This window comes from Salinispira sp. (assembly GCF_059431795.1).
The window spans coordinates 1-57,671 of record NZ_JBXWXS010000038.1; the positions used below are offsets into that span (position 1 = coordinate 1).

At 53.0% G+C, this 57,671-nt stretch carries 49 protein-coding genes and 1 pseudogene (1 of these 50 running past the window's edge); 14 read left to right on the forward strand and 36 right to left on the reverse strand.

Annotation, left to right across the window (positions count from 1 at the left end):
* Window positions 1-440: 440 nt before the first annotated feature.
* From AC52PS_RS12925 to AC52PS_RS12940, 4 genes are all read right to left on the reverse strand, one after another.
* Complete coding sequence (locus tag AC52PS_RS12925; protein ID WP_495563487.1) at window positions 441-2,546, reverse strand: alpha-amylase family glycosyl hydrolase; 2,106 nt, start codon at window positions 2,544-2,546, stop codon at window positions 441-443.
* A gap of 168 nt (window positions 2,547-2,714) precedes the next feature.
* Window positions 2,715-3,035 (reverse strand): hypothetical protein, encoded by a 321-nt coding sequence (locus AC52PS_RS12930; RefSeq protein ID WP_495563488.1) that lies wholly within the window; start codon window positions 3,033-3,035, stop codon window positions 2,715-2,717.
* 48 nt (window positions 3,036-3,083) lie between these two features.
* Complete coding sequence (locus AC52PS_RS12935; protein ID WP_495563489.1) at window positions 3,084-4,319, reverse strand: ABC transporter permease; 1,236 nt, start codon at window positions 4,317-4,319, stop codon at window positions 3,084-3,086.
* Window positions 4,312-5,211, reverse strand: a complete 900-nt coding sequence (locus AC52PS_RS12940; protein WP_495563490.1) for an ABC transporter ATP-binding protein — start codon at window positions 5,209-5,211, stop codon at window positions 4,312-4,314. The genes AC52PS_RS12935 and AC52PS_RS12940 overlap by 8 nt, the downstream gene beginning before the upstream one ends.
* Before the next feature lie 67 nt (window positions 5,212-5,278).
* Here AC52PS_RS12940 and sbcB point away from each other — a divergent pair, with 67 nt between their 5' ends.
* Window positions 5,279-6,793: an exodeoxyribonuclease I gene (gene sbcB, locus AC52PS_RS12945; RefSeq protein WP_495563491.1), complete on the forward strand. Its 1,515-nt coding sequence runs from the start codon at window positions 5,279-5,281 to the stop codon at window positions 6,791-6,793.
* Window positions 6,790-9,384, forward strand: coding sequence for a coiled-coil domain-containing protein (locus AC52PS_RS12950; RefSeq protein ID WP_495563492.1), 2,595 nt, complete (start codon window positions 6,790-6,792; stop codon window positions 9,382-9,384). The genes sbcB and AC52PS_RS12950 overlap by 4 nt, the downstream gene beginning before the upstream one ends.
* Window positions 9,385-9,427: 43 nt before the next feature.
* Here AC52PS_RS12950 and AC52PS_RS12955 read toward each other — a convergent pair whose 3' ends face one another.
* From AC52PS_RS12955 to AC52PS_RS12980, 6 genes are all read right to left on the reverse strand, one after another.
* Window positions 9,428-10,807 carry a hypothetical protein gene (locus AC52PS_RS12955; protein ID WP_495563493.1) on the reverse strand — a complete coding sequence of 460 codons (1,380 nt, stop codon included), beginning with the start codon at window positions 10,805-10,807 and terminating at the stop codon, window positions 9,428-9,430.
* On the reverse strand, window positions 10,804-12,177 hold the full coding sequence (locus AC52PS_RS12960; protein WP_495563494.1) for a hypothetical protein: 1,374 nt from the start codon (window positions 12,175-12,177) through the stop codon (window positions 10,804-10,806). The genes AC52PS_RS12955 and AC52PS_RS12960 overlap by 4 nt, the downstream gene beginning before the upstream one ends.
* On the reverse strand, window positions 12,174-13,424 hold the full coding sequence (locus AC52PS_RS12965; RefSeq protein WP_495563495.1) for a hypothetical protein: 1,251 nt from the start codon (window positions 13,422-13,424) through the stop codon (window positions 12,174-12,176). The genes AC52PS_RS12960 and AC52PS_RS12965 overlap by 4 nt, the downstream gene beginning before the upstream one ends.
* 77 nt (window positions 13,425-13,501) lie before the next feature.
* A complete protein-coding gene (locus AC52PS_RS12970; protein ID WP_495563496.1) occupies window positions 13,502-14,839 on the reverse strand; it encodes a hypothetical protein in 1,338 nt (445 codons plus the stop codon).
* A gap of 23 nt (window positions 14,840-14,862) precedes the next feature.
* Window positions 14,863-16,524 carry an adenylate/guanylate cyclase domain-containing protein gene (locus tag AC52PS_RS12975; RefSeq protein ID WP_495563497.1) on the reverse strand — a complete coding sequence of 554 codons (1,662 nt, stop codon included), beginning with the start codon at window positions 16,522-16,524 and terminating at the stop codon, window positions 14,863-14,865.
* Window positions 16,525-16,606: 82 nt separating this feature from the next.
* Complete coding sequence (locus AC52PS_RS12980) at window positions 16,607-17,830, reverse strand: glycosyltransferase family protein (protein WP_495563498.1); 1,224 nt, start codon at window positions 17,828-17,830, stop codon at window positions 16,607-16,609.
* Here AC52PS_RS12980 and AC52PS_RS12985 point away from each other — a divergent pair.
* Entirely contained in the window at window positions 17,829-18,866 is a 1,038-nt protein-coding gene (locus AC52PS_RS12985) for a hypothetical protein (RefSeq protein WP_495563499.1), read from the forward strand. The genes AC52PS_RS12980 and AC52PS_RS12985 overlap by 2 nt on opposite strands.
* Here the strand turns inward: AC52PS_RS12985 and AC52PS_RS12990 are convergent.
* Both AC52PS_RS12990 and AC52PS_RS12995 read right to left on the reverse strand, forming a co-directional pair.
* The gene (locus AC52PS_RS12990; protein ID WP_495563500.1) at window positions 18,831-19,889 is read right to left on the reverse strand and encodes a 3-deoxy-7-phosphoheptulonate synthase; all 1,059 of its coding nucleotides are present in this window, start codon (window positions 19,887-19,889) and stop codon (window positions 18,831-18,833) included. The two genes, AC52PS_RS12985 and AC52PS_RS12990, sit on opposite strands and share 36 nt — an antisense overlap.
* 90 nt (window positions 19,890-19,979) lie before the next feature.
* A complete protein-coding gene (locus AC52PS_RS12995; protein WP_495563501.1) occupies window positions 19,980-22,079 on the reverse strand; it encodes a putative bifunctional diguanylate cyclase/phosphodiesterase in 2,100 nt (699 codons plus the stop codon).
* On the opposite strand from AC52PS_RS12995, the gene AC52PS_RS13000 reads away from it, so the two are divergent.
* The 3 genes from AC52PS_RS13000 (at window position 22,078) to AC52PS_RS13010 (ending at window position 23,887) form a co-directional block, all read left to right on the forward strand.
* On the forward strand, window positions 22,078-22,344 hold the full coding sequence (locus tag AC52PS_RS13000) for a hypothetical protein (RefSeq protein WP_495563502.1): 267 nt from the start codon (window positions 22,078-22,080) through the stop codon (window positions 22,342-22,344). The two genes, AC52PS_RS12995 and AC52PS_RS13000, sit on opposite strands and share 2 nt — an antisense overlap.
* A gap of 72 nt (window positions 22,345-22,416) precedes the next feature.
* Window positions 22,417-23,046 (forward strand): peptide-methionine (R)-S-oxide reductase MsrB, encoded by a 630-nt coding sequence (gene msrB, locus AC52PS_RS13005; protein WP_495563503.1) that lies wholly within the window; start codon window positions 22,417-22,419, stop codon window positions 23,044-23,046.
* An 85-nt stretch (window positions 23,047-23,131) separates the two neighbouring features.
* Entirely contained in the window at window positions 23,132-23,887 is a 756-nt protein-coding gene (locus tag AC52PS_RS13010; RefSeq protein ID WP_495563504.1) for an aspartyl/asparaginyl beta-hydroxylase domain-containing protein, read from the forward strand.
* Window positions 23,888-23,889: 2 nt separating this feature from the next.
* Here the strand turns inward: AC52PS_RS13010 and AC52PS_RS13015 are convergent, their stop codons facing one another.
* Window positions 23,890-24,558: a 4'-phosphopantetheinyl transferase family protein gene (locus tag AC52PS_RS13015; protein WP_495563505.1), complete on the reverse strand. Its 669-nt coding sequence runs from the start codon at window positions 24,556-24,558 to the stop codon at window positions 23,890-23,892.
* A gap of 96 nt (window positions 24,559-24,654) precedes the next feature.
* Here AC52PS_RS13015 and AC52PS_RS13020 point away from each other — a divergent pair, with 96 nt between their 5' ends.
* Window positions 24,655-25,902 carry a beta-ketoacyl-[acyl-carrier-protein] synthase family protein gene (locus AC52PS_RS13020; protein ID WP_495563506.1) on the forward strand — a complete coding sequence of 416 codons (1,248 nt, stop codon included), beginning with the start codon at window positions 24,655-24,657 and terminating at the stop codon, window positions 25,900-25,902.
* A gap of 34 nt (window positions 25,903-25,936) precedes the next feature.
* Window positions 25,937-27,460 carry a histidine kinase gene (locus AC52PS_RS13025; protein WP_495563507.1) on the forward strand — a complete coding sequence of 508 codons (1,524 nt, stop codon included), beginning with the start codon at window positions 25,937-25,939 and terminating at the stop codon, window positions 27,458-27,460.
* 112 nt (window positions 27,461-27,572) lie between these two features.
* Here AC52PS_RS13025 and AC52PS_RS13030 read toward each other — a convergent pair whose 3' ends face one another.
* The 22 genes and pseudogenes from AC52PS_RS13030 to AC52PS_RS13135 all read right to left on the reverse strand — a co-directional run bounded on the left by AC52PS_RS13030 (window position 27,573) and on the right by AC52PS_RS13135 (window position 49,979).
* Window positions 27,573-28,100, reverse strand: a complete 528-nt coding sequence (locus tag AC52PS_RS13030) for a 3-hydroxyacyl-ACP dehydratase FabZ family protein (RefSeq protein WP_495563508.1) — start codon at window positions 28,098-28,100, stop codon at window positions 27,573-27,575.
* Window positions 28,101-28,102: 2 nt separating this feature from the next.
* A complete protein-coding gene (locus AC52PS_RS13035; protein WP_495563509.1) occupies window positions 28,103-29,356 on the reverse strand; it encodes an aminotransferase class I/II-fold pyridoxal phosphate-dependent enzyme in 1,254 nt (417 codons plus the stop codon).
* Between the two features lie 121 nt (window positions 29,357-29,477).
* Window positions 29,478-29,720, reverse strand: a complete 243-nt coding sequence (locus tag AC52PS_RS13040; RefSeq protein ID WP_495563510.1) for a phosphopantetheine-binding protein — start codon at window positions 29,718-29,720, stop codon at window positions 29,478-29,480.
* A 13-nt stretch (window positions 29,721-29,733) separates the two neighbouring features.
* Window positions 29,734-30,555: an SDR family oxidoreductase gene (locus AC52PS_RS13045; protein WP_495563511.1), complete on the reverse strand. Its 822-nt coding sequence runs from the start codon at window positions 30,553-30,555 to the stop codon at window positions 29,734-29,736.
* A gap of 47 nt (window positions 30,556-30,602) precedes the next feature.
* On the reverse strand, window positions 30,603-31,430 hold the full coding sequence (locus AC52PS_RS13050) for a polyketide synthase (RefSeq protein WP_495563512.1): 828 nt from the start codon (window positions 31,428-31,430) through the stop codon (window positions 30,603-30,605).
* Between the two features lie 119 nt (window positions 31,431-31,549).
* The gene (locus tag AC52PS_RS13055; RefSeq protein ID WP_495563513.1) at window positions 31,550-32,461 is read right to left on the reverse strand and encodes an enoyl-CoA hydratase/isomerase family protein; all 912 of its coding nucleotides are present in this window, start codon (window positions 32,459-32,461) and stop codon (window positions 31,550-31,552) included.
* Window positions 32,462-32,470: 9 nt separating this feature from the next.
* The gene (locus AC52PS_RS13060) at window positions 32,471-33,697 is read right to left on the reverse strand and encodes a hydroxymethylglutaryl-CoA synthase family protein (protein WP_495563514.1); all 1,227 of its coding nucleotides are present in this window, start codon (window positions 33,695-33,697) and stop codon (window positions 32,471-32,473) included.
* A gap of 31 nt (window positions 33,698-33,728) precedes the next feature.
* Complete coding sequence (locus AC52PS_RS13065) at window positions 33,729-34,472, reverse strand: SDR family oxidoreductase (protein ID WP_495563515.1); 744 nt, start codon at window positions 34,470-34,472, stop codon at window positions 33,729-33,731.
* Window positions 34,469-35,758 (reverse strand): beta-ketoacyl-[acyl-carrier-protein] synthase family protein, encoded by a 1,290-nt coding sequence (locus tag AC52PS_RS13070; protein WP_495563516.1) that lies wholly within the window; start codon window positions 35,756-35,758, stop codon window positions 34,469-34,471. The genes AC52PS_RS13065 and AC52PS_RS13070 overlap by 4 nt, the downstream gene beginning before the upstream one ends.
* A 48-nt stretch (window positions 35,759-35,806) precedes the next feature.
* The gene (locus tag AC52PS_RS13075) at window positions 35,807-36,760 is read right to left on the reverse strand and encodes an ACP S-malonyltransferase (protein WP_495563517.1); all 954 of its coding nucleotides are present in this window, start codon (window positions 36,758-36,760) and stop codon (window positions 35,807-35,809) included.
* Between the two features lie 115 nt (window positions 36,761-36,875).
* Window positions 36,876-38,015: a GNAT family N-acetyltransferase gene (locus AC52PS_RS13080; RefSeq protein WP_495563518.1), complete on the reverse strand. Its 1,140-nt coding sequence runs from the start codon at window positions 38,013-38,015 to the stop codon at window positions 36,876-36,878.
* Window positions 38,016-38,187: 172 nt separating this feature from the next.
* A complete protein-coding gene (locus AC52PS_RS13085) occupies window positions 38,188-39,093 on the reverse strand; it encodes a phosphate acyltransferase (RefSeq protein ID WP_495563519.1) in 906 nt (301 codons plus the stop codon).
* On the reverse strand, window positions 39,083-40,336 hold the full coding sequence (gene buk / locus AC52PS_RS13090) for a butyrate kinase (protein WP_495563520.1): 1,254 nt from the start codon (window positions 40,334-40,336) through the stop codon (window positions 39,083-39,085). The genes AC52PS_RS13085 and buk overlap by 11 nt, the downstream gene beginning before the upstream one ends.
* 117 nt (window positions 40,337-40,453) lie before the next feature.
* Complete coding sequence (locus AC52PS_RS13095) at window positions 40,454-41,863, reverse strand: 2-oxoacid:acceptor oxidoreductase family protein (RefSeq protein ID WP_495563521.1); 1,410 nt, start codon at window positions 41,861-41,863, stop codon at window positions 40,454-40,456.
* 11 nt (window positions 41,864-41,874) lie between these two features.
* On the reverse strand, window positions 41,875-42,939 hold the full coding sequence (gene vorB, locus AC52PS_RS13100; protein ID WP_495563522.1) for a 3-methyl-2-oxobutanoate dehydrogenase subunit VorB: 1,065 nt from the start codon (window positions 42,937-42,939) through the stop codon (window positions 41,875-41,877).
* Complete coding sequence (locus AC52PS_RS13105) at window positions 42,932-43,183, reverse strand: 4Fe-4S dicluster domain-containing protein (RefSeq protein ID WP_024266769.1); 252 nt, start codon at window positions 43,181-43,183, stop codon at window positions 42,932-42,934. Before AC52PS_RS13105 ends, vorB begins: the two co-directional genes overlap by 8 nt.
* A gap of 53 nt (window positions 43,184-43,236) precedes the next feature.
* The gene (locus AC52PS_RS13110; RefSeq protein WP_495563523.1) at window positions 43,237-43,773 is read right to left on the reverse strand and encodes a hypothetical protein; all 537 of its coding nucleotides are present in this window, start codon (window positions 43,771-43,773) and stop codon (window positions 43,237-43,239) included.
* A gap of 259 nt (window positions 43,774-44,032) precedes the next feature.
* Window positions 44,033-45,049, reverse strand: coding sequence for a tRNA dihydrouridine synthase (locus tag AC52PS_RS13115; RefSeq protein WP_495563524.1), 1,017 nt, complete (start codon window positions 45,047-45,049; stop codon window positions 44,033-44,035).
* Window positions 45,050-45,940: a class I SAM-dependent methyltransferase gene (locus tag AC52PS_RS13120; RefSeq protein WP_495563525.1), complete on the reverse strand. Its 891-nt coding sequence runs from the start codon at window positions 45,938-45,940 to the stop codon at window positions 45,050-45,052.
* Window positions 45,941-45,988: 48 nt separating this feature from the next.
* A complete protein-coding gene (gene dusA, locus AC52PS_RS13125; protein WP_495563526.1) occupies window positions 45,989-47,137 on the reverse strand; it encodes a tRNA dihydrouridine(20/20a) synthase DusA in 1,149 nt (382 codons plus the stop codon).
* A 121-nt stretch (window positions 47,138-47,258) separates the two neighbouring features.
* Window positions 47,259-48,407 (reverse strand): annotated as a pseudogene (gene mnmA, locus AC52PS_RS13130) (tRNA 2-thiouridine(34) synthase MnmA); the annotation flags it as partial.
* A 210-nt stretch (window positions 48,408-48,617) separates the two neighbouring features.
* The gene (locus AC52PS_RS13135) at window positions 48,618-49,979 is read right to left on the reverse strand and encodes an MFS transporter (protein WP_495563527.1); all 1,362 of its coding nucleotides are present in this window, start codon (window positions 49,977-49,979) and stop codon (window positions 48,618-48,620) included.
* 137 nt (window positions 49,980-50,116) lie between these two features.
* On the opposite strand from AC52PS_RS13135, the gene AC52PS_RS13140 reads away from it, so the two are divergent.
* From AC52PS_RS13140 to AC52PS_RS13160, 5 genes are all read left to right on the forward strand, one after another.
* Window positions 50,117-52,510: a hypothetical protein gene (locus AC52PS_RS13140; protein WP_495563528.1), complete on the forward strand. Its 2,394-nt coding sequence runs from the start codon at window positions 50,117-50,119 to the stop codon at window positions 52,508-52,510.
* Window positions 52,511-52,625: 115 nt separating this feature from the next.
* Window positions 52,626-53,354 (forward strand): 5'-methylthioadenosine/adenosylhomocysteine nucleosidase, encoded by a 729-nt coding sequence (locus AC52PS_RS13145; RefSeq protein WP_495563529.1) that lies wholly within the window; start codon window positions 52,626-52,628, stop codon window positions 53,352-53,354.
* Between the two features lie 87 nt (window positions 53,355-53,441).
* Window positions 53,442-53,921: an S-ribosylhomocysteine lyase gene (locus tag AC52PS_RS13150; RefSeq protein WP_495563530.1), complete on the forward strand. Its 480-nt coding sequence runs from the start codon at window positions 53,442-53,444 to the stop codon at window positions 53,919-53,921.
* A 22-nt stretch (window positions 53,922-53,943) separates the two neighbouring features.
* Window positions 53,944-54,975 carry an NAD(P)-dependent alcohol dehydrogenase gene (locus AC52PS_RS13155; protein WP_495563531.1) on the forward strand — a complete coding sequence of 344 codons (1,032 nt, stop codon included), beginning with the start codon at window positions 53,944-53,946 and terminating at the stop codon, window positions 54,973-54,975.
* A 125-nt stretch (window positions 54,976-55,100) separates the two neighbouring features.
* Complete coding sequence (locus tag AC52PS_RS13160) at window positions 55,101-55,784, forward strand: lycopene cyclase domain-containing protein (RefSeq protein ID WP_495563532.1); 684 nt, start codon at window positions 55,101-55,103, stop codon at window positions 55,782-55,784.
* A gap of 95 nt (window positions 55,785-55,879) precedes the next feature.
* Here AC52PS_RS13160 and sppA read toward each other — a convergent pair whose 3' ends face one another.
* Window positions 55,880-57,472, reverse strand: coding sequence for a signal peptide peptidase SppA (gene sppA, locus AC52PS_RS13165; protein WP_495563533.1), 1,593 nt, complete (start codon window positions 57,470-57,472; stop codon window positions 55,880-55,882).
* A gap of 121 nt (window positions 57,473-57,593) precedes the next feature.
* Here sppA and AC52PS_RS13170 point away from each other — a divergent pair, with 121 nt between their 5' ends.
* A protein-coding gene (locus tag AC52PS_RS13170) for a cyclic nucleotide-binding domain-containing protein (RefSeq protein WP_495563534.1) crosses the window boundary here: on the forward strand, window positions 57,594-57,671 show its start. The gene runs 2,430 nt beyond the window's last position; only the first 78 of its 2,508 coding nucleotides appear in the window; it begins with the start codon at window positions 57,594-57,596; its stop codon lies beyond the right edge, outside the window.

Consider the following 57,671-nt stretch of genomic DNA (forward strand, 5'->3'; position numbering starts at 1 on the left):
CTTCAACAATGCCTTCCTGTGTCACCATTGAAGAATGAGACTCAACCCCCAGAGTTGAATCTGTCATATAAGTCCCTATGAATCGTATTCCCGGTACGTGGAATTTTTTTGGTACGGCCTCATTATAGACTAGAGATGCCATCTCAACAACATTCAACAGTCAATATATTGAACAGAATTTCATTACAGCCCCTGACCCGGCGCCCCGTTGTCTGAATTTGCGAAGCAGCGGAAGACAGCTGGCGGGCCTGCCCGCCGGTGCAGCTTCCAGCCGGATACACAGCATCCCGGAGGCGCTGAGCATAAATCTGCCGGGCAGATGGCAATCCCCCGGGCAGAAGCTTAGCAGACCGAGCTTGGCGGGCCGGAGTTAGCGGGCCGGAGTTAGCGGGCCGGAGTTCGCGGGCCGGGTTTAGCAGGCCGGGCTTAGCGGGCCGAGCTTAGCAGGATAGTCGATAGGTCATCAGCAGGGAGCCGAACGCCTCCATTTTACACAGCCCATCCTCCATTACGGCATCCCCCACAATCACCTCAAAATCATGGGCTCCGGGAAGGGATTCCTCCATGCGACAGTCGATGCTGCGGCTTTCCAGGTTTACGGCAATAACAATTCCCCGGGATCCGTCGCTGACTGAATAGGCAAAACTGAAAGCTCCGGGGGTTTCTATGAGCCGGGCCGATGCATGAAGCTCTTCATGATCATCCAGATGAAGCAGGGGTTCATTTCTGCGGAACTCCAGGATTTTCCTCAGATGGTCGGGGAGTCCGGCGCATTCGGCCTGCAGGGTCCAGGGAAAGGCGTTCACAGAGTCATCGCTGTGGTACGAATTATGAACAAAGGGGCCGATGGCCGAATAGTCCGAGCCCGGGGGATTCGGTTTGCTTCTGCCCCGCTCCTGGCCGGCATGGAGAAACACTATACCCTGACTTGTGGCAAGGAGCAGGTTCGCCGCCCTGATACGCTGGGCTAACTCCCACCTCCCCTCGGAAGAGGATGTATCGATCCCGTAATTATGGCACAGGGAATCCCGAAGGGTGAGTCCGTCATGACACACAAGGTAATTCACCACCTGAAGAGGCCGGTGGGAAGAGAAGTACTGACGGGGGTTGCCCAGGAGGTTTGAAAGCACATGCTCCTTATCCCGTTCCAGTCCGCTGAGAAACCCGCGGCTTGCTTCATTCAGGCCGCCTCCCTTGAGCGTATCCCGAATTTCATCACTGAACATGGCAACATGACAATGTTGGGCGGCCAGATCCTGATCCATACCCCGGGTGCCCTCCTCTCCGTTGTACATCCGCCAGCCCTCACCCAGAAGCATAATATCAGGCCGAATGCTCCTCAGCTTCTCATCCGCCTCCAGCACTGTTTGGGAGTCCAGCAGGCCCATCAGGTCGAAGCGAAATCCGTCCACATGAAATTCACGGACGAAGTACTCCAGACTTCGGTGAATCAGACGGCGGACCATGGGCCGCTCGCTGGCCACATCGTTTCCGCAGCCGGAATTGGAGGTGAAGCTGCCATCCTCATTTCTTCGAAACCAGTATCCCGGCGCCGTTGGCTCCAGAAGGCTGCTGTCCGCCATATGGTTATACACCACATCCAGAATAATCCGTAATCCCCGGCGGTGAGCTTCCTTAACCAGGGTTTTCAATTCGGATATCCGCAGATAGGGATCTTCCGGGTTTTGGGAATACCAACCCTCGGGGGTAAAGTAAGAGAGAGGATCGTAGCCCCAGTTATAGTTGTTTTCCGCCGACCGGGGCGAATCGTTGAAGCTCCGCCGCATCTCGTCGATGCTTGCACATTTCATTACCGGAAGGAGCTGAATGTGGCTCACCCCCAGTCCGGCTATGTAGTCCAGCTTCTCTACAAGCCCGCTGTAGCTGCCCCGCTTTTCCGCTGCCACATTGCTGTGAGGATGAATGGTCATATCCCGGACATGAAGCTCGTAAATCACCCGGTTGTCTTTTTCCTGAGCCGGCAGGAGTGCCGCAGGCAGCTGGTACCCCTCCCAGCCGTTGCGGGGCTCCAGCCGACGGGCATCAGCAGGCCCCTCAGGGGGAAGAAGCACCTCCCAGGGTGCTCCCCGCTCCATGCCGGGAAAAGCTGCCATGGCACGGGCCAACGGATGGCAGAGGAAGCGAGCCTCGCCTTCACGGACAATCCGATACTGAAAGGCCAGCTCATCGGGGGCAGCGTCCAGAGGTGCCGATCCCCTCCAGATACCCTCATCTTCTATATATTCCAGAGTGAGGAACTCCCGGGCGCCGGGAGGCAGATCAGCTTTCAGTGTATCCGAATCAGCCCCTCGGGAACCACCCCAAGCAGAATCAGAACGGCCACTATTAGAACTGTCAGAGTCAGAACCGCCGAAATCAGAACGACCGAAATCAGAACGGCCGGAACGCCGGGAGAAATCAGTGCGGTCTTCTGGCTTCCCTTCCGCCTTTCCTTCTGGCTTTCCTTCTGGCTTTCCTTCCGCCTTTCCTTCTGGCTTTCCTTCTGGCTTTCCTTCAGCATCTCCCACGGGCCAGTACCATTTCATGAGATCCCGTCGTGGAATGGAAAAAACCTGCACTAAGTCCGCATTTGGAGCCCAAATGGAAAAATGCGCTTTGCCGTCTACAATCTCCGATCCAAGCGGTGAACCGGAACTCGCTTCAGTATATATATGTTTCATTATCTGTAACCCTTTACTGCCTTATGACTTCCCTCACGGACGTTTCCGGGGCCGGTAATAGCCTGTCTGCTGATCTGCCCCTGCATCGCCCCTGATTCGGCCGATGATCAAATCCACCGCACGGCTGCAGTACTCATCCTTCACCTTTACCTGCTCGAGGCGGGTCAGGGCTGTTTCAACCCGATCCATCTTTGCAGCTGCTACAAATGAGAGCACGAATGCTCTGTCCTCTTCATGGAGATAGTAAAGGGCCAGTGCAAGATTCTGATCACTGACCCTCATGAGAGCATTCTGCACTGTCACATACTGGCTGCCCCTGATGCAATCCAGGAGTGTTTTATTTCTGTCTGCCACCTCAGCTGCCGCCTGTTTTGTATCGGTTCTCTCGTGCCATCGCCGGAATCATTCCCGGATCCAGCGGAGAACCTCCGAGAGCCGCACCTTCTTTCCGGTCATGAGGATTCCTATACGGAAGATTCTTGCAGCAATGTATCCCACTGCGAAAATGGATGCAATAAGAATTGCCGCCGACAATGCAAGCTGAAATCCCGGTACCGATGCGGCCACCGACCGCATTACCATTACCAGCGGACTGGTGAGGGGAAAGAGACTCAGTCCCACGGCCATCGAACTGCCCGGGCTGATGGTAATGGGGGCGATCATCATCATGGGCACGATGAGAAACAGGATCAGAGGCATTCCCAGCTGCCCCACCTGCTGTTCATCCTTGCTGGCGGCCCCGATGGCAGAGTAAAAGGCCGCATACAGAAGAAATCCCAGGACGAAAAAGACCATGAGCAGCACCAAATTTCCGGGCTGCAGACTTGCGGGAAGACCGATATCCCACAGGTTCCGGCTCACCGAGCTGAACAGCAGCAGCGCTCCAATCCAAATGCTGTATTGAATTACCCCTGCGGTACCGATACCCAGAATTTTCCCCATCATCAGCTGACCGCTGCTCACCGAGCTCATCATCAGGTCTATGGTTTTACTGGTTTTCTCAAGAACCACCGAGCGGGCAATTACCTGCCCGTAAAAGAGAATGGTCATATACAGAAGCATGGTCAGAGTGACCACCACAAATATGGTGTTTTCAAAACCTTCATCCCCCTGGTCCTCTTCCTGGGTGGCTCCCACCCGGATGAATTGAAACCGGGGATTGCTGTTCAGATCTTCGGCGACACTGGCTTCGATGTCGTATTCCTCCAGCTTCCGCTGATACACAATGGAGTTTACCGCCCCCTGTAGCGCCTGCTGAATATGATACGCAGTATCGGTTTTGCTGAAATAGCGGATAGTTTCCAGATCCTCCGACAGGGCAACCATGGCGGTCACCTCATCCCCGTTGAGAAGGTCTCTGCCTTCATCCACAGAGGACACCGGTTCCAGAGTGATTCTTCCGCCCCCCTCTTCAAGGGCATTCGCTATACCGGTGAAAATGCGTTCATCATCGGGACGCACCAGGGCTACCCGGGTGTCGTCATCGTAGGTAAAGGGATCATTGGCTAAAAGCCCGGGAAGAATGGAGATCGCCAATATTAAAAAGGGTCCGAGAACGGTTGTAATGGCGAAAGCCTTGGTCAGGGCTGTGGTACGCAAATGCTGCAGGGCTATTACCCAGGTTTTCGTATTATTCATGATCGGCTCCAAGTAATTCTGAATATATTGCATGAAGGGAGGGCGCTTTGAATTCAAACCTCTGAATTGATATCTGTTCCAGCAGGGTTTTTAAAAGCTGCTGACCGTCATTCTGGGGCTCCAGCATCACCTCCCTCCCCCGGGGAAAGGAAAGTACCGACTGAACCCCCGGAACATCTTCCAGCCGGGGGAAATCCTGCTCCGATTCCAGGTACAGGGTGTTATTCCCCCGGCTGCTTTTGATCTCGTTCAAAGGTCCGCTGAGCATTTGTGCGCCCCGGTTGATAATGCATATCTCATCGCAGATTTTCTCCGCATGATCCATAATGTGGGTGGAAAAAAGAATCGTCTTTCCTTCCCGCTTCAGTTCAGTAAGAATTTCAAGAATGAGATTTTGACTCAGAGGGTCCAGGCCGCTGAAGGGTTCATCCAGGATCAGCAGGTCGGGATCGTGGAGAAGGGTGACAATAAACTGAAGCTTTTGCCCCATTCCCTTACTGAGATCGTCCACTTTGCGGTTCTTATACTCACTGAGCTGGAAACGCTCCAGCCAATAGTCGATCCGCCGGTTCAGCTCTTCGCCGGGCTGGACGGACTTCAACCGGGCAAAATACTCCAGGGTTTCCCCGCATTTCATTTTCGGATACAGCCCCCGTTCTTCCGGAAGATATCCGATCCGTTCCCGGTCTGCCGCTGTTATAGGTCTTCCGTCGAATGAGATGTTTCCGCTGTCGGCAATGATAATCTGGAGAATCATTCGGATGGTTGTGGACTTTCCCGCTCCGTTCGGACCCAAAAGGCCGAATATCCGCCCCTTTTTTAAGCTCAGACTCAGGGAATCCACTGCACGGACCCCCTCGAAATCCTTTGTCAATTTTTCCAGTTCAAGCATGGGATACTCCTTTGTGTAGGAAACGGTGATGACCCGAATCGCGATCTATTATAAACTCTAGCTATATATGGAACAATCTTTTCTCTGGTACGATCTGGAAACCTTCGGGACAAACCCCTTTCACGACCGCATTGCACAATTTGCCGCGGTGCGCACAAACATGAAATTCGAAATAATCGGCGAACCGGTGGTGCTCTACTGCATCCCCTCGGAAGATTACCTTCCCGATCCACAGGCTTGCCTGGTCACCGGAATTACCCCCCAGGAATGCAGAAGCAAGGGTTTACCGGAGTACCGCTTTGCCAGGGAAATATTCAATAGTATGATGGTGCCCGGCACAACAGTCACCGGGTATAATTCTATCTCATTCGATGATGAATTCATCCGGAATTTATTCTACCGCAATCTCTTCGATCCATATCTCCGGGAGTACTCAAACGGCAACAGCCGCTGGGATATCATCAATCTGGTACGGGCGACCCATGACCTTCGCCCCGAGGGAATCAACTGGCCCAGGACCGATGAGGGTAAACCCCAATTCCGCCTGGAGCAGCTCTCCGGGGCTAACGGAATCGGCCACGAGCGGGCCCACGACGCCCTTTCCGATGTTTTCGCCACCATAGAAATGGCCCGTCTCATTCATGAAAAACAGCCCCGGCTTTTTAACTGGAGCTGGAAGCACCGAAAAAAAGATGAACTGAGAAAACTGTTCAACCTGAACAGCCGTCCGGCGCTGGTGCACAGCTCCCCCCTGCTCACCCGAACAGAAGGGGCATCCACCCTCATCTGCCCCTTAGGCGTACCCGGAGAGGGGGCCCGGCAGGGGCGGGACACCATGCTCTGCGCCGACCTGCGCTATGACCCTGCCGATATTCTTGACCTGAGCGTTGAAGAGATCCGTCAGCGGGTATTTCTCCCCTCCGCCATGGAGGATGAAACCCACCGTCGCTTTCCGGTCTACAGCATCAAGATAAACCGTGCCCCCTTTATCGCCCCCCTGAACTCCCTGAAACCCGAGCGTGCCGCAGCCTTGAATATCGACATACAGAAATGCCTGGATAACCGTGATACCTTATTGAAGCATCAAAATCTGAGCGCGAAAATCCGGCAGGTGTTCAACGATCCGCCTTCCAACTCTTTGCCTGACGATCCGGATTATCAGATCTATGGAGGATTTTTCGCAGATACAGATAAAGAGCAGTTTCCCTACATCCATCGGACCATGGAGGAATTGCTGGCGCAGGATGAAAAGACACGGGAAGGGGGAATCAGGGAATTTATTTCCGGTGTTCAGCGCATGAACCTGACCCAAAAGGAACGGGTGAGCAAGCTGGTTAGCAGAATGCTGGGCAGGAATTTCGGGCATCAGCTCAGCGGCAAAGCAGCCCAGAGCTGGAAAGAGTTCTGCCAGAACCGCCTTATTTTCCCTCTTCTCAATGATGCCCGGGACATCCACAGCTTCCGGAGGGAAATTGAGAAGCTCCAGGAAAAATCCGGGCTCCAGATCCGGGAGAAGATAGTGCTCAAGGAGCTGCTGGAATATTTCGATGAATTAAAGAGGGTTACTCTGGAGGTGTCATGAGCGGATTGCTGGCTAAAGCCAGGGATTTTAGAAGAAAACGGGGGTTGTCGGCGCCTGTCCATCCGGACGGCGGAGACGGCTCCCAGGGCATATCCCCGGAAGAGCTTGAGGCTATCAACAAGAAGATTAATGAAGCAGCCTCGGCAAACCGCATAGATGTGAATCCCGACACCTTCCAGCTCAGCAGCGCCAAGCAGGGCATAGGTCTGCCCCTGGCAGTAAATTTTCTCAGCCTTCTGGTCCTGGCTGCGGGCTTGGCAATCATGTTTTATTTTTTTCAACAGAACGAAAGCGATATAGAACAAGAAATCCAAACCCTGAACTCCACCGAAGGGCGCCTGCTCCAGGTCCTCAAGGAGGAGGCCCAGGCGAATCTGGCGGCCAAGGAAGCGGAAATTGCGGAGATCCAAAACCGCCTGCAGCAAGTGGAAGATGAACGGAACAACCTTGCCACAACCTTCGAAGAGCGGCTTTCCGCCCGGGAGCAGCTGCTCAGGGAAGATCTTGAAAGCGAACTGGAAGCCGAGCGGGAGCGTCTGAGAGCCCAGGGCTTGAACGAAGTTGAGATTGAGGAACGGATTGCCCAAATCAGGGAACAGAAAGAAGCGGAGCTGCAGCAAGCGCTGGCTGGCTTCCGAACCGAACTTGAAACCGAGCGGGAGCAGGCCGAAGCGGCCCTTGCCCAAATAGAAAATGAATACAGCAGTGAACTGGCCTCAGCCGACCGGGCCAGAGAGGAACTTGAAGCCGAGGCTCGGGCCAGAGAGGAAGCTCTCCAGACCCAGCTTGATGCCGCCAGAGAGGAACAGCAGCAGGAACTTGATGAAGCAAGTAGAGCAGTGAGCGAAGCCCGGAATGCTCTGGAAGAGCTGAATGCCCGAAGGGAAGAAGAAACGGCGTTATCGTCCCAGCTCAACGGTTTTTACTCACGGATCCGGAATCAAATTGCCAACGAAAATTATAGTCAGGCGCAGAACACTATCACCCTGCTGCGGGATTTTCTTAATTCCCCCGCATTTCTGGAAGCAGAGACCTTGAGTCAGCGCAGAGAAACGGAATTGTTTCTTGCGGATTCACTCTCCAGACTCATCAGCAGCAATCAGCGCAGAAACGCGGAAAGCAGCAGCCTGGCCCGCACCGCCGAGCTGGTGGGCGAAATTCAGGCCATATACGGCCAGGCATCCCAGCTGCAGAATCAGGGAGAGGGTGAGCAGGCCCTGGAGCTGTACCGGGAAGCGGTCAATCTCATACCGGAAATATCCCGGTCCTATCAGGCGCTGGAACAGGTGGATGAACGTCAGGATCAGGCTGTACTTGAGCAGGCTGTGGCAAGCTCCGAGGAGCTCAGGGAAGAATCCCTGGATCAGGCTGAAGAGGAGTATCAGGCCCAGCTTGCCCAGCTGGAAACCCGCCTGAATCAGCAAATAGAAGAACAAACCAATACCATCATTTCCCTCCGGGGGGAAATTCAGTCCCGGCAGCAGACCCTGGCTCAGAGAGATCAAACCATTCAGAACCTCAGGGACGAGCTGGAAAGCGCCAATGCGCGCATACGCCGCCAGAGCGAGGAGCTGGCGAGCCTTCGCAGCGGGGTGGAAGATCTTGAAGGCGCACGGGAAAATCTGGATACGGAAGCCGAAGATCTTCTGGCACAGATAGACTCGCTTCAACAGGAAGTTACAACCCTCCGGAACAATGAAGATGCATTGGAACGCACCCGGACCAGGCTGGGGGAACTGGAAGATCAGATTTCACAACTCCAGACCCAACTTGAGAACCGGGAGAATGAGCTCGCCCAAACCGGGCAGGCCCTCCGGCAGGCGGAAGCAGCACGGGACCGTGCCGAATCCGCCCGGGAAGATGCCCTGGCCGCACTCCGGGAACTGCAGTCCCAAAATGCTGCTGCCCAAACCACAGAGGAAGGCGATTCCCCCGAGGCCGGCGAAGATCCCCGACTCCAGGAACAGCTTGAAGAATATCAGACTGAATTAGCCCGGCGGGATGGGGAAATTTCGGACCTTGAAGCCCGGCTCTCCCGGCAGGAACAGGAGCTTACCCGGGAAAGCAACCGTCTGAGTGCCCTGAATACCCGGATCAGTAATCTGGAAGAAGAGAACGGGAGACTGGAACGGGAGCTGGATGTCACCGAAACCAGCAGCCAGCGGCTGAACGCCCAAACCCGGGAACGGATCGCCGGCCTGGAAGAACGGGTGGAACAGTTATCCCGTGTGGCCGAAGACTACAACTCCATGATCGAAGCGTACACAGAGTACGCCCGGAACGAGGATCGTCTTGCACAGAGTATGGAAGGGCGGGCCATCCTTCAGGGAAAAATTGCACTTGACCGCTTTCTCTCCGCCCCGGAGGTGCAGGACGCATTTCCCGGTCTCATCCAGCGTATAAAGAACTATGACCGGGCTTTTGAGGCTGCAGGAAAAGAGGCGGTCATTCTGGAACTTGCGGACGAAATCTATGCCTTGTCCAGCTATCCGCCCCGAGCACGCTCAGAATATATCACACAGCAGATGGAACAGGCGGAAAACCCGGATATGCTGGATTTCTATGAGAATCTACTGCTGATACTTGAATAAACTCATTATACTGCCCCAAAGAATGTGGATTCCAGGCTCACAGCTAAAACCCAATCTCCCCGTACAGCTTTTCCGTGGAAATGGAATAGAGACTCTGCTGGAATACATAGCTGGCGTCTCCCTCCCCGTCCTCCGGGGGCTCCTGCTCTGAGCGCAATTCATACCGGAAAAAGACCCGCCACTGCTCTCCCTCTGGATCGTAGCGTTCCCCAAGGAATTCCAGGGATCCGGGGTTGAGCTGCGCCCATCTTCCGCTCCCTTCCCCGTAGAAAAAAAGTTTGCCCTGGCTGTTGAATACCAAAGTATTGTCGTGAAGGACGCCCAGCAGCCGGCCCTGAACCGGCTCGCCGTTTCTGACTACTTTTTCGGCGTTCCGGCTGCTAAGTCCCGGCTCGCCTCCCTCCCATCTGAAGGTGACGAACTCGGCTATATCCCGGTCAACCATGGAAAAGTACCGAGGGGAATCGGGATCATTGCCGGGGAGGTGGTAAAACCCCACCTGGCTGTAGCGCTGGTCCGGGCGGCCGTCTTCCTCTTCCGGAAGCTGGATAATGCCCTGAACCGCCGGGTCCGCAAGATTGATCGTTCCGATAGGCGTAGGATCATTCAGCTGAAGATCATATTCCAGGGCTATTTCATATACGGTCCCGTTGGGCCAGTAATACACCAGATAGCTGAGCCGGGAAGCTCCTGAAGGATTATCCCCCTGGTATGGTGGAGAAAAGCCCAGGATCAGATAATCTTCGGTGACCGTGGAAAATCCTTCTGAAGCATACTCAGGCTCGGATGAAAGCAGGTTGGTTGCCGAGGTATTATCCCAGAATGCGGCACTTTCTGCGGCCTTGAAAGCCTGGGTACCTTCATCCGCGGGAACCTGGGCCTGAATATTCATATATGCACCATCCAGTTCAACCTTCAGAATTCCCCGGCCACCGTCCTGCCCCACTATGGGGTACATTCCCGCAGGCCAGAGTTCCAGGTTCTCATTGTAGAGATCAATTCCGTAATAGCTTACCAGGCCTCCGGACAGAACTATTTCCTCCAACACCAGCTGGAGTCCATCCAGAGTTGTGGAAACCGATAAAAAATCCCGGGATTCCGAGTCCGCTTCCGGGTCCCGGGCATCGAAGAACAGGTATTCCCCGGTATTTTCATAGCCCCTGGGGAAAAATACATACATGCCCGTATCCAGCATATCTGCAGCACTCACTGCGGGAGGTAACAGAAGAAAGGGCGATCTGTCGTCAATATCATTCAGCTCCCACTGGGGGATATCCCGAATGGCAAGGCTGGCTCCCGGTTCCATCTTTGAAATCAGTTTTGCGGCATTTGAGATTCCGGGAAAAAACGGCGGCGCTGAACAGGATACACTCAGCACTACCATGGCAGAAAAAACAAGGATGCGCCGGATGATTTTTTTCATAATCCTATCCTCACAGAGAAATAAGGCATGAGCGGAGCGGTAAAAACATATTGTCCCAGGGTATTCAGGAAGATATCCGGAGAATCCAGCTCACGGGAAAAATCTGTGCCGTTGTTGAATCCTGGAATATGAAAATAGAAAGGAAGGGCCATTCCCAGAGAGAATCTCACATGTCTGCCCGCCTGCCATCGTAATCCGCTGCCCAATTTCAGCTCCAGGGGAAGAAGGGGATCCAGATAGATTCCGTCATCCAGCATGAACCGCAGCGAAGCGCTCATGGCAAATTCGGGTTGAATGGCAATATTCCAGGGGATGATCCTGGGAGAGAAGCCCACGGCCGGGCCGAGGCTGAGAAGCGGAAGGGACAGGAATAGATCCTGTGCTCCTGGCGGCTGATTTTCATCGTTTCCGTATATGAGCCCGGGACTCAGTCCCACCAAATAGATTACCGATTGAATACCCGCCTGAAGATCCCCTTTCAGAAACAGTGCTCCGGCCTCCACAGACGGGAATGAGAGCATATGCAGGCCGCCGCCCACATACAATTTGTCCAGACGCTCCTGGCTTGAGGCGGCATCTATTTGAAGGGGTGCTTCAATAAATCGCCCCTCCACCTGAGGAAAATAGCCGGCCTTTTCCACGATGAACTCATAGGCTGCGGGTACCGGCAGTTCCAGCACCGCCACTCCCCGGTCATCAAGTTTCAGCTCCGCCTGTTCTCCGGAAATGGAGGGAACCGTCAGTGTGGAGCCGGGAAGGCCCAACACCTCAACCCTGGCCCGGTTTTCCACTGGCTTCAGTACCCGGGATAATTCCTCATACGCCTCATACCAGTACCCGCCGAAGAGGTTGCGGTACCCCGGATCCACCGGGCCTTCCACACGGAAGCCGGCCCGGTTCCGCTGCAAATATGCATCGTAAAGCTGAAATTCGGTGACCGCTTCCTCCATGCTTCCGCTGAAACGGACAAATACAATTGAGTCTGCCCCGTTAAGCCGTGCACGCTGAAACGGACTCATATCAGCATCTCCCGGAGCATCTTCCCCCGGAGAATCTTCATTGGGGGCATTTTCATCCGGAATGTCTCCACCCCGGTTTTCTTCAGCAGGGGAGGAATCCTCCGGCTCCGATGAAAGAATAATGTCCACCCCTTCAATTCGGTTCTGGAGCACCAGAAGAAGGCTCTCGGTAATTACCCTCCGTTGTTCGCTGTTGAAGCGGGCGGCCGGTTCAAATTCCAGGTCGAAAAGGCTCCGCCGTGCCTCCTCCCCGGTCAATACCCGGCCATTTACCAGCAGGATAAGTCCTGCAACGGCCATCAATCTGAAAAGAGAGGAAAATCTGAACCGGTTGCGATCATTACGGCTCATTCAATACCTCCGGCGGCAATGGAGAGACGATAGAGCATGGAAGCCTCCCGGTTATAGACAAACCAGTCCCCCGACGGATTCCGGTAGGTAACGGCAATATCCCTTCCTGGAACCTCGTCCTGAAATAGATTCCAATAGGGAATACGCCGGATAAAATCAAGCCGGGGAGATCCCAGGGAGGGCATAATTCCGGGACCGTCAATTTTATAAAAATCCAGCATCATATCCCGGGAATCATAATCCCGGCCGTACCCCCCGGGATTATTCAACACCGCAAAATATCCTTCCCGATACATGAACTGGGGATCATACTCCCCGAATCCCCAGGTGCCGGGAATTATGTGGAACTCATAATCAGTGAGAGAGGCGTCGGAAACATCCACCAAATCCTCGTAGGGCAGATAAAAGAGCATATGGAAGCTTCCCTCCCCATCTCCCCGGAGGCTGAGCACTGCAATAATTCGATCTTTTGCGGGTTCGGGTATGAACTCCCGAAACCTTACATCATAGAGACTGCTGGACACAAAATCGAACAGCCCTGCATCCTCCAGGGCGTCAGTTATCCCCTGAGGAAAATCGCTCATGAGAATCAGCGGTTTGTCATCAGGGGGAGGTACTGCAAAGGGGTCATACCCATCGTATTCAGCGGCGTTTCCGTCCACATCCCGGGAACCCCGGATGCTCAGCACCAGTTCGGGCCGGGTGCTATCCGGCGGTTCAAGTTCCACCAGATACTCCGCCCATACCCCGTCATAAACGGGTACGATTCTCTGCCTGTCTCCGGAACGTCCGCTGGGAATAAACGGAGAGTTCTCCCCGTCGGGTTCGGAGGGCAGCCAGCCGTAGCGACCCAGATCCAGCTCCCCTCGAATTCTCCAGCCCCAGCTTCCCGGACCCCGGATCCAGCTTTCAAAACTTCCCCCAAGCTCTCCGTCATAGTCCCGGGTATCTATTATCAGATTCAGATCTTCGTCGAAAATGAGACTGCGGTGCACATCCAGGGAGTCTTCCTGGAAGGTGAGGACCAAATAGCCGGGGGTTGAACCATCGGGAAAAATCGTGGAAGCATCGGCCATGGTTCCGTCCGGTTGAACCCATTTCAAAAGAACAGAGTTTTCCCGGTTGGGCTCCATACTGATCTCCTCCACATGGCGGGAGTCTCTGATATAGCCGAGGTAGCCGGGCAGCCCCCCCATCCCGTTGAGATTTCCCCCACATGAAGATATGAGAAGAAGAGCGGAAATCATCAGCAATAGTGTCGGAGCAACGGCAGGGGTGGTACGCCCGGTTTTCCCCCGTTTCCTGTTGCAAATATCATGAAAGGTTACCATTTCAGCACCAACCCCAGTGTGAGTGGAAGCAGCACCGGACCGATGCCCGTACCCTCGGGAAATATTCTGGGTGAGAAGACCCCCAGCGCATAGCGCAGATCCTGCCTTAGGTAGACTGCAACCCGGGAAAAGTTCAGTTCCCAATGGAAGGCGGCAATATTTATGTACGCATCCAATGCGGTAATACCTTCATCCAGGGAGCTGAACATAACGCCAAACCCGCCGCTGTAGGACGCCCGAAACAGGGAGCGGGGTCCCAGAAAAAGATATCCCCCGAGCTCCAGAAGCAGATCGTCATGGGAGGTCATCCGCCCTCCCCCCAGACCCAGGGTGTCGCCGGGTCGTACGAAGAGATGGTTGCTTAATCGAAGAAATATCATATCCGGCCGAACATAATAGCGCAGGGCTATGCCCCCGCCTGCAAGAGTCCAGAAATTGTAGATGAATTCGGTTGCAATGCGGGTACGGGGATACAGAGTAGGCAGATCAAAGTCGTTCTCCGGAGCATCGATTGAGTAGGATGCCTGCTCGGGATAATACCCTTCTGCGGAAACCTCAACCAATAATTGCTGCCCCAGGGCCAGGGGCTGGTAGGGAAGATTGAGCGTCCCGTTTTCTATGGTTCCGGCGGGCCCTACTCCGGGGATGTCCACCCCCACCCCCTCCTGGGAGGAGCGGAAGCGCACCGCCGCCGGGGATGTTCCGGCGAGCATTCCGGGATTTTTGCGCATCGTCAGGATATCTTCCCGGGCCTCATCGATCTGTCGGATTACCGACTCCATGAGACGATCCATGCTATTCACCAACACCAGTCCGTCGCTGGCAATCTGCACATTCCCGGCAATGATCCGGCGGGTGCGCACATCATAGGCTTTCACCATAAGGAAGATCCTTGGGGCTTCCAAACGGAAGTACACCGCAAGGGCAATATCCGCATCCTCTTCGGCGGCAATATCCACCGGAAGAAAACCAAAGGGATCTCCCTGCCGGTCTGCGTATGCCGACCACTCCCGGGCAAGCCGGGCTTCATATCCTGCGGCACGGATCTCATTTTCACTGATTGAGCTGAGAATATTTTCATACTCCCGGATCAGGCCGGAATTTTCTTCCGGGCCTTCTTCCGGGCCTTCTTCCGGGCCTTCTGCGGGGCCTTCTGCCGGCTCGGCCCGGGAAAGATTTCCCGGTTGGAAAATCAGTACTCTCACAGCCTCGTCTCCGGTATCACCATCAACCGGCACTGGAGAGGATGCAGCGTCCTGGGCTGAGAGGATCAGAGGCAGCCAGATCAGGATCTGGAGGATGTATATGAAGCGGAACTTTTGCCAAAACATATCGACCTCAGTATACCCCGAAATTACTTGGTCTTCATTTTTTTCACGCCGTTCCAGTCATTGGGAGGCGGATTCTTTATGAATTCCTCACATTGGGAGAGCATGGCTGAAGCGATGTAATCTTCAGGGAAGATTTCCAGCACCTGACGGAAGCGGCGGGCAGCGGTCTGGAAGTCTCGGCCGGGAAAATATGCGTCCATTGCCCTCTCATGAATCTCCCAGGCTTGGGCCCTTTGGGGGTCCAGCTCTCTGCGTACGGCATAGATCTTAATTCCCCGGGTTTTTCCTTTCACCGTCACCGTATCCAGGTGACGTGTGGGATACAGATCCCCCACCTTCCGCTGGAGGCTCTCGGAAATAATCAGCTCCTGCCGATACTCCTTGGTCAATCCCTCCAGGCGGCTTGCCAGATTCACCATGTCCCCGATCACCGTGTAATCCATTTTTTTCTCCGCACCGATATTCCCCACGGTCACAATGCCGTAGTTAATACCGATACCCGTGATAAATTCCGGAAATCCTTTAGTTGTTTGAACCTTATTGAACTCCAACAGCGCATCCACCATGTCCAGTCCCGCATTCACCGCCCGTAATGCGTCGTCATCGTGCTTCACCGGTGCTCCGAAGATCGCCATAATGGCATCGCCGATATATTTGTCCACAATACCGCCGTGTTTCATAATAATGTCCACCATAATGTCAAAATACACGTTCAGCTGATTCACCAGATCACTTGGGTGCATCGATTCGCTGATGGTGGTGAAACTCCGAATATCGGAGAACAGGATGGCAAGCACCCGGTCCTCTCCAACCAGCATGGATTCGGGGCTTTGAAAAAAGCGGTCGATCAATTCCTGGGGCACATACTTCTGGAAGATCTGGCGAACCTTTTTTTCCTTATGTTCGGCGATGGCCGCATCCCTGGCAAAGCGTTTAATTTCCTGATACGCCTTATCCAGCTCGCCGGTCATGATGTTGAAGGTATGGGCCAGGGTACCGGTTTCATCGTTATATTCCACCGGCACAGATTTGCTCATGTCGCTGGTGCTGATGATCTCCCTCATGGTTTGCACAATGGTGTTCAGAGGGCGGGTGAGGCGGCCGGTAAAGTAAAACAGTACCAGGGTTGCCACCACAATGGCGGCGGCCAGAAGGTAGAGGGTTCGGGTGGTGATCCTGTTGATATCCTGGAAGTAGGTTGACCGCAGTTCTGTCACCAGCACATACCACTCAAAGGGTTCGAATCGGAATCCCCTGCCCACCCGGACTTCTCCGGCGACACGAATTTCCTGCAGAGTTTCCGGGTCCCGGTCATACAAGCCGGAGAGAAGTTCGGCATCTTCCCCGTCCAGCTCAAGGGGGGAAGTGCTCATCTCCAGTACACCCTCTGCATCCACGGCAAAAATAATCTCCGTGTCGCTGCGTGTGAGACTTGCTGCGTAATCCTGAACGCTGCCCTTGGTGGCCTGGATGAATTCCTGTGAGTTTTGAAGCCCGTTGTCCACCAGCAGACGGTACTGATTCACCGCATAGGTTTCCAGCTGGGTAATTTTAAATCCCAGAAATTCCCTGGCAATCCGATTAATTCCCGATGTGGCCAGAAAAAAGCTGGAGGCTCCCACCAAAACTATGGAAGCGATCATCACCGGCAGCACCACGAGAATAAATTTGGTTCGTATTTTCATATTGATACGGCTCTCGGTTTTTTTCCACTCATTTGGGATAAGTATCGGCTATTTACCGCCGTTTGTGAACATTACGATTCCATCAGCGGGCAGCTGTGCGCTGCTCGTGGCGATCTCCCGGGCGGAACTGGCGATACAGCCGTTGGTGGCGAAGATCCTCCATTTCCCGGGACTTCACCGGCAGAAGCCCCCAGAGATTATGAACATCCGCCGGACCTTCATCGTCGGGAAAGAGAAAGTTCCATATGGGAACAATGGCAGGACGGGAACTGAGGCGGATAAATTTTTCGATTTTCCCGATAATCCGATCTGTATCGTTGTTGAAGTTGAATTTGACCCAGGGAACGGCCTTCCGGGGATACTCGTCCAGGCGGGAAATAAAGTCCGGAAGAGTCCGCTTGAGATTCCGGATGCTTCCGTGGCTGCCCCATCCGGAAGCTACCAGCATTCTCGCGTTGAGCCGCTGTTCGTACTGACCCCGCTGGGGAATGGCGAACACGGGCTTTCCCATATGGATGCATTCACTCAGGGTTTGATGCCCCGCACTGGTGATCACCGCCCTGCAGTTTGCCACTGCCGAGGGGTAATGGTCGTCGGGATTGGGAAAGAGCCGGTAATTGCGTATGCCCATCTGATGCAGACGCTTGAGCACAGGCCGCCGATAGCTTTCTTTCAGACTCACCACGTAGTAATCCCCGGGGGAAGGGGATGCAGCTGCCGCCGCATCGCTGAGCTCCTGTCTGATCATGGGCCCCACATCTCCGTTGTAAAATGAGCAGAAGATCCGCTTATCGTAGGAAGGCATCATAAACCGTGCAATGAATTTCACCGCAAGAGCATCGGGCATAATGGAAGGGCTCTGCACCACAATTCCCGGATGGTTAAACTGGAGGACGGGTATCCCGATCCGCTTGGCGGCGATGGCGGAAAAGGGTTCATAATCGTTTATTACCACCCCTACGCCCAGCTCCCGCAAGAGACGGCCGGTGCGCAGAATTCGGGTTTTCAGGGTCAGGAGGGTGGGCATGTTCTCCCAGGCGGTCCTGAGGAAGTTGATGCGGTCGGATATTTTTGCCAAATGCATGTGGGGGACGCTGAATACCCGGGCCTGGGGGAGCTTATCTGATAGAAACCCGTGGACTGTTTCGGGAGCCAGAATTACCAGATCGTAGCGGTCCTTTAATGCCTCATAAAAGGCAGTAGTCCGGGAGACATGGCCGAAACCTTCGCCATTACATGCCAAAGCCACCTTCATGGTAAACCTCCGTACATCCAGATTGTACCCGGTAGATTGTGAAAGAACCATGAACCAACAGTTAGAAAGGGATGAATTTCCGTGCCGAATTTCCCCCATTCTCCCCTTGCAACAGGAAACAAGAGGGAGTACCATCATCACCCTTCTCCATATTGAAACCACTACATATGAGGTGATCATTCACGTGTTTTTCTACGAATCTGATATTCAGCAATCGATCATTGAGGATTTTTCCCTGAACAGTGCAGCCGGACGGCAGGAGATCTACCGGGAACTTGCCGCCGAGCTGGAACGCTATCCTGAAGACTACCGCTTATTCGGACCCTACTGGTGGTATATCAAAGATCAGTTCCGCCGCAGAGAACTGCGCCGAAAAGCCTGGTTTCACCGTTCAGTGCCTGAGCGCAGCATTCTCATTGAGGCGGAAGAGTGGCGGGAGGAACAGATGTTGGCCGCATCTCTACAATATATGCGGCTCATGCAGGAGGACCCCCAACCCCTGCTCCCGGGTGAACTCCAGGAGCATCTATGGGAGGGGCAGGAGGCCTGCAGAATGCTCGGCGTCGAAGATCCGGGCCTGCACCGCCAACCGGACCTCTTTGAAGAGCTGGAAGCCCAGGAACACGAGAAGCGGGAATTCCTGGAAAAGCCCGAACATTTCATTCCCCGGATATGGAAGGAAGAGGGCAATAACCAAATGACCAGAGGGGAATATTTTCGGGCCTACCGAAGCTTCCTGCGGTATCTCCAATTAGCAGAAGGGGAGTCGACGAAAGCGGATGCATGGTTAATGATCGGGCTGAGCTTCCAGTACTCCGGCCATTCACGGAAGGCGGTATTCGCCTTCAACAATGCGTTTGAGAGGGACAGTCAGGACTGGATTCTCGCCCATTGTGCACAAGCCTACGAGGGATGCGGTGAATACGCCAAGGCCCGGGAGTTGTATCAGCGTCTTTGCAGCCATATGCCCGGCAACCCGGAGTACTCTCAGAAACTGGAGCTTCTCCAATCCAGAATGCAGAATATTTCCCCGGCGGAGAAGCTGAATGAACTACCCTTCCATCCTCTGAAGCGAAGCCTGGGCTAACTCTTCCAGAAGGGCCAGACTGTCATCCCAGCCCAGGCAGGCATCTGTAACGCTCTGACCGTATTTCAGCTGGTCAAGCACTGCCATGGGCTGCTTGCCCTCAACAAGATTACTCTCGATCATCAGACCGAAAATCTGCTCTGATCCCCGGGCGATCTGTTCGGCGAGCTCCCGCACAGCGGGAATCTGTTTCCGATGGTCCTTCATGGAGTTGCCATGGGAACAGTCCACCATTACCCTGGGCTGGAGATCTTCCTCCTTCAGATTACCGCAGGCTTCTGCAATTGACGCCTGATCATAGTTGGGACCGTCGTTTCCCCCCCGGAGAATGAGGTGGGCGTAGTCGTTCCCCCCTGTTTCCACAATTGCGGCCACCGATTGTTTGGTCACCGAAAGGAAATGGTGGGGGGTTGCGGAAGCATGAATCGCATCGATGGCAATTTTCACATTTCCATCGGTACCGTTTTTGAAACCCACCGGCATGCTCAAGCCCGATGCCAGCTCCCGGTGAATCTGGCTCTCGGTGGTTCGTGCTCCTATGGCACCCCAGGAGACCGCATCCGCAAGGAATTGGGGGGTGATGGTATCCAGGAACTCACATCCAACCGGCAGTTCCATATCACCCAGATCAACCAGAAGTTTACGGGCAAGATGAAGTCCTTTGTTAATCTGAAAGCTGTCATCCAGATAGGGGTCATTAATAAGACCCTTCCAGCCCTTTCGGGTCCGGGGTTTCTCAAAATACACCCTCATAACAATTTCCAGGCTCTGGGAGAAGCGCTCCCGGGCCTTGCTGAGCAGTTCACCGTACTCACGGGCTGCAGCGGTATCGTGGATGGAACATGGACCGATGATCACCAGCAGACGCTTGTCTCTGCCGTCCATAATGTTCTCGATGCTCTTCCGGGCCTCGGCCACCGTCCTCTGGGCGGGTTCCCCCAGAGGGATCTCCTCCATGAGAATGGCGGGGGGAATAAGCGGTTTTATTTTCTGAATGCGCAGATCGTCAACTCGAAAATGCATATATACTCCTGGTGCGGGCGCTTTTTAAGAAAGCCTGCTCTTTCCTACGCCGCAGTTCTGGTATTGTATGGGAAGAGGAGTATAGCGTATTTATATTGCGCTTGTATAATCCTCGGAAAATTTCAGGAAATGATCATGACTCAAGGGTTCGCTGTGGTAGAACCCCTGAATCACATGGCAGCCATTCTTCCGAAGAAAGTTCAGCTGCTCCAGACTGTCCACACCCTCTGCAACCACTTGAAGCCCCAACCCCCGCACCATGGAAATAATGGACTGAACCAGAGCCGTATTCTGGGTGTCGAATGGCAGATCGATAACGAAGGACCGGTCAATCTTTACCTCCGCAATGGGAAGCCGCTTAAGATAGCTCAGGCTGGAATATCCGGTGCCGAAATCATCGATGGAAAATCTCAGACCGATATCGCTGAGGTTCTGAAGCTTGCTAATCAGCCCCTCTTTGTTTTCAACCAGGGAGTTTTCGGTAATTTCCAGATGCAGAAGTGAAGGATGAAGCCCGTACTCCCGGAGACCGTTGATCACCGTTCGCTGCAGTTTTACATCCTTCAATTGCCGGGGGCTGATATTGATGCTCACCGGGATGTTCAGCCCCCGTTTCTGCCAGGCCGCAAGGGTCTCACAGGCTTTCCGGATCACCCAGGTTCCGATGGGGATAATCAGGCCTGTTTCTTCGGCAACCGGAATAAACTCATCGGGATTCACCGAACCCAGAACAGGATGCTGCCAGCGCAGAAGAGCTTCGGCTCCCACGAGTTTACCCGAGACATCCAGTTGGGGCTGGAAGTGCAGGGAGAGCTCCCGGCGGTCAACCGCCTGCCTGAGATAGTTAATCATCTGGATTCTGGTGACCGCCCGTTCGTTCATTGCAGGGGTATAAAAGCGGTAGGTGTTTCGGTCCAGTTTGGCTTCCTGAAGGGCCTGGTCCGAATGGCTGGTTATCTGCTCAATGCTGAAGCCGTCACGGGGAAACACGGCGATTCCGATACTCGCAGTAAGGTACACCGACTGCCACTGGTAGGTGAACGGTTTTTCAAACTCTTGAAGAAGCCGTTCGCTGAACAGCGCCAAATCCAACTCCGATGCCGCTTCCAAATATAAAACGGCGAATTCATCTCCACCGGTCCGGTACAGCTGCACGGAATCATCAAGGACCTGTGAGAAACGTTCGGTAATTTCTTTCAGTATTTCGTTTCCCGCTTCATTACCCAGGCTGTCGTTAATGTTATTGAAATAATCTATATCAATATTGAACACCGCATGAAGGGGCATATCCCGTCTGTCTTCCAACTGGGAAAAGGAGGAGAGCAGCTGCTCCAGCCGGCTGAAAAATCTTCGCCGGTTCTCCAGCCCCGTAAGGGGATCGTGGGTTTCCAGAAATGCCAGCTCAAACTCTGCATCCCGTGTTCTGCCCGCCCGCTCCAGATAGTCCCGCAGCTGGGTGAACGCCACAGAGAGAATCACAACGGTAAATCCTGCAGAGAACCATTGCTGAAGCTGGACTGTGCCGGAAACAGCGCTGTATGCCATGCTCCGGAGAAAGTCCATGGCCTGAAATCCGAGAAAGAGCAGAAAAGACAATATCAACGGAAGAAGGGGACTTAGCTGCCCTGCCCGCCTTCCTTGAAGAAACACCCCCATTCCCATTGAGAGAGTAATGAGGGCAAACAGGAGGGTACGCATGTGGAAAAGCGGTCCGTACAGCAGTTCTCCCCTGGGACTCAGGCTGATAAAGCTCTGGGGAAAAAACAGGTTGAGGAGAATGAGCAGTATCCCGCTGGAAATAGTGAATATGAGCGGAAGCCTTTGTGTCAGACGACTCCCTCTTCGGCGGTCCACGTCCTTCCCGTTCCACGAACCCCGGGACGACCAGAACTGTATGTGAATGGGAAGCATGATAAACAGGCTGACGGAAAAATAATGCTTGAGATTATACAGGAGGAATGAATCGTATGGGACCTGAGCGCCGTACTTCTGGAGAATCCAGTAAATGTTCAACACCGGAAGAGCCATGGATGCCAGACTGATGCTCAATGCCAGGATGTTTTGCCATCCGCCTTCCTTTGCCAGCAGATACACATGAAACACCAGGGTGAACATAAGGAGACCGAGGCTTATTGAGGGCAGCATTATTTCAGCAATACCGCCTGTGGAGAGTTTCCAGAGATTTTCCATGTATTACCTAAACAGGCAGGGGAAGGAATTAACAAAAGTCTCCTATATCACCCTGATGCCGTATTTTATTCCTTGGTACCGGCGCATAGTATCAGATTTCAATTGCGATGTCATCAGCCGGACGGACGTTGCAGTAGGCTGGCAGTACGCCGCTACACTCCGGGAAGTTCAAATTTTTGGAGAAAATGCGGCCTTTTTCCACAGCCTCATGGGGCGCCCGCCGGTTATAGAGAATTTTCTGGCGGTGAAGCGTGGGGACGAATAGCTTTGATTTTCCTTATATTCATGGCTATTTTACTAATATACGGGACTATTCCCGTATTATACGGAGGATCACATGAACTATGTACATATACCCCGAATCCCGGGGCTGCTTTTTCTCCTGGTGTTTGCCCTACCCGTGATTTCCACCCCCATGCTCGAAGGGGAAGGAAGTACCGAGACCGCCCGGGAAGTCACCGGGGGTGATGAAGGCAGGGAATCCTGGCCTTCTGAAATTGATGGCATACCCATAACCAGCCTTCCCGATAATTATGAATACCAGGTTCAGCTTAGCACAGAGGAATGGCGGTCCCGCCTTGACCCCCACAGCTTTGAAATACTTCGCCAGAAAGGTACCGAACGTCCCTGGCTGAATGAATACAACAGCAATAAGGAAAAGGGAACCTACTATTCAAAGGCAAGCGGACAACCTCTGTTCAGCTCGGAAACGAAATACAATTCCCGCACCGGATGGCCCAGCTTTTGGGAACCCATAGCAGACGATGCGGTTCACCTTGTTCCGGATTACTCGGGGGGAATGGTCCGGGTGGAGGTGGTGGACAGCCTCAGCGGATCTCATATCGGACATGTATTTCCCGATGGGCCTGATCCAACCGGCCTGCGATATTGCATGAACTCCGCTGCCATGATTTTTGTGCCCCATGGGGAGGATCCGCCGGCGCTGCTGACGGAAGTACTGAACTGAAATATCTGCATTTCCCGGGAAATGCCCTGAAAGAGCTTGCCTCGAAATAGGAAGAGTCATAGAGTATGGAAAAGGAGGCATTTCCATGCTTACAGCTCTAATAGTTTTAGCATCTATAATCGTACTTTTGGTTCTCATTTATTTTATAGAACCGTTTATTATCGCTCTGCTTTATTCCTGGATTCTCTCACTATTTGTGAAGAATCCTCCATATGTGGATGTACAGGAAGAATTTCCTGAGAGCAAACTGCTGAAAGAAAACTGGACCACCATTCGCGCTGAGCTCGATGAAGTATTGAAAAACATTGAAAACATTCCCAAGTTCCATGAAGTGGATAAGCTGCAAAAGTTTATTTCCGCCAAGGACGACAAGGCCTGGCGAACCTTCATCATCAAGGGATTCAACGAGTGGCTGCCCCATAACTGCGAACAGGTTCCCAAGACAACTGAACTAATCAGCCAGCTGCCCCGGGTTTCCATGGCAATGTTCAGCATCATCGACGGGGGAAAACATATCCCCCCCCACTACGGATTTTTCAAGTCAGTCCTCCGCTACCACCTGGGATTGATGATCCCGGAAGGTGAGTGCTACATCTTGGTGAACGGCGAAAAATACAGCTGGAAGGAAGGCGAAGACGTACTCTTTGATGACACGTACAAACATGAGGTGTGGAATAAAACCGATGAACGCAGGGTAGTGTTATTCATTGATGTACTCCGGGAAAAAGGCCTGCCCAAATTCATGCAACGGGTAAACCGGTGGATGTTCCGTATTCTCAAGAACTCCAAGAAGCTTCAACAGGCAGCCAAGAATGCCGAGGTTCCAAAAGAGATCGCCTGACCTCAGATCCCCAGCCCATTCCCCCGGATAATATCCGGGGGAGAGAACGCCCCGCCCTCTGCAGCCAGCGCAGCCTGCAGACCGGGGGCGTCGGGGAACGCCAGATCCTCCATCCGTACCAGTCTGCCCGACTCTTCATCCACCCATTCCTTCCCCAAACCGTTCACCAGCATACCGTGACTGCCGATGCTCTTCCCAAGACATTTGACCCCCGCTTCTTTCCTGGTCCAGACCAGCAAAAAGCGTTGCAGGAACAGCTTCTCGTCGGATGCCCCGTGAACAAAGAGACGCTCATCTTCCTGAAAATAGTAGGTCATTACCGCTTCCAGGCTAGATACCTTTCTCGGGATGCTTCGGGATTCAACATCCACGCCGATCTGAGTCCCATCGGATACGGCAACTGCCAGATCATCCCCCGAAACACTCATATTGAAGGTGGTGAATTCGTCTCCCTCGGCCCGCACAAGATACGGCTTCCCCCCTGCTGCGGAAAGGAAGCGTTCTGATTCTTTCAAGGCAGGCAGATCCAGCCGGATAAACGCATCTTTCAGAGCCTGGCGCAAACAAAATCTACCGGGATTCTGTTCCACGGAACCAATAAAACCTGCGGCATAATCCGTATACCCGGAAAAATAATAGACATGAAGGCGTAAATTTGGTCTTTGAAACATCTGTGTATGTATAGTAATCTGTTACAAGCATTTTTGAATAGTGTTCCGGGATCATCAGGATTGATAAATACGTACAGAGATCCCCAGGGAGGATGTGTGGCAGCAAAACAACGTAGAGTGGTTATTACCGGCCTCGGTACAGTAAACCCCATCGGGTTCAGCGTTTCTGAGTTTTGGGAGAATCTGGTAAAAGGCAAGAGCGGCGCCCGTAAGGCTCAAAATATGGATCTGGCAGATTTTCATGTGCAAATCGCGGCGGAAATAGATCTTCCTGACGTGAGAGATTATTTCACTCAGAGAAAGATGGCCCGTCGACTGGACAGGCACATCATACTCGGTCATATAGCCGGTTTCCAGGCAATAAAGGACGCTGGAATGGAAAATTACCCGGAACCCCACAGGGTGGGAGTTTTGGTAGGTACCGGCGACGCCGGACTCATAACCCAGTATCAACAGATAAACAGGATGGCAAAAAGCGGTTTGTCTTCGGTGAGCCCGTTTTATGTATCTTCTGTAATTCCAAACTCCACCAGCGCCATGATCAGCATGGAATTCGGGTTTACCGGCCCCAGTTTTTCGGTTAACTCCGCCTGCGCCAGCTCCAATCATGCTTTGGGGACCGCATATAATATGATTGCCACCGGAATGGTGGATGCCATGGTAACAGGGGGGACAGAAGCGGTGGCAACCGAGCCTTCCATGGCAGGGTTCGGCCAAATCGGAGCTCTTTCTTCCCGCAACGATGACCCTGAAACCGCATCCCGCCCCTTTGACAAGGACCGGGACGGTTTTGTAATGGGCGAAGGAGCAGGCGTACTCTGTCTTGAAGAGCTCGAGCACGCGAAGAAGCGGGGCGCTCATATTTATGCGGAGATCAGCGGTTTCGGCTTCACTTCCGATGCCTACGATTTGGTCGCCCCCCACCCCGATGGTATCGGAGCATCTAAGGCAATTGAACTTGCCGTGGATATGGCGGAATTGAATTACGACCAGCTGGATTTTATCAACTGTCACGGCACTTCCACCCCAATCGGAGATAAAGCCGAATGTCAGGCAGTGAACCGTGCTCTTGGTTCGGATCTTGCTTCCACGATTCCGGTGAACAGCACCAAGAGTATGACCGGTCATCTCATTGGCGCAGCAAGTGCGGTGGAAGCCGTAGCGGGGATTTTATCCTTTGAAAAGGGAATAATTCATCATACCATCAATCAATTCGAACTTGACGAAGAAATCAACTATAATGTCATAAAAGAGCCAATGGAGAAAACGGCATCTCATTTTCTGTCCAACGCCTTTGGGTTCGGTGGCCAGAACGCATGCGTGGTATTCAGCCGCTATTCATAATCTATTCCTTTAGGAAGGCTCCAAGGATCTGCGGATGATATTTTCCGGGTTTCAGCCAGATACACTCATCCCCCTGTTTCTGGCTGCAGCAATATCCGGGCTGGTTTCAGGAGTGCTGATCCTGGTTTTGGGAATTCAGCGGAGAGATTCATCGGGAATCTTCATAGGAATTGGTGCCCTTGCTTCTTCGGTCGCCGCATTTCTGTATGCTTTCCCCGTGCTTGCATCCGGCAATGCATGGGGAATGAAGGCATTGGGCAATTCAATTGGCATTTATACCTTGGCAGAGGCGGGGCCATCCCGCCTCTATTTTTCCGCACTGGGCGCTCTGGCCGTATCAGCATTCGGAATTATCACCCTGGGCGTAAAATCCGCCCTTTTCTCCTCCCCTGGGCGCAACCGCATCGTGCTTTGGACCACTGTGGCATCGGGTCTCAGCCTTGTAGTTCTGCACTGGCTATACGGCACCGGTGCCCTGGTACTCAACGCTGCCCTTTTCATCCTGTACACCATGTCCCTCGCAGCATTGCTTGCAAGCTCCGGAGGTGTCCACACCGGTCACAGGCAGCGCTTCGCAAAATGGGCGTTCATTATTGCCCCGATTCCCCTGGCCGGAGCTGTGATGCAGGCCGCAGCCATAACTCAAACCGGAGCCATGGCGGCAGTATCTTCGTCTTCCCCGTCGTCTCCGTCACTTGGGTATGCGGGTTTGGGGATGACCGGCGTATTCATCTGCGCCTCCGCGCCCATGTGGGTTTTCATCTACCTGCGCTTCCTATTACTGCCTGAAAAATCCCCTCACACCCCCATGGAATCTGATAAGGATTGCTGTCGGGACATATCGGAAATAGTTGAAACCCAGGGATATCTAAACCGTCTTCTTAACCATGATCTACACGCCCCAATGGGCAGTCTGAATAATCTGCTGGATGAAATTACTGCACAAATCCGCGGGGGAGTACTTCCAGATGCCGCAACACTGGAGGTAATGCAGGATGTCTCCCGAAGGAGCATTCATCTGCTTGGAACCATCAGCGATCTGGGCAAGTATCAGCTTCACCGGGCCCTGCCTGAGGAGGAAACCCTGCTTCTCACCCCCATTCTCTGGTCCTCGGTGCAGCAACTGCATGATCGCTTGTGGGAAAAAAATATCAATATTAGACAGGAAACCGATGACACACTATCGGTGGTTTGTGACAGTTACGGCTTGCGGCGGGTAATATATGCCCTGCTGGAGCAGGCAGTAAGCTCACGCAGCGGGGGAAGCGACATATCCATTTCCAGCAAACCCTGTCCTGTCTGGGACGGCTGGGTGCGGATTACCACCTCATACCAGGATGAACCCTGGCCCGATAAACTGGGAGAATTGGTGGGCAGAACTCCGAATGAGGAAACATTAGCTGTAGATATGAATGACCGCAGGCTGTCTTTGGATATGAAGCTGGTTCTGACCATCTGCACCGCACTGGGCTGGGGATTTTCCCAGGAAAACGCCAAGGAGCACATGTTGAAATTTCATGTGGACCTACCCGGGGCGGCAGCACAGCCAATCAACTAAGAATCGGTTTTGGAGAAAGTCCCCGAAAAGAGAAAGGCCCCTTATAGAGCCCTAATAGAGAATTGCCCCTTATAGAGCCCAAATAGGAACTGCCCCTTTTAGGGAAACGCTGCTAGAGAATTACCACTTCCCCGATTACCGTTACAGCCACTTCTCCGTCCACCATGGCCTGTCCGATCATGGATGCGAAAAAGCCGTCGTATTCAAGTTTTTTCGCAAGCAGGGTTACGGTTTTTCCCGGCTCAACAGGTTTAAGGTAATGAGCCCCGGCAATGCGGGTCGCCCGGGCAGGCACAGGGGTTGCCTGCTGGGCAATATCGCTGCGCCCCTGTTCTTCGAAGTAATACATGCACAATCCCAGCTGCCCGATCATCTCAATGGTGAAATTACCGGGGTACATGGGGGCATCGGGAAAATGTCCCTGAAACACCGGATCTTCCGGATCCATATATCGCTCGCCATGAATACAGCCATGATCCCGGTCCAACCCAACAATCCGGTCCACAAAGAGCATAGGCTCCCGGTGAGGGATAATTTTCTTGATCTCCTCTCTGCCGTAATTCAGGCTGACCGGCAGAGAGGCAATATCGAACAAGGGCTTTTTCCGATGCTTTTTCAGGAGAGTTTCGTGTTCGCTCACGCTTACTTCAGTCCTTTAACTATTACATCTTCCATGATATTCAGTGCAGTATCCATATCTTCCCTGGTAAACTGGGAAGAAACGGAAATTCTGAACCGTCGTGAATGTGCGGGAACCGCAGGATAATCTATTGGCTGAAGGAAAAGACCCCGTTTCTGCATTTCCCCCGCGAAATGAAATAACTTTTCCCCGCTCTGACCGATGATTACCGGAATAACTTGGCTTTCACAGTCGCCGATATCAAGCCCCAGAGCCTGAATATTTTCCTTCAGATAGCGGGTGTTTGCCCAGAGCTGATCCCTGAGAGTTGAATCCCGGGTCGCCACTTCCAGAGCTTTAATCAATCCCGCAACAACCGGAGGACTGGGAGCACAGGAGAAGTTCCAGCTGGAAGCGTAGCCTTTCAGATAGCGGATAATCCGTTCATTGGATGCAATGAACCCTCCAACCCCTCCGAAGCTTTTGCTCAGAGTGCCGTATGACATACCGACCTTGTCTTCCAGACCGAAGTGCTCCCCGACTCCTCCGCCGTTTTCTCCAAACATTAGGGTTGAATGGGCTTCATCCAGATAGATGGGGGCATTATAGGCCTCGGAGAGGGGAACCATTTCCGGCAGCTTGGCAATATCGCCGTCCATGGAGTACACGCCTTCTGCAACGATCAGTTTACGCTTATCTTTATGTTTCTCGAGCTTTTGCTCAAGGCTGTTCATGTCATTGTGATCAAAGAACTCCATCTTCGCATGGGAGAGGGTTCCCCCGTCGATGAGGGACTTGTGGATCTTTTCATCGAAGATCAGCACATCGCCTTTCCGCATCATTCCCTGCAGGGCGCCCACGTTGCCGCCGTACCCTGAACTGAAAATGAGAGCAGCATCTTTATGTTTCAGTTTCGCAAGTTTTTCTGCGAATTCCAGATGCAGATCCAGCGTTCCGGAAACCAACGGAGCGCCGGATGAGCTGAGACCGTATTTGTCCGCCGCTTCCTTGGCTACTGCCAGCACCTCAGGATGTGTGGAGAGCCCGAGATAGTTGTAGCTGGTCATATTGATAATCTTCCGGCGTTTCCCGTCAAGGTTACTCAGAATTTCTGTGTTGGCCTTGGGCGCCATAAGAAGGCTCTGGCCGGTGAAACTGAATGCCTGCTGTACTTCCGGATCGTTAATCCATTCTTCAAAGTCTTCGGGGGGGGAAAGTACATCAGGATTATTGGTATAATGAAAATCAGCGAGGCTGAAATCTGTAGCTTTTGCCATAGTAGTTCCTGTTATTTATATGAGCCGGATTGAACGGATTCCGTTTTCGTGGATGAGTCGAAGATGAGAAACCCGGGGAGGAATGCACTCATTCCCCCCGGGAAAATCGGATGCCTGATTATTATTCGACATGCTCCAAAAATTTGTCAGCCAGACCGTCAATATCGCCGATGTCAGCCAGTTCGGAACGGGGAATCTTGATATCAAGATCCCGCATGGAACAGCTTACAACTTCAATAATATCCAGGCTGTTGGCACCATAATCCTTCATGGATTTGGATGCATCAATCTCATCCAGTTCAATATCATCAAGATTATCAACGATATTCTTTTTGATGACTTCGATGACTTCAGGTTTAGTCATGATGTCTCTCCTCTTAAGATGATTGATCCTGTTTCTCTTTCCATGAAAGGAAACGCATCATCGTATTATCTGTGAAAGGCAGGCCGTAGTCAACATTTACCACCTGTCCGTTCATTCCATCCATTAATCCGCTGCAAAGAGCGAATACTGCTTTCCCGCACTCTTCGGGAGTCAGGATCTGTTCTTCTGAGGCCAAACCCTGATCACGCAGATAGTCGAAGAATTCCTCTCCGAATATTGCGGTAAAACTTTCTGTCTTCACCTGTCCGAAACGGATTACATTCACCCGGCTGCCCTCTTTGTAGAGGTGGGCGGCCATATATTTGCCGAAAAACTCAAGCAATGCCTTGCTTGCGGCAACATAGTCGTAACCCGGGTAAAAATGATCCGGACCGTCGCTGCTGATTCCTATGACCTTTTCAGGATAGGAACCGAACTTTTTCTGAATCTTCCGGGTGTATTCAACCATAGGCCAGGTTGAATAGTCCAGAGTCTTATACAGCGATCTCTTCTTATAGGCGTCAAGATTTCGCATTGTAGCCGCATAGCCCACGTTGCTAATAAATATATCAACCGATTTTGACATCTTAGCAACTTCTTCAAGCAGTGCATCGGTATCTTCGTCTACCGATACATCCGCCTGAACCAGGAGAGGTTCGGGTGCGCCAAGATCGGAAAACTGCTTTTTCAGCTCATCCATGTCTGCACTGCCCCACTTATAGGTGAGGACGGTTTGTGCACCCGCCTGGGCAAAATTCAATGCCGAAGCCAATCCGATTCCCTTGGTACCGCCGGTGATCAAAACGGTTTTTCCTGACATATCAATGCTGATCATAGGTATTTCCTTCCTTTTCCATGTTTAGCGAAGCTGATAATCCCTGATCATCCGGCATAGAGATCATCAATTATTTTTTTGGTTTCCGGATATCCGAAGCTCAAGGCATGCATCATATCTTCCTGAAGTCGGGCATCGGTGAGAAGCTTCTTCTTCGGCGCCGCAAGACTGTACTTCAGAAGCTGAACCGACTTAGGATTTTTTTCTGCAATTTGCAAAGCCAGGTCCCTGGCTTTTGCCGGCACTTCTTTTTTCGGAAGAATGTAGTTGATATTGGTGGATTTCTCTGCCAGTTCACGGCCCTTATAGCGTCGGCCGGTGAACATCATTTCGTTGGCAATATAGCTTCCCACGGCACCCTGCAGAAGAGTCGTGGTTCCCATTCCGGGAGTGAATCCCATATTCATAAATACCGTTCCGTAGCGTGCTTCCATGGACGCAATAATAATATCAGAGCAGAGAGCTATAACAAAACCGCCCCCCATAGCGTGTCCCTCCATGGCGGAGATTACCGGGAAACGGCAGTTAATCAATCTCTCGGAAATAACCAGGTCCCGGACCACAATTTTTCCACTGGCCAGCTCCATAAGGGATTCCTTGTCCGCACCCCCGGAAAATGTGCTTTTCAGACCCCGGAGGATCACCACCCGGGGATTTATCTCTTCCACCCCATCCAGCACTGTGAGAAAATCCTCCACAAACGCATGAGAGAACACATTCTGACCGTCCATGTCATGCATGAAAATGGTGGCGATCTCCTTTTCATCCAGTGAAAAGGAGACCCGTCCAAACTTTTCAAACAGTAGAGCAGGATCGGCATCCTGCCCGTGAAGGGAAGGTTCCGCCTGTTTTGGGTATTGTTTTTTTTCTGACATACATTCCTCATTTTGATCGAGCCGGGAGGCTCAGTCTCTTCCGGGACGTATTTATGGCACTTTCCCGGCGTTGTATCCGTCTTTTTTCCCGGCGTTGTATCCGTCTTTTTCCCGGCGTTTTATCCGTCTTTTTTTTCGACGTCTTTCCCGGAAAGCTTCCCTTCGGGTTTGAATCGGGCGAACCACTCAGGCATATCCCCGGCATGGAAGGCTTGAAGCCCCTCTTTCACCTGAGGCTGCTCCATGTGTTTCAGCAAAGCCTGTTCGGCATTTCCCCGCAACGCGTCAAAATCCTGATCCAGAGCATGGGTGAAGAAGGTCTTCGCTGCCGCCAACGCCCGAGGTTCGGCACGCATCATGGTTTTCAGCATTGTTTTCAGGCCCTTTTCTAGTGTTTCTTCAGGGAAAACCCTGTCCACCAGACCGAGGTTCCGGGCTTCATGGGCATTCACCCGGGCTGCAGTGAGTACCATGTAGCGAAACCGTTGAGGACTCATTCTCAGGGAAAACACATAGGGGAGAACATTGTAGGGCACCAGGCCAAAGAGCACTTCCGAGAGCTCAAAACTGGCGTTCTCATCGGCGATTACAATATCGCAGGCAGCAGCCAGACCCACTCCCCCGGCTTTCACGTCACCTTCTACAAGGGCGATTACCGGTTTGGTACAGCCGGCGATGCTGTACAACAGGCTTGAATAGCGCTTCACTCCCCCGCTTCGATGATCGCCGCCGGAGTTCCCCCCGGCGCCGTGATGGTTCTCTTCGTTTTCCAGACTGGATTCAAGACCTTCCAGATCCATCCCCAGACAGAAGCTCGTCTCCCCGGACCGAATCATCAGCAGTTTTGCATCTTCGTCCGCCAGGCCTTCCTGGAAGGCATTTGCCAGCTCTTTCAGGCTGGCGGGATTCAGCCGGTTTCCCCGCCCGTCGGAGATATGGATGATCCCCAGGCCCGAATCATTCGTATATGTTACTGCGGCAGACCGGGCTTCATCCCGGGCTTCAGCCGCATCACCGCCATTCGTGCTCATGGAAACCGCCTAGGCATTTTCGTAGGTTCTGTACCAATCTTTCACTTCTTTCAGTACCAGCAGGCCGCTTCCTTTGTAGTGCTTTTCGTACCAGCCGTCGAGGATAGTATAATCGGGAACAAAATCGGAGTTTTCAACATAGGTTTCCCGAAGCTTTTCAATCGCTTCGTACTCTTCAACACTGCAGCGGCGACGCTGGTCAAGACGCTCATCTATTTTCATTTTCGCCATCTCAGCCTTTGCACCGAGGAGAATGGTCCCGGAGTAGAACTCGCCGATGGCACCGGAACCGTAGGCAAAGAGTGCGATATGCTTACCTTCCGCATCCTCTGCGTGGTTCACCAGGGCAGCAAGGCCGGTAAGGTTGGATGTTCCATAGGTTGAACCCACTCTGCGGCTGTATGCCAGAGCGGGGATTACCCGGTTTTCAAAGTCCGCCCGCAATTCGGGTTTCTTTTTCGGGGCGTTCTCCCGTGTGAGGGTACGGTGTGCCTGGAATGCAATTCCGGGAAACGGGGTGTGGTACACAAAGTAGGAGAAATCATTATCAAAATCCACTTCACCACCGGCCTGCTCTTTGTAATGCTCGTAGGATCCCTGAACCGCATCCATATAAGAGAAGAGACTTACTTCGTTATTTCCAACTTCCGCCAATGCAGACGGCCGGAATGTATCGTAAATATCAGTTGTCCAGGTACCTTTTTTCTCCAGATCGTATTCAATAATCTTAGGATCATCGGAAACAAGGGCTGCGGCGGCACATCCGCCCAGGACAAACTCTTCCAATTTACCAAGATGCTGACGGGAGAAATCCGATGCAATCACCAGTGCTTTCTTCCCCTTATTCAGGCCCGATGCAACCCAGTTCACCGCGGTATCCAGGGCCGCTACTCCGCTGTAGCATGCAAATTTCGTCTCGTAGTTCCGCACATTGGGACCTAGTCCCAGAGCCGAATGCACGTTGGTAGAGATCGGCTTCCCGAAATCCACCGACCCCTCGGTTCCCACAATCAACATTCCAATATCTTTTTTATCTTCCTCGCTGAGCATGGTCATGGCCGCATTGGCTGCCATGGTTACCGTGTCTTCCCATGTGGGGTTCAGACTTCTGGTTTCGATCAGATAATCTTTTTTGATCTGCTCGGGGTCCTTCCCCCGCGCTTCCGCCAGATCTGCCTGGTCCAGATACATGGATGTTCCATATACGTTGAGTTTTTCAATACCGACTTTTCTCATATTCTTCCTCCCGGATTGGGTAATTTTCCGACTAGGGGGCGTAGGTCAGCCCTGCGGATATGCGGAGATCCTCCCCGCTGATAAATGATGCTTCATCTGAACTGAGATAATACACTGCCGAAGCAATTTCTTCGGGAGTTCCCACCCGACGGGCGGGACAGTGCTTTAACCAGTATTCCTGAAGCTGCGTATTCATATTTTCTTCGGTCATGGCTGTGGGCACATAGCCCACGGTCACAATGTTGGATGTAATTCCTTTCTTACCGTACTCCTTGGCAATGGTCAGACTCATGCCGTGAAGTCCGGATTTTGCCGCCGCATAATTCACCTGACCGCTGGAGCCATAGGCGGCCAGACTTGAAACATGGATCAGCCTTCCCTTCCTGTTGCTGAGGAAATGAAGCAGAAAATTCCTGGATACCAGAAAGGGTGCGGTGAGATTCACCGCCACCACATCCTTCCACTCCTCGTTGCTCATCAGGGCAGCCGCGTTATCTTTGAGCACGGCGGCATTATTCACCACCGCCGTAATATTTTCAAAATCGTCTATTGACTGTTCGCAGACCCGATCAATGGAGTCTTCATCGGACAAATTCAGCTGATATGCTTTCACCACTGCGTCCGGCCGGATTTCCCGGGCCATGGCAAGGGTTTCGTCCGCTGCGGCCTTGTTGGAGGAGTAGGTAAAGCCTACCCCCCAGCCTTCGCTGACATAGCGGAGCACCACGCTTCTGCCAATTCCCCGTGAACCCCCGGTTACAAAGGCATTGCTCATACTCCCTCCCATTTCTTAATGAGACTGCAACAGTTGAGTCCCCCGAAACCGAAGGAGTTTTTCAGCATATAATTCACCTCCCAGTCCACGGGACCGTTGGCACATACATCCGCTTCAATTTCCGGATCCTGTTCATCCACGTTGATGGTTGGATGAAGCCGGGAATTGTTCATCTGCATGATTCCTCCGATGGTCTCGACAAGAGGACTGGCCCAGCAGGTATGACCCAACATGGACTTGGGAGCATTGATCTTCATTTCTTTCAGGTGATCGCCGAACACTTCCCGGAGAGCATAAATCTCCTGTTTATCGCCGGAGGGAGTACCTGTGGCATGACAGTTTGCGTACTCAACCTGCTGGGGATTCACTCCCGCATCTTCCAAAACCTTACGCATAACCCAGGCCTGATGCTGTGCACCGGGCATGGGAAGATGGTTCGCGTTGGCGTTTGCCCGCACCGAAAGCACCTCGGCGTGAATGTGGGCACCCCGGGCAAGGGCGGATTCCAGACTCTCCACAACCAGTGCGGCCGAACCGTGGCTGTACACAAAGCCGTTGCGACGGGTGTCGAAGGGTCGGGACGCGGTTTCCGGATTGGCGTTCAGCTCCTTATCCATTACCACCGAGTTAATGATCACCGACGCCTGAATATCCGGTTCGGCAACATCGAAGAGAGCTCCGGTTACCACAGCCCGTTCGACTTCTCCGGACCTGATATCCCGCACCGCATCCCGGAGGGCAAGATTTCCGCTGGCACAGGCTCCCCCAACCGTGTAGCTGGGACCGTGAACCTTGAGTACTTCAGAAATGAGAGCGGGAACGTTATTGTCTATGGCTTCCACAGAACTGAGGGGATCCATGTATTCCGGCTCTACTTCATACTGTTTGCTCAAGCGGTTAATATACTTGGAATTCAGGTTATGTCCTGCAACCACGACCATGGTCATGTAGGGATCGATTTCAACCCCTTCAAGCCCCGCATCCAGCCAGGCATTCTGGGAAGTGAGCACCGCTGTTTTTGAAGAAAAGGTTGCAGGGCGGAACAGCTTGCGCAGTTTCTTGAACTTCGCCTCACCGATTCCCTCTTTCAGCTTCTCAAGAGCAGCCTTGGTGTCGTAATCACCCATATCTCCGCCTACTCTGTTTTCACATTTAGCCAGATCAAGGGACTCCCATTTCTTCACACCGGACTTACCGGCCAGAAGGTTCTGATAATACTCTTCAACGGTATCACCCAAAGGATTAATAGTTGCCATCCCGGTGATCACAATGCGTTGTTTATTCATATATGCTCCTTGCATTACGGACGGGCCCGGGGGTTCCTCCCCCTGAGATCAGCCCTGGAGAATTTTATTTATAGATTCAAGGGTTCCGGCGGGTTTTCCCCTCAGCCCCTTGTAAAACGATTTCCACAATCCGCAAAGCACCTTACCCGGACCTGCTTCAACCACCAGATCCTGCTCTCCGCCGGAAATAAATCCCTTATCCAGAAGGTACTGTTCGGAATCTACCCAGCGGACCATGGAAACAATCTGTTCCCCTGCACGTTTTCGGGCCTGCTCGCCGTTTTCAATGGGAGTTGCACTCACATTGGAGATCAGCGGTAAAACGGGATTGTGAAAGGTGAATTCCTCTATCCGTTCTTCGAACTCTTTTCTGGCATCTTCCAGCAGAGGGGAATGAAACGGACCGCTGACCTTCAAACGAACAACCTTCATGGCGCCCGCATCATTCAGTGCAGCCTCTGCGGCGTCCAATCCCTCGGAAGTCCCTGCAATCACAATCTGGGTGGGAGAGCTGTGATTTGCAATAAACACCCCTTGTTCAGCCATTGGAGCTACCACATCCCGAGCTTCCTCGAAGGGAAGCCCCAGAACCGCACTCATTGCGCTGGGTCCGCCTGATGTGTCGGCCTTCCGGGCACCGCTTTCCATTACCTCACCCCGGATCTGAACAACCCGGAAGAGAGTTTCGGTATCAAGCACACCCGCTTCATGAAGGGCCGCGTATTCACCCACGGAAAAACCCATTACCGCTGCAGGCCGAATACCTTTTTCCTTCAATACCGCGGAAGCCGAAATATTCGCCAGGGTTACCGCCGCCTGGGTATTGTCAGTTGACTTCAAATCCTCTTCGCTGCCGTCAAACAAAAGCCCGGCCATGTCCTTATTCAGAACCTTGGATGCGGTGGAAAAGAGGCTTTTGACCTCACCGCTTCCTTCATATAGATCCCGCGCCATACCCGGATATTGGGCTCCCTGGCCGGGGAACAGAAATACCGTACTCATGAGAAACCGTCCTTACCTGAAACTTTTTCTGGATTCCCGTTCAGCACCGGGCTTAGAGGAATCCTCGGACAATATCAAAAAACTTCTCTATATATATCGTCCGGGCTTTTTACAATTACAATTCCTTACCGTATACCCTGTGGGTCCGGTAATGTTCCGCACCCCAATTTTCCAGAAGGTTCCGGAGATGGAGATTGGATTCCAGAATCCAGCTAAACTCAGCCCTCCGGACCCCCTGTTTCACCCCTCTGGTGTAGAGCTCATACACAAACAGAGCATCGATACCTTTGTTTTGGTATTCTTTCCGGACACCGAATGCTGCAATGCGGATCCGGTCCGCCTTCTTTTTTCCGGCCAGAAGTTTAAAAATTCCAAAGGGAAGAAGTTTTCCGTTCATTCCGTGAAACACCGGATTTAAATCGGGAATGGGAAATGCGAACCCCACCGGTTTGCCATCTACGTACGCAAAAAGGGTGATCTTGGGATCAATGGCCATTTTCAAACCTTCGGCCAATTGATCAAACTCCGACTTGTTCCAGGGCACATATCCCCAGTTGTCCCGCCAGGCATCATCCCAGATTTCCCGGACATAATTCACATCCCGGTCCCAGTTCTTCATTTCAACGGTTCTGATTTCAACCTTGCTCCGCTTCCGTGCAAGTTCCGCCACCCTGGTGATTTTATCGCTAAGCTGAAGAGTGGTCTTCATTTTATATGAATATAAGTCCTGATCCTTATTATAGCCTGCCGCTTCGTACAATTTGGCATAATACGGGGGAGAGTAAGGCATCTCAATAACCGGAAGAGCGTCGAAACTGTCAATCTGGTTTCCCAGCTGATAGTTGGTGGAACCATTGATGGGACCGATAACTCTGGTCATACCTTTTTCCCGAATCCAGGCCTCGGCGGTACTGAAAAGCTCCTTGGCAACATCCACATCATCATACGCTTCAAAAAAACCTACAAAGCCGGTCTTGGTATTTTGATATTCGCAAAAGGCATGATCCACAATGGCGACGATTCTTCCGGCTACGTTACCGTCACGATATGCAAGATATTCCTGGAGCTCGGCATGGTCGAAAAGTCCATTGTGTTTCCTGTCGAACATGTGCTTCATGTCCATATCGAGAGGGGGTACCCAGGCATCGTATTGTCCGCCGGGCTCACCGGTCTTTGCCCGGTATACCTTATATGGGAAGTTCAGAAACTTCCTAACGTCTTTCTTCCCCTCTAGGGGTCGCACCTCTATGGCCATTCCATGTCTCCTCATCGCTTCGGCGGGAATTATTGAACGCCGTTCGTGCAGTATAAGGGTAATATGAAAAAAGAGGCAAGGGCGAAACCGGCAGACACGGAAGGAGGATGCGCGGGGGAATTCCGCCGCTTGTCAGAGATTTCCGCCGCCTGTCACAGAATTTCATCCCCCATCAGGATTCGGGAATCAGGCTTACCCCCATTTTCAGAGAAAGCAGCTTGGTGCGGTTGTCATCGGCTCTGGATGTGAGAACCACCGGAAACCTGGGTCCGATAAGGTTCCCGGCTATGGTAGCCCCTGCCGCATAGGTGAAGGCCTTATACACCGCATTTCCGGTGTTCAGATCCGGGAAGAGCAATAGATCTGCATCTCCGGCAACGGAACTTTCTATGCCCTTGGTTTTTGCGGCTTCCGCAGAAAGGGCAACATCCAGGCCGAATGGTCCTTCAAGAACCGCAGGTCCCAGTTCTTCACTGAGAAGACCGTCTGCATAATCCTGAACAATTCTGTCTGCATCCACGGTGGCGGGTATTTTTCTGTTCACCGTCTCAACCGGAGCAACCAAAGCCACCTTGGGAGACGGAATATCCAGCCTCCGAAGGGTTTCCAGTGCATTTTTCAGGATTATCAGTTTCTGATCATAATCTGGCTGGATATTGATGGCGCAATCTGTAAGAAATATAATTTTTTGATACCCGGGGAGCTCGCAGGCACCAATGTGACTGGCAAGCCTGCCGGGTTCCACAAGTCCGTATTCCTTGTAGAAAATCGCCCTGCTGAAATTCGCCGTATGTACTGCACCCTTCATGGCAAGATCCGCCAAGCCGTCACGGAGCGCTTCGGCGGCCAGGGAGCAGGCTTCATCTTCCCGGGTGGATTCAACAACACGGTAATGGGCGGGATTCAACCCCGCCGACCCCGCAAGCTCTTCTATTTTCGCCGTTTCACCGATAAACAGGAATTCCGCCCAGGCTTCCCGGGCTGCGGCTGCCACGGTCTCAAGGAGGGCCGGTTCATAGGGGAACGGGACTGCCACCCGTCGTTTCTCCGGAGTGGAAAAGAAGTCTTCAAGTCGCATGTATGCTCCGTCCTTCCTCAGCGGTTTCATGGGGAGGGTGATATTCCTGGATTTCACGTTCGCCCCTTAGGGCCGCCCGGGCATTCTCCGCCAGAGCCTCCATTTCACCCTCTCCGGGAATTACGTATATGGAGGAAAGCCAGGAAAGCTTGGCCTCCAATCCCCGGATTATGCGGCTGCTGTAGGCAAGCCCTCCGGTAAGGATGATTCCGTCAATGTCGCCCTGGAGGGTGGCACCGTGCTGGGCCACCTCCTTGGCAATTTGGTGAATCATTGAATTAATAATCAGTTCGCTGGAATAATCCGAGCTCTCGGAATTATCAGTTGAGGAGCTTTCTTCCAGGATTTTCCGAAGATCGCTGTGCCCCAGGTAGGCCACAAGGCCGCCCCGGCCCACAAAGCGCTTCTTTATTTCCCGATGCAGCGGATCGTGAAGCTGTGGAATCCTGCCCGCATCGCTATAGCTGCGGATCACTTCCTCCATGAGCTGCCCGGCAGGCAGCCCCCCGCAGCGTTCCGGAGAGAAGGGACCGTCCCCATCCAGGGCGTTGTTCACATCTACCACCCGGCCCTGCCGGTGAGCCCCGACAGATATTCCTCCGCCCATATGGGCCACAATGAAATTGCAGTCCTCGTAGCGTCGCATAAGCCTTGCAGCTATCTTCCGGGCGCACGCTTTCTGATTCAGGGCATGAAATATGCTGCGCCGGTCCATCCCCGGCAATCCGCTGGGCCTGGCTTCCGTCATCAGTTCATCCACCACCACCGGATCGGCAATGTAGGCCTGCACCGTTTCTCCGTTCCCGGGGCCGTAGCGGCCGGGAGCTGAACCTGCGATTTTCCAGGCAATTACTCCCCCAAGATTGCTTGCGTGCTCGCCGTATGCACCCGTAGAGAGATCACGAAGCATGGCGGAACTCACCCGGTACACGCCGCCGGCAAGGGGGGCCAACAACCCTCCCCGGCCGATGACCGCTTTCAGTACGCCGTCGTCCTGCAACCCCTGGTTTTTCCACGAAGCGGAAAGGAACTCCTGCGCAGCCTTGGTACGAAAATCGGCCTGATCGGCCACAGCTGCATAACTCTGAATCTCTTGGGGCTGGTGGCTGATACTTTGTTCCTGTAGTTCCCGCAGATCAACGCCTTCCATTTCATAGAGGGCAAGCTTGGTGCTGGTGGAACCGGGGTTGATTACCAGTATGATCTGTCTGGTATCCGGTTCGGCAGACGATGCAGAACTCATGCAGCTTTCTCCTTTTCCCGCCGTCCGGGTCCGACCCAGGGAATACAATTCATCCTGCATCAGAAACAGACCGGGAATGCCCGTTCCCCGGACATCCCACATTCCGAACGGCTGGAATCAGTCTTTATATTCCCGGTAAAAATCAGCGGCTTTCGCTATAAGCTTGAGGTTGATCTCCAGGAACTCCTGCTTTTTCAGGCTGAGAGGAACCACGGCTTTCAGGGTTTCTATATCCACAACCTGCTTTTCCAGGAGATAGATGGTGAGAACTATCATATTCGCCGCATTAATCAGCCCCGCATCTTTTGCCATGTCTGTTGCGGGGACATAGATTACCCGCAGATCATCCCGCTCAACCTTGTCCTGAACCACCGAAGAATTCACGATGATCAACCCTCCGGGCTGAACCTTATCTACAAACTGGAGCAGGCTGGGCCGGTTCATGGCGATGAGACTGTTGGGATAATCCACAACCGGACTGCCGATCTCTTTTTGGGATAAGATTACACTGGCATTTGCCGTCCCGCCCCTCATTTCCGGTCCGTAGGAGGGCAGCCAGGTGGCATTCAGCCCTTCGGTGATGGCACAGTTCGCCAGAAGTATTCCCGCCGAGAGTACTCCCTGACCTCCGAAACCGCATATTTTTACCAGCTGATCCTCTTCCAAGGGGCGTGGTTTCATATCCGGAAGATCCTTGCTGCCCGCAAAGAGAGCCTTCAGCTTGTCATCATCCAGAACATCCGCCTCATCCCGCCGGGCAGAGGGTCTGTCATCGTCCCGGAAATTCTTGAGCGGATACATCTTTTCCATGCTTCCGGAAATCCATTCCCTGGCCTCAACAGAGCCCATCTTCCAGTTGATGGGACAGGGGGAAAGTATCTCTATGAACGAAAAACCTTTCTTATCTATCTGATTTTGAAGACCCTTTTGGAGAGCTTTCCGGGTTTTCCTGATATGTTTGTAATCCGCAACCGAAACCCGCTCGATAAACACCGGAGTCTTGATGGCGTCCATTACTTCCGCCATTCCGATGGGAGCACCGTCATTAAGGAGGTCTCTCCCCCCGGGAGTCGTGGCAGTCTTCTGCCCCTGGAGTGTAGTGGGTGCCATCTGTCCGCCGGTCATACCGTAAATGGCGTTGTTAATGAACACCACGGTCATGTTTTCCCCCCGGTTTGCCGCATGAATAATTTCGGTGGTACCGATACCCGCAAGATCTCCGTCACCCTGGTAGGATATCACCACCGAATCATCCCGCACCCGTTTTACGCCCGTCCCCACCGCTGGAGCACGACCGTGGGAGCACTGAATATTTCCGGTGTCAAAATAGTAATAGGCGAACACCGAACATCCCACCGGAGAAAGCATCACCGTTTTATCTTTAATCCCCATCTCCTGGATCAGCTCCGCCAGCAGTTTATGCACCGTGCCGTGTCCGCAACCGGGGCAATAATGGGTCACCTTCTGTCCCGCACCCTTTCGTTCAAATGTATCGTAAAATGCTTCAGGTTTTTGATATTTAACCATGTATATCTCCTTCAGACCTTCACCGGGCGGGCGGCCGCATCGGCCTCAGCCCTGGCTACAACTTCCTCCACCGGCGGTACCACGCCGCCCATCCACAGATATGGGTGAACCGGCACGTTTTCCGCAATAATCCGCTGAACGTCCTGACACAGCTGTCCGTCGCTGAGCTCCATAACGGAAATCTGTTCAACTTCCGATGCAAGCTTTCGGATTCGTGTTTCAGGCAGGGGGAAGAGGGTCTTGGGCCTAAGCAAACCTGCAGCAATACCCTTGCTTCGCAGTTCATCTACGGCGGTATGGGCAATTCTGCTGGAGATTCCATATGCAATAAATGCAAACTGGGCATCTTCCAGACGGTATTCTTCGTAATCCACAATCTCATCTTCAAGGCCGGCGTATTTCTGCATCAGCTTTTTATTATGATCTGAGAGCAAATCTCTATTCATGTGAATGGACGTAATCAGATTTTCACGGCTTTCTGCGTCTGCATAGAGCGCCCAGTCGTGGTGCTCCGAATGCTTCACTTCCTGAGGAAATGCCACCGGCTCCATCATCTGGCCGATATAGGCATCTGAGAGAACAAATACCGTCATGCGGTAGCGGTCAGCCAGTTCAAAAGCCTTGTAGGTGAAATCGCACATTTCCTGTGCCGAGTTCGGGGCTAAAACAATATTGCGGTAATTTCCGTGCCCGCCGCCTTTCACCACCATGTTATAGTCGCTCTGCTCGGGCCAGATATTCCCCAGTCCTGGGCCCGCCCGCTGCACGTCCACAAGAACCGAGGGTAGCTCCGCCCCGGCAAGATAACTCAGTCCCTCGGCCATGAGAGCAACCCCTGGGCCGGAACTTGCGGTCATTACCCGGGATCCTGCGCTGGCAGCACCGAAAAGCATGTTAATTACGCTCACTTCGCTTTCTGCCTGAAGAAAATGCCGTCCGCTCTTGGGAAAAAGTTCCGCCGCCGCATGGGCAATTTCACTGGCCGGAGTTATAGGATAGCCAAAAAAGTGGGTGCAGCCCCCCAGAATGGCGCCGTATATGACCGCTTCATTTCCTTTCATTAGTTGTTTACGCAAAGCTGGCCCCCTTTTTCAGTTCTTCGGGGATCACATCTTCACCGGAATGTACGGTAATTGCCCCCGGTTCGGGACACACATAGTAGCAGATTCCACAGGCAGTACATTTATCGCTGCGGAAAATGGTTGCCTGATACCCAAGCTGATTGATCTGCGAACCTATGGTGAGACAGTTATTTGGACAAAAATGGACGCAGAGACGGCAGCCCTTGCACTCGTCGGGCTCTATATATACATAATTCATGGTACCTCCTGGTATGGCGCGTGAAATGATCCCGGCACAGCGTTCCGGGCGGGTCAAATTCCCCCGAAAACATCCTCCTGACCGGCACCAAAATAATTGATGTCGCTCAGCTCCTGCAGGACAGGTTCTTCAATTTCTTCGATAATTAATTCATGGTGGGGACAGCTCACCCTGGGGCAGATCTGGATCTCGTTTTTTCTGCCAGGAAGATAAAGAACAATCTGATCGGGTGAGTCACATTTGGGATTGCTGCAGCTGCGTTTGACATTGAGATGGGCGTCGCAGTAGGGACAGTATGCTTCGGTTTTGGCATCCGGAGAGAGCCCGGTACCCAGAAATGTGAACAAATTGGCGTGGCTTCCCCAGATGGAGTCAAGAAACACCAGCCCTTCCTGGCCTCCGACCTGAATTTTCAACTTGATGGACGGTTCGTCGTGAATACGAACGCTGTCCACCAACAGATTATGACCGTTGGGGCAGTATACGGATTCTACAAGGAGAACCTCAATATCCTGCTTCCAAAGCAGCCGCATTCCCTGAGGGATGTTCTTTTTAAAAGCATCCGGAATGATTTTGGTGGTAAGTTCCATAGCGTCTCCCGCAAGGGGGATTCGTGGTTTGAGGTACTCCCCCTCATGGGATTATTGTACTCCCGAATGTGTCATTCCGCCAGAAAATATTTAATATATTGAACAAAAGAACAGGTGATGGGGGCTGCGGAGCAGCCGAAGGTCGGCAGGGTGGCAGGGGGCTGCGGAGCAGCCGAAGGTCGGCAGGGGGCTGCGGAGGAGCAAAGGGCCGGCAGGTTGGCAGGGGGAGGAAAAGCCAAAGTCCCCACCGAATGAATAATCAGGAAACGGCAGCCATTTTCAGCACATCCATGGCAGCATCGTAATCGTGGGTCTGCATAATTTGATCTCTGAGTTCATCCGCGGAACGAAAACCCGTAAGATATATTTTAAAAAATTTTTTCATGATTTCGAAGTTCCGATTGCCTTCATAGACGGAGCGGTATGCGGAGAGATGTTCCATTGCCCAGCGGATCTGATCGGCGGCGGGAAGATCATGAAACTCTTCACCGGCAAAAAGGAAGGGATTAGAGAAGATTCCCCGCCCCACCATAATACCATCCACACCGTAGCGACGGGGATATTCCTGCAGCTGAGAGGGGTGGATCACATCGCCGTTACCAAACAGCAGAGTTTCGGGGCTGATACTGCGGCGAAGGGCTGCCGCTTTGGCAATTTCATTCCAGTCTGCTTCTCCCTCCGACTGCTGGGCGGTGGTCCTGCCGTGCACCGTAAGCAAGGGCAGCTTCTGTTCAAGCAGGAAGCCGCACCATTCTTCAGTGGCCGGCCGGGAGAAGCCTATGCGGGTTTTGACGCTCACCGGCAAGGGGGCATCTTTCTGAAGCCTGCCCTGGGGTCCCTCATGCTCATCCCCCCACTCCCGGTATGCCGAGGCTGCTCCCTGTCGGGCTGCATCTATCAGCTCGGCGGCCAAACCGGGATTGTTGATCAGGGCGGAACAGGAGCCCTTTACGGTAATCTTCTTCTGAGGACAGCCCATATTGATATCTATGCCGTCAAACCCTCTCCTGTGAAGTTCCCGTGCCGCCAGATAATACTCATCGGGTTTGTTCCCCCAGATCTGAGCCACCATAGGGCGGTGATTTTCATGAAAAACCAGACGGCGCACAGCCTCTTTTTCACCCCTGAGCATGGTGCCGGTGGACACAAATTCACTCACAAACACCATGGGCCGGCCGGCCCGGTGAACCACATCCCGGAACACCGAATCCGTCACTTCCTCCATGGGAGCCAGTACGCTTACCGGCTTCTCCAGGTTATGCCAGAAACTGTTCATTTATTTCAGCCCTGTTTTCCGGGCGGCTATAAGAAGCCGACGCTGGGCAAGCAGCCCGTTATTCATTGCCGCCAGCCGGAGAGGCTCCAAGCGGTAGAGAAACTGATCCCGCATGCGGGAGCGTTGCGTACCGTCCATTTTATGCGCCGGAGAACCGTCCAAAGGGGCGGTCAGACTCTCTGCATAGTTGCGGAAAAATTCAAAGCTCTGTTCAAGGGCCGAGTCTTCCCTCCCCGGGCGGACAATATCCCCCTGATCCTCAAAAATGGCCCCGTGAATTATATGGAAATTTCTCTTGTCCAGAAGATCTGAGAGAAGCTGAAGCAGTTGTTCGCCGGCAAACGTATAGCCGTGGGGGATGCCCTGGAGAACATCAATTTCCGCTTTCAGATTATGAAGGGCGGTTCGGGTCGCCCGCGCCGACTCGGCCTCAGTGCTCAGACTGCCCTCACCGGCAACAACCTCGGAGATAATCATCAGGCCGTCGGAATCCAGATATCCTTCCGCCTGATCCACCAAGTCCTCAATCAGTTCTCTGCGTTCACCGTCCATTTCATGGGAAAAAGCCGTGCCGGACATGTGGTGGAGCATATCCTGGAAACTGAGGGTATGAAATTCATGAACCGGAAGATCCAGCCGGGGAGCCGATCCTTCCAAAAAATAGTAGGGAATATCAGGTCCGTGAAGAGTGAAAAAGCGTTTGGCTTCCGACAGAGAATCGGGATCAGGATCCACACCCCACACTTCCAGCGGAGGGGTGGAGGCGGCTGAGATCAGTTCATCCAGAAAACTGCCGTCACCGCAGCCCACATCCAGAACCCTGCCCGGTGAACGGTCTGCAAGAATGCGTTCCAGTCGGCTTCCCAGTTGATCTTTGGCTGCATATGCCATGGTCCCCTCCTGATGAGATTGCCTGATTGGGTGTTCTCTTCCGGTCCATTATTCTGATGTAAGGGGATCATCGGAGGCCCGGATATCCAGAAATTCCTCCGGAGCCGAAGCCAGCCCCTCATCCAGAAAATCGCCAGCGCTCATTCCCCGGGGCAGAGCCCGGCTGAGAGTCTGCTTCCAGCGCCGGCTTCCCGGCTGTCCTGCAAATAATTCGAGAACCGGCCATACGAGGCTCCTGACGTTCATTCCCCGGGAGCTCCATTCCTTCATATATTCAAAGTATTCTTCCAGTATCTCCCTGCGGCTGGGATCAAGAAGATCATCGGGACCGGGGATCCGAAAATCCGCCGTCTGTCTTCCGTAATACTGCCGGTCCATGGAAGCAAAGCGCCAGGGGCGTTCGTAAGAGAGCCGTCCCAGCATCGCCCCATCACAGTGTTGTAGATGGGATGCAATTTCCCCGTGGGTTTTAATTCCGCCGTTTATTTCTATGTGCAATTCGGGAAATTCCTCTTTAAGGCGGTACACCTCATCGTATCTGAGAGGGGGAACGTTCCTGTTTTCTTTGGGGCTCAGGCCTTCGAGAATTGCCACCCGTGCATGAACGCTGTAGCGCTGGGCGGGACCGTCCTTCAGTCGAAGAACAAAGCTTCGCATATCTTCATACGCGCTGAGATCCAGATCTTTAATCCGGCTCTGAATTCCAATTCTATGCTTCACCGACACCGGCCGGGTCCCTGCTTCATACATGGCCTTGAGAAGATCGGCAACCCGGGGGGAATCGGCCATGAGGCAGGCTCCGAAATTCTTGTTCTGAACCCTGTCGCTGGGGCAGCCCACGTTCAGGTTGTATTCATCATACCCCCAATCCTCGGCAATCCGAATCGCCTCCGCCATTTCTTCCGGGTCATCGCCGCCGAGCTGAAGGGCAATAGGACGCTCAATTTCATCAAAATCCAGAAGTTTGTTCCGGTCTCCATGGATAATGGCACTGGGGGTGAGCATCTCCGTATACAGAAGCGTCTGCTTCGTGAGAAGACGAAGGAAACGGCGGAAGTGGCGGTGGGTTTTGTCGATCATTGGAGCCACGGATACCGGGGCGTACACCATAGGACGGGCAGGAAACTCCCCGGCCGCCGCCTGATATGCGCTGGAGGTTCCACTCCGGCCAAGCTCAGGGCTGAATGTTTTAAGCATGGGCGGCCGCTCCCTGATTTCCCGGGCTTATCTCAGAGATCCTTTCAGAACCGCTGCCTGATTCCTGCCCGGAAATTTCCCGGGCAGTGGCCGGCCTCCCTGGGGCAGCAACATTCTGATGCATGGCCCGCTGGATCTTTCCGCTGCCAATGCACTCGTCATCCAGGTAGAATACCGCGAACTGCCCCGGCGCAAGCCCCTTATCTCCTTCGGTCATCTCCACCATCAGGCGGGGCTGGGAGTCCGCAAGATCAGGCCCCCGTAACCCCGACTGCTCAAGCTCTTCCCTGCCAGCCAGGCGTACCCGGCACTCTGTCATTTTGGGACCGTGGCGGAGTTTCAGCCTCAGGGTACGGGGGTCGCCGGAGCGCAGCCGGGGGTCGCCCAGCCACTCCGGGGGCCTGCCGGCAATCCAGGTGAGCTCGGTGCAGATGAATTGCCGATAAAAGGCGTTCTCTATATCGGTTTTATGACTTACGTATACAATGTTTTGTTCGCTGTCCTTGTCCACCACATACCAGGGCCCGTTACCCAGCCCCAGACCGGTTCGCTGTCCGATGGTGTGAAACCAGAACCCCTTATGGGTCCCAAGCTGTTCACCATTCTCCCGGCGGACAATGGCGCCTTCTTTTTCTCCCAGATAATGACGGACGAAGTCGGGGTACTTAATTTTCCCCAGAAAACAGATCCCCTGGCTGTCTTTTCGGGCCTTATTGGGAAGATCGAGGGATTCGGCCAGCTCACGCACCCGGGGCTTCTGCATGTTTCCCAGCGGGAACCAGAGTTTGGCCACCTGTTCCTGACTGAGATGGGAAAGGAAGTAACTCTGATCTTTCACCCCATCCGGAGCCTGATACAGATGGTGGAGACCGTCATCCTCGGTGCGTACATCGGCATAATGCCCGGTTACCACCAGGTCGTAGTCTTCATCCACTGCATCGAAAAACGCTCCGAACTTAATCCGCTGATTACAGAAAATATCCGGACTGGGGGTTCGGCCCTTTTTCAGTTCCGCCAATGCGTAGGAGACAACTTTATCGTAATATTCCAGCTGAAGGGGAAGCACTCTGAGTTCCACGCCTGCCTGACGGCAGACCTCTCTGGCGTAGGATAAATCTTCCTCCCAGGGGCATTCCCCCAGGAAGCTCACATCATCCTCAAGCCAGATCTTCAGGTAATATGCGGTTATATCTGTGAAGCCGTGTGTTTTTACCTGATGGAGAGCTACAGAGCTGTCCACTCCACCGGAGAGCAATACAGCAATTTTCATAGCGAAATATTTATGACAGAAAGATTTAGAATATTCAAGCCCCCGAGTGGGCATTTGGCTCTCCGGGGAAATCGACGGCGGATGACGGCATCTCTCAACCGCCGCGGCTTTACAGGGGCTGCCCCCGGGATTGGGCATGCGGGGAGGGAGGATTTACCCAGCCCTGTGTCCTAGGCTGCAGTGTGGTCGCTGCCCTCCGGAATGCGGGGGTTATTTCCCTGCGGGGATAACTTTTTCCACCGGCGCAGCGGGTGCGGGAGAAACAGAGCCCTGCTCCCGGTGAATAAGGGGAATGAGGGGAATAATGATCACCGTTCCGAGAACATAGATTCCGGCTGTTATAAGATACGCAAAGCGGAAATTATCATCGCCTATGAGAAAACCTCCAAGCATGGCCGAAACATTCCAGAACAACCCCCAGGCTACGGTCTGGAGACTGCTCCAGACACCTCGGCGTTTCTTCGGTACGTAATCCATAACAATGGTTCGGCTCAAAGGTGTAGTGGCGTTCATCAGAGCCCCGCGAAAAATGAACAGGGGAACTATCAGCCACAGCGATGGGTAAAACGCCATTCCCACCAGAGAGGCGATGGAAAGGGCCTGGAGTCCCACGATCATTTCCGCACGCCCCCGCTTCACCGAAAGTTTCTGTGCAGCCATGGTTGCAGCTGCGGTGAACAGCAACCCCACTCCCATTACGATCTGCACGGCAATGGGCTGAAGCCCGTAAATTGAGCGAAAGAACACCGGAAAGAACTTCACCGTCATGCCGGCACCGAAGCCGATAATAAAGCTCGATGCCAGAAACACATGGGGAATGAAGCGGGAGGCCCCTTCCCGGAATTTCTCCCGGCGAACCTGACGTGCTGCGCCCGCCCCTGCATCTTGGGAGCTCAACCCTGTATCCCTGGCGGCGGAGGGCTTGGAGCGTGAATCACCGCCCCGATCCAGAGCTTCGCTCTCGTCACCCAGGCTGTGCTCTTTTCGGACATTCATAAGGACCAGGGCCGATGCAAAGGAGAAGAGAATCCCCACCAGCATTACCCGTTGAAGAATAGGAAGTTCCCAGCGGTCACCCAGAACCAAAAACAGGATAATGTTCAAAAGGGGCCCGGTCCCCATACCGATCTGATCAATCACATGGGCCCTGGCATAAATGGATGAGCGCTCGCCGCTTACAGTAGAGTTTGCCAGCATGGTTTCCGCAGCGGGCCGTGAGAGTCCCTGAAACAACCCCCAGAAAAAGAGTCCCAGAACTATCGCCGTAAGACCGGATCCGAAGGCAAGCATGGCCAGGCCGAAAGATCCCAGAACCGCCGCGAGCATGAGCGTACCTTTAATAGACCATTTATCCGCAAGCACCCCGCCGGGAAGAACCGATACCAGCATGGCCACTCCGGTAACCGCCGAGGTGGATCCCAGAAGTTCATTGGGAGTGAGGCCCAGTATTCCCGTTGAAGACTCGGCCAGAAGTACAATATAGAGGGATAAAATGTTCCCCATCCAGATTCCCCGGCCAAGACTCTGGAGACCGGTAAAGGTGTAGAACGTTTTTACATTTTGGTTGATCATGGCACTGATACTAATGAAATGGTGGATTATACGCCAGTACCCGGACACCCAATCCCGGTACCGGCGGAGGGCTATTTTCCTTGCGAAAAAAGCGTATGGGGAAGTATAATCGAGCAAACAGATCAAGGGGGATCATCATGAAACAGCAAAGCACCCGGGGCCGTGGGGGAACGGCTCTCCGGCATATAATTTCCACCGGAATATTGGCCGGCGGACTGCTGGCAGTACTATTGTTCGCTTCCTGTGCAAGCACCGGAGGCTCAGTGCCTACTCAGCTCACCGTTGCGGAAATTTCAGACCTTCGGGAAGTGGGACTCAGGTTTCTGGGACTTCCGGAGGATATCAGTTCCTATGAATTCAGTATCGAACCTGAACTGGAAATAGCGGATGTTGAGAGAAACCGGAATGCAATTATTCTCACAACAGACCGGGACTTTCAGCTGAACCAGGACTATACCGTCACCGTACAGGATACGGCTGGGGAGTACAGCGCTTCCATCGGAGTTAAATCTGATAAGCTTGAAGACATTGTCTTCAATAACATGTATTCAGACAAACCCATGGGTTACCGGCTGGAGGACGGAGTTTCAGCATTCCGCCTTTTTGTTCCAAGAGGCAAAGCCGTGGAGCTTCACCTCTTCGATGCTCCCGGCGAAGATGCCCGGGAAGTAATCCAAATGGAAAATGACGGGAACCAGGTGTTTGAAGCGTTTATCGATGGACAACTCTACGGTACGTTTTACGGATACCGCATTACAGAACGCTACGCGGATCCGACGGCCTATGATTTGGAAATACCGGCAGACACGGTGTTTCCCGATCCCTACTCGTATGCCCTGGCATCCAGCAACGATTACCCCCAGTTCGGTCTCACCCTTATCTATGACCGGGACGAATTCGACTGGCAGGGTACCGAAGCTCTGGGACTGGACATTGCCGATGCCATTATCATGGAGGCTCACCTCCGGGATCTATCCACCCATCCAAGCGCTGAAGCGGAGAACCCTGGAACCTATCTTGGAGTTGTTAACGCTGCCCGGGGAGGTATGAACTGGCTGATGGATCTGGGCGTGAACGCCGTTGAATTTCTCCCCCTTCAGGATTTCAACAATATTGAGGCTCCATATAAGGAAGACAGGCTGGGATACTTCAACACCTGGAACGGGTATGGGGAAAACTATTGGGGATACATGACCTTCAACTTTTTTGCCCCGGAAAGCTACTATGCCAGCAACGGAACCCTGGAGCCGGGAACATGGAACGGCACCGACGGCCGTCAGGTTGACGAGATGAAAACCATGGTGAGGGAACTTCATAAGAACGGAATTGCCGTGCTCATGGATGTGGTATACAACCATACTTCCAAATACGACAATCAGCCGCTCATGCTCATCGACCGGGATTTCTACTACAAGGATCAGGACGGAACCGGCACCGGCAACGAACTGGAATCACGGCGGAAAATGGCCCGGAAAATGATTCTCGATTCCGTGCGTTACTGGATGGAGGAATATCACATCGACGGCTTCCGCTTCGATCTGGCAGCCAGCCACGATCCTGAAACAATCCGTTCAATTTATGAGATGGCCACCGACATTAATCCGGATGTAATGCTCATTGCCGAACCCTGGGGGGGCGAAGGGGCCACCAGCGCAGAGGAATTTCTTGAACTTGGCTGGAGTAAATGGAACTCGGAAATCCGGGATGCGGTGCGTTCCCAGAACCGCCCCACCAAAGAAGGAGATGTGTTCGTTCTGGGAGATACCAATGGCGCAAAAAACCTTATGGCCTGGTGGGGAGACATTAACCCCGCTGAACCACATCAGTATGTTCAATACATTGAGAGCCATGACGACGCCACGTTGGGAGACAACTTGCGGATTCAGTCCGGTGAGTATTCCTTCTACAACGAGGACGGCAGCATTAATCGCATTGAAGACATCCGGGAGTACACCGAGCTGACCCCCGATCTTCTTGACGCACACAGAATTGCCGCAGCCAGCCTCTTCTTTTCCCAGGGCCCGATCATGATGCATCTGGGACAGGAATGGGCCAGAGGAAAAATCACTCCCGATCTGGAGGGGAATCCCCCGGAGATCACCGAAAACGGCGGCCTGGGAGCCAGCTCCGACAACATCGTGTACCGCACCCCCAGCCCCAACAGTTACAGCGCAGATAATGACACCAACTACATCGACTACGATCTGGCACAAGTGAACAGTGAACTTACCGACTACTACCGGGGTCTCATTGAGCTGAGGAGATCGGAGGAGCTTCTGGGTGCAGCCACCGCTGAAGAACTGAGCATCCTGGAAAGCTCCAATGCCAAGGGCATAGGGGTTGCTATTTCCGGTGAATTGTACGGCTTTGTGAATGCCGACAGAGAAGGGTCTGCTCCGTTCACCATTCCGGAAGGGAGCTACGGCGTACTGGTCAACAAAACAGAAGCCGGGAGCTCGGTGCTTGAAACTATTTCCGGGGGAACCATTCAGGTCGAGCCGGCAAGCGCACTCTTTTTGAAAAAGCAGTAGAATAGGTTTACAATACGGGTTCCGGGAGCGTAACACCGGAACCCGGTGAGCAATAAGAGCCCGGGTACCGCAGGTACGCCGGGCTTTTATTTTATTATGGAAAAGGCAGGTATGAATGATTGGAATAATCGGGGCGATGGAAGAAGAGGTACAGAAAATCAGGCAGGAGCTTGGCTCTCCCGTGGTTCAGGAAAGGGGCCCGTACAGCTTCATCACAGGCAGTCTGGGAGATCTGGAAATCGTCCTTCTGCAATCGGGAATTGGCAAGGTGAACGCCGCCATCGGCACAACGCTGATGATTGAAGGCTTTGCCCCGGAATTTATTGTGAATACCGGAAGCGCCGGCGCTCTGGACCCGGGGCTCTCAATAGGAGATGTCATTCTGGGAGAGTCAATCGGACATCATGATGTGGATACCACCCCATTCGGCTATGAAAAAGGCCAGATTCCCGGAATGCCGCCGGTTTTCTCCAGCGATCAGCGGCTGTTGGCACTGGCTCAGCGCTGTATCGGTGAACTGGATTCCTTTAAAGCCGTAAACGGGATGATAGTATCCGGAGATACATTTCTTGCCCATCCCGATGAGATCGCGAAGCTGCTGAAGGATTTTCCCGAAAGTCTGGGAGTTGAAATGGAAAGTGCGGCCATTGCCCAGACATGTTTCCGCTTCCATGTTCCCTTCCTGATCATCCGCAGTATCAGCGACAAGGCGGACAGCTCATCACCCGGGGACTTTCAAAAAAACCTGCACACCGCCTCTATGAACTCTGCCGCTACTGTTTTAGAATTGCTCAGGCACTACCGGGAAAAGCCCCATGAAGCAATCGGAGTCGAGCCCGCATAAGCGCCGGATTTGACCGGCAGCTCGGCCTGAAGTATGTTCTAGACGCCCCCCGGGGAACCAAATATATATCTGCAAGAGAGGTAGACTATGAATAAGATTCCATCATTCACCATTGATCATAATAAAATGCTGCGGGGAATTTACGTATCCCGTATTGATGAGGTTGGAGACGATTACGTGACAACCTACGATATCCGGATGAAGGAACCGAACCGTGAACCGGTGGTTGATGTTCCCGCTCTTCACACCATTGAGCACCTGGGAGCCACCTTCCTGCGAAACGACGATGAGTGGAAGGACGATGTGGTGTACTTCGGTCCCATGGGCTGCCGCACCGGTTTCTACCTTGTACTGAAAGGAAAACGGGAAAGTGCCGAAATAGTGGATCTCATTACCAATCTTTTCCGCTTTATGAGTGAATTCAACAATGAGGTTCCCGGTGCTGCTGCGAAGGACTGTGGAAATTTTCTCAGCCACGATCTTACCATGACCCACTGGGAATCCGAAAAATTCCTTCATGAAGTTCTGGAAAATATCGGCGAGCAGAACCTCCGGTATCCTGCCTGATTCTCCGGATGCACGATCTCACATGAGCCGGCATAGCGATCGCTCCATACAATATAGATCCTGGGGCGGCCCCGATTCCCTGGAATACGGCAAATCGCCGCCCCCGGGAAGGCCGGGATGGGGCGGCATTCAGGTGAGGGTGCATGCCATCTCCGTAAATCCCGTGGACTGGAAAATTCTGGCCGGCGAGCAGATTGCGGGGGTGCGCCTCATGCATCTTCTCTCCCGCCGCCGGAGCCCGCTGTTTCCCCGGGTATTCGGAAGCGATTTTTCAGGTGAAGTTCTTGAATCCCGTTCACCGGAATTTAAACCCGGTGACAGGGTGGCCGGCATGCTGTCCCCCATCTCTGGAGGATCTGGCAGCACCCGGATCAACGTCAGAGCCGCCCATTGCATCTCTCTTCCCGTCGGCTTCAGCTGGGAACAGGGCGCCTCCCTCCCCGCAGCGGGCATCAGTGCGCTGGCGGTTTGCAGGAGCTTCCCTCCCCGCTCTCGGGGAAAGGTGCTTCTCATCGGTGCAGCAGGCGGTGTGGGCAGCATTGCACTCCAGATTTTGGCAGACCGTGGATATGAAGTTCATGCAGTGGGCCGGGAGCACCAGGCTCAGCTCCTGAAAGAGCTGGGGGCCTTCAACGTGGTACCCCGAAACCACTGGCTGGACTACGCCCGGCAGGAGGGGCCCTGGCCGGGTATTGTGGATGCTCCGGGAGCCCTTATCCGGGGCAGGGGTGAGAACGGTCCGGAAATGCTATTGGAGCGCCGGGTTTCCGGATCCGTCTATTATCCCGTGTATATTCCCAACGACTACATCGCCAGGCAGCTTATGAGAATCCTGAAATGGAGCTTTCGATCAGACAGGATCCGCAGCGGCATAATGCTGGCATATCCGTCGGCCAAGCGGATGATGGAATTGCAGCGAAATATCAACAACGGCACCATTCGTCCGGTGGTGGACTCAAGCTGGTCGCTTCAGGAATTCCCTCCTTCTCGAGCTGTACAGCATGCCTTGAACGGAGGATTAAGCGGCAAGGTGATAATCAGGTTGGACGGTTAAACGGTTTTTCTTGACGCAGGCACAGTTGAGCATTAGCTTAATGTAACTGTCCAGCAAATGCGGATAGGTCTTACAATGGATCAGATTATAGTGGAACATCATCTTGGATTTCCACCGGAGGCAGAATGAAGAAGCATGTATACACAATTATTGCAGTTTTAAGTTTTGCAGGCCCCTTTGCAATGAGTTTTGACAGCAAAGTTCACTACATCAGCTACCTTGTGCCTCTTTTAATCGCCACCCTCATTGTGGGAAGTGTCTACATTATTTGGGATATTATGGTGACATCCAAGGGACATTGGGAGTTTAACGATGAGTACGTTGGGAGCATGCGGGTATTTCATCTTCCGGTTGGCGAATGGCTCTTCTTTCTCTTGATTCCCTATCCCAGTGTGTTTATTTATGAAGTGGTCCTCGCATACTTCGGAAGCACCCCGGCCCAACCGGATATGGCTTGGCTGCAGTTTCTCCTCGCCGCCGTATTCATCATTCCCGCATTAATCTGGAGAAAACAGGGCTACACCCTCCTGGCAATGTTGTCCACATCCCTCTATTTTCTTGCATCCGGAATTTTCACCCCCGGAGTCATTGCCGCCTCAGGATATCTTTGGTCCATGCTTTTAATTTTTCTCGCTTTTATCGTAGTCAACGGCATATACACCGCCCTTCCCACCATTCGATATAATCCCAAAGCAATATTCGGCATCAAATTCATCCACATTCCGCTGGAGGATTTTTTCTACAACCTCAGTTATATCGGTCTCATTCTCACCATCTATATCCCGCTGAAAGAGGTCATGGGGCTGTGAAGCCCCTGACCGGCAGCTGCTCCCGGCTCAAATCCCCAAAAGCAGCCAGAGCAGCTAACAAGCAGAGTAAGCCAAAAATCAGAGAACCACAGCAATTAATCCTTGTAGTAGTTTTGACCGGGCATCATTGCCAGGGTTTTGCCGTTCCACTCCCGCACATCGTCCATGAGGGAGAGGGCAGAGATGGCAGCCGCTTGAGCGTAGGGAGAACTCTTTCCCTCCCCGCCTCCCAGAAGCTTAGCAATACGGCTTTTCTTCCGCCGGGGGAGAAAATTCAGTTTAACCCGGGTTTTCCCAAGACGGGTCTTGACCTCTTCTATTGCCTCGTTGAGTCCACCAACCTCATCGATTAATCCTATCTCTTTTGCCCGGGTTCCGGTAAACACATGCCCTTCCCCCAGTTCGTGTACCCCATCGCTGCTCATGTTTCGTGCATTCGCAACCTTGTTCAGAAATTTTTGGTAAATCCAGGAAACGCCTTCTTTGAGAATGTTCACTTCCTTCTCACTAAGACGACGCAACATGGACCCCACATCTGCATGCTCGCCCTCTTTCACGGTGGAATGAGTTATTCCCCATTTGGTAAACAGCTCCCGGGCGTAGAAAAACAGGCTGATTACACCGATTGAGCCGGTAACCGTGGTGGTTTCTGCGAAAACCTTGTCCGCCTCGGTGGCAATCCAATACCCTCCCGAGCCGGCCACTGCGCTCATGGACACAATTACCGGTTTTTTCTTCCTCACCCTCGCCAGTTCCCGGACAATATCTTCTGAAGCTGCCGCCGAGCCGCCGCCTGAGTTAATACGGAAAATCACAGCCTTCACCGACTTATCCTTTTCGAGTTTCCGGATTACCGGCACATAATCCAGGGCACCGATCATCTGCCCGAACATCATATTATTATCATTATGCCCGTCTTTAATTCCCCCTTCAAAAATCAGGACGGCAACCTTTGCCCCCCTCCCGGTGGATGTTTTCTCTTTTTTTCGCTTCACTTCCTTGGTTTTATCCTCCTGAAACCCTGCAAGGATCCCATCAAGACTGTCCTGCTCATGGGCCCAGCCCTCTTTAATGGCTTCATCGGCGTTTAGAATCCGGCCGTTCAGCAGCTCGTCAATTTTTTCCTCAACCATGCCGTACCCCTGGGTCACAGCGCGGCGGTATTCTGCCAGCAGATCTTTGAATATGGCTTCATACTGCTCCCGGTTGAACTCATCAATTTCCGATACCCGGAAGGCGTCTGCCGCTGATTTATAGCGGCCTATCCGGATAATTTCAGCCTCAATATGGTTCTTTTTCATGAGTTCACGGAAGAATCTGAAACTCCTGCTGATCCCCTGAAAATGCAGGAACGCGAGGGGATGAATAACCCTCCTGGCGCATACGGAAGCCAGATACAGTTCCTGCATACCGTAATCCTGGGCATAGAAAATCAGTTCCTTTCCCGCCTTCTTCAGGCGAAGAAGCTGATCTCTAACCGATACGATCCCGGACAGATTACCCGTGGAAAAGTCCGGCGCAACGGAAATCACCACAGTGTTTACCCTTTTCTTCTTAAGAAGCCATTCAACCCGGGTGAAAAAATGGTCGAAACGGAATCGTTTCTCTGTGCCAAGCATGGAAACTATGCCCCCGCTCTGCGGGCCGGTTTCGCTGTACTGTCCTGAAAGCTCTAATATGTGATACATGTACACTCCTTGAATAGATATACTACACCGATTTACTATCCACCTCAATTCTTCCTTTTTCTGTATCAGATGCGCTGATCCCGGCGTTGCAAATATCCCGTTTTGAGGTGAAACTGGTACTATGAGCAACATTGACCTGACACAGCGTATCAGCAAACAGAAAATTGAAAAAAACACCGTCCTCCTGCTCCAGGGAAAT

Excerpts from the sequence above, each read along its gene's own strand:
- AC52PS_RS12985 (WP_495563499.1), top strand. The coding sequence starts at position 17,829 with ATGAACCAACAGTTAGAAAGGGATGAATTTCCGTGCCGAATTTCCCCC.
- AC52PS_RS12990 (WP_495563500.1), bottom strand. The coding sequence starts at position 19,889 with ATGCATTTTCGAGTTGACGATCTGCGCATTCAGAAAATAAAACCGCTT.
- AC52PS_RS12955 (WP_495563493.1), bottom strand. The coding sequence starts at position 10,807 with ATGAAAAAAATCATCCGGCGCATCCTTGTTTTTTCTGCCATGGTAGTG.
- AC52PS_RS13070 (WP_495563516.1), bottom strand. The coding sequence starts at position 35,758 with ATGAATAAACAACGCATTGTGATCACCGGGATGGCAACTATTAATCCT.
- AC52PS_RS12970 (WP_495563496.1), bottom strand. The coding sequence starts at position 14,839 with ATGTTTTGGCAAAAGTTCCGCTTCATATACATCCTCCAGATCCTGATC.
- AC52PS_RS12995 (WP_495563501.1), bottom strand. The coding sequence starts at position 22,079 with ATGGAAAATCTCTGGAAACTCTCCACAGGCGGTATTGCTGAAATAATG.
- AC52PS_RS13075 (WP_495563517.1), bottom strand. The coding sequence starts at position 36,760 with ATGAGTACGGTATTTCTGTTCCCCGGCCAGGGAGCCCAATATCCGGGT.
- AC52PS_RS13115 (WP_495563524.1), bottom strand. The coding sequence starts at position 45,049 with ATGAACAGTTTCTGGCATAACCTGGAGAAGCCGGTAAGCGTACTGGCT.
- sppA (WP_495563533.1), bottom strand. The coding sequence starts at position 57,472 with ATGTATCACATATTAGAGCTTTCAGGACAGTACAGCGAAACCGGCCCG.
- sbcB (WP_495563491.1), top strand. The coding sequence starts at position 5,279 with ATGGAACAATCTTTTCTCTGGTACGATCTGGAAACCTTCGGGACAAAC.
- AC52PS_RS13000 (WP_495563502.1), top strand. The coding sequence starts at position 22,078 with ATGTATTACCTAAACAGGCAGGGGAAGGAATTAACAAAAGTCTCCTAT.
- AC52PS_RS13155 (WP_495563531.1), top strand. The coding sequence starts at position 53,944 with ATGAGCCGGCATAGCGATCGCTCCATACAATATAGATCCTGGGGCGGC.
- AC52PS_RS13050 (WP_495563512.1), bottom strand. The coding sequence starts at position 31,430 with ATGTCAGAAAAAAAACAATACCCAAAACAGGCGGAACCTTCCCTTCAC.
- AC52PS_RS12935 (WP_495563489.1), bottom strand. The coding sequence starts at position 4,319 with ATGAATAATACGAAAACCTGGGTAATAGCCCTGCAGCATTTGCGTACC.
- AC52PS_RS13040 (WP_495563510.1), bottom strand. The coding sequence starts at position 29,720 with ATGACTAAACCTGAAGTCATCGAAGTCATCAAAAAGAATATCGTTGAT.
- AC52PS_RS13010 (WP_495563504.1), top strand. The coding sequence starts at position 23,132 with ATGCTTACAGCTCTAATAGTTTTAGCATCTATAATCGTACTTTTGGTT.
- AC52PS_RS12965 (WP_495563495.1), bottom strand. The coding sequence starts at position 13,424 with ATGATTTCCGCTCTTCTTCTCATATCTTCATGTGGGGGAAATCTCAAC.
- AC52PS_RS13145 (WP_495563529.1), top strand. The coding sequence starts at position 52,626 with ATGATTGGAATAATCGGGGCGATGGAAGAAGAGGTACAGAAAATCAGG.
- AC52PS_RS13065 (WP_495563515.1), bottom strand. The coding sequence starts at position 34,472 with ATGAGCAATGCCTTTGTAACCGGGGGTTCACGGGGAATTGGCAGAAGC.
- AC52PS_RS13025 (WP_495563507.1), top strand. The coding sequence starts at position 25,937 with ATGATATTTTCCGGGTTTCAGCCAGATACACTCATCCCCCTGTTTCTG.
- buk (WP_495563520.1), bottom strand. The coding sequence starts at position 40,336 with ATGAGTTCTGCATCGTCTGCCGAACCGGATACCAGACAGATCATACTG.
- AC52PS_RS13135 (WP_495563527.1), bottom strand. The coding sequence starts at position 49,979 with ATGATCAACCAAAATGTAAAAACGTTCTACACCTTTACCGGTCTCCAG.
- AC52PS_RS13060 (WP_495563514.1), bottom strand. The coding sequence starts at position 33,697 with ATGAGAAAAGTCGGTATTGAAAAACTCAACGTATATGGAACATCCATG.
- AC52PS_RS13140 (WP_495563528.1), top strand. The coding sequence starts at position 50,117 with ATGAAACAGCAAAGCACCCGGGGCCGTGGGGGAACGGCTCTCCGGCAT.
- AC52PS_RS13105 (WP_024266769.1), bottom strand. The coding sequence starts at position 43,183 with ATGAATTATGTATATATAGAGCCCGACGAGTGCAAGGGCTGCCGTCTC.
- AC52PS_RS13045 (WP_495563511.1), bottom strand. The coding sequence starts at position 30,555 with ATGATCAGCATTGATATGTCAGGAAAAACCGTTTTGATCACCGGCGGT.
- AC52PS_RS12940 (WP_495563490.1), bottom strand. The coding sequence starts at position 5,211 with ATGCTTGAACTGGAAAAATTGACAAAGGATTTCGAGGGGGTCCGTGCA.
- AC52PS_RS12950 (WP_495563492.1), top strand. The coding sequence starts at position 6,790 with ATGAGCGGATTGCTGGCTAAAGCCAGGGATTTTAGAAGAAAACGGGGG.
- AC52PS_RS13110 (WP_495563523.1), bottom strand. The coding sequence starts at position 43,773 with ATGGAACTTACCACCAAAATCATTCCGGATGCTTTTAAAAAGAACATC.
- msrB (WP_495563503.1), top strand. The coding sequence starts at position 22,417 with ATGAACTATGTACATATACCCCGAATCCCGGGGCTGCTTTTTCTCCTG.
- AC52PS_RS13150 (WP_495563530.1), top strand. The coding sequence starts at position 53,442 with ATGAATAAGATTCCATCATTCACCATTGATCATAATAAAATGCTGCGG.
- AC52PS_RS12975 (WP_495563497.1), bottom strand. The coding sequence starts at position 16,524 with ATGAAAATACGAACCAAATTTATTCTCGTGGTGCTGCCGGTGATGATC.
- AC52PS_RS13160 (WP_495563532.1), top strand. The coding sequence starts at position 55,101 with ATGAAGAAGCATGTATACACAATTATTGCAGTTTTAAGTTTTGCAGGC.
- AC52PS_RS13085 (WP_495563519.1), bottom strand. The coding sequence starts at position 39,093 with ATGCGACTTGAAGACTTCTTTTCCACTCCGGAGAAACGACGGGTGGCA.
- AC52PS_RS13080 (WP_495563518.1), bottom strand. The coding sequence starts at position 38,015 with ATGGCCATAGAGGTGCGACCCCTAGAGGGGAAGAAAGACGTTAGGAAG.
- AC52PS_RS13055 (WP_495563513.1), bottom strand. The coding sequence starts at position 32,461 with ATGAGCACGAATGGCGGTGATGCGGCTGAAGCCCGGGATGAAGCCCGG.
- dusA (WP_495563526.1), bottom strand. The coding sequence starts at position 47,137 with ATGCTTAAAACATTCAGCCCTGAGCTTGGCCGGAGTGGAACCTCCAGC.
- AC52PS_RS12960 (WP_495563494.1), bottom strand. The coding sequence starts at position 12,177 with ATGAGCCGTAATGATCGCAACCGGTTCAGATTTTCCTCTCTTTTCAGA.
- AC52PS_RS13095 (WP_495563521.1), bottom strand. The coding sequence starts at position 41,863 with ATGGTTAAATATCAAAAACCTGAAGCATTTTACGATACATTTGAACGA.
- AC52PS_RS12925 (WP_495563487.1), bottom strand. The coding sequence starts at position 2,546 with ATGAAATGGTACTGGCCCGTGGGAGATGCTGAAGGAAAGCCAGAAGGA.
- AC52PS_RS12980 (WP_495563498.1), bottom strand. The coding sequence starts at position 17,830 with ATGGTTCTTTCACAATCTACCGGGTACAATCTGGATGTACGGAGGTTT.
- AC52PS_RS13015 (WP_495563505.1), bottom strand. The coding sequence starts at position 24,558 with ATGTTTCAAAGACCAAATTTACGCCTTCATGTCTATTATTTTTCCGGG.
- AC52PS_RS13120 (WP_495563525.1), bottom strand. The coding sequence starts at position 45,940 with ATGGCATATGCAGCCAAAGATCAACTGGGAAGCCGACTGGAACGCATT.
- AC52PS_RS13035 (WP_495563509.1), bottom strand. The coding sequence starts at position 29,356 with ATGGCAAAAGCTACAGATTTCAGCCTCGCTGATTTTCATTATACCAAT.